Raw genomic sequence first — 53,902 nt, forward strand, 5'->3', positions numbered from 1 at the left:
TCAAGGCTCAGCCGCGGTGTCATCCCGCTCTACCGGGCGACGGCCAAGATGCCGTCGTGGAAGATCGAGCAGTGCGTCGGCCTGTGTCTTGACGCGGTCGGGGCACTCGATGACCCCCTGCCCGACGAGGTGCGGTCGGCGCGCGGGTTCTACGACCTCTCGGGGTCGTTCGAGGCGATCCACCGTCCGCGCAATGCCAAGGACTGGCAGGGTGCCCGCGATCGCTTCCGGTTCGAGGAAGCGTTCGTCGTCCAGACGATCTTCGCCCAGCGCCGCACTGCGCTCGAGCACGAGCGGGCGACTCCGCGACCGCTGACCAAGGGCGGCCTGCGCGAACGGTTCGAGCGACAGCTGCCGTTCGAGCTCACGGCCGGCCAGGAGTCTGTCGGTGCAGAGGTCGCGGCCGACCTGGCGCTGACTCATCCGATGCACCGGCTCCTGCAGGGTGAGGTCGGGTCCGGCAAGACCATCGTCGCCCTGCTCGCGATGCTCCAGGTCGTCGACGCCGGGGCGCAGGCCGCGCTCCTCGCACCCACCGAGGTGCTCGCTGCCCAGCATTTCCGGGCGATCACCGCGATGCTGGGTGACCTGGCACTCGGCGTTCTGGGAGGGGCAGGCATGCTGGGCGGCACCGACGGAGCGACCCGCGTGCGGCTCTTGACCGGGTCCCAGGGCGCCAAGGCGCGCAAGGAGTCGTTGCTCGACGCCGCCTCCGGCGAGGCCGGCATCGTGATCGGCACGCACGCGCTGATCCAGGACCATGTGCAATTCGCCGAGCTCGGGCTGTTGGTCGTCGATGAGCAGCACCGCTTCGGAGTCGAGCAGCGGGCGGCGCTGGTAGACCGGGCCGAGGTCGCGCCGCACGTGCTGGTCATGACCGCGACTCCGATCCCGCGCACTATCGCGATGTCGGTGTTCGGTGATCTCGAGGTGTCCACGTTGCGGGAGCTGCCGGCCGGTCGTCAGCCGATCCAGACGACCGTCGTCCCCTACGCGCAGCGGCCGACGTGGCTCGAGCGCGGTTGGCAGCGCGTGCGCGAAGAGGTCGGCCGTGGCCGGCAGGCGTACGTCGTGGTGTCGCGCATCGGAGACGGTGACGACGGCGAGACCAAGGAGACCACGTCGCTCGTCGAGGTGCGTGAGGAGCTGGAGGGTGGCGCACTGCACGGCCTGCGCCTCGGCAGCCTGCACGGGCGCATGGGCGCCGACGACAAGGACGCGACGATGAATGCGTTCGCCCGCGGCGAGATCGACGTTCTCGTCGCGACGACTGTCGTCGAGGTCGGCGTCGACGTGCCCAATGCCACGGTCATGGTCGTGATGGATGCCGACCGCTTCGGCATGTCCCAGCTCCACCAGTTGCGTGGCCGGGTGGGCCGCGGCTCCGAGGCCGGCCTGTGCCTGCTCGTGACGCTGACCGAGGACGGGTCGCCGGCGCGGGAGCGTCTCGACGCCGTCGCGTCGACCTCCGACGGGTTCGAGCTCTCCCGCCTCGACGTGGAGCTGCGCCGCGAGGGCGACGTGCTTGGCGCGCGGCAGTCGGGCGTACGGTCCAGCCTTCGCCTGTTGTCGGTCGTCAAGGACGGCGACGTCATCGAGGAGGCCCGCCGGGTGGCCGACGCGATCGTCTCGGCCGACCCGACGCTCGCTTCACACCCTGCGCTGGCCTCGGCAGTTCACGAGCTGGAGCACTCCGAGCGGGCCGACTACCTGGAGCGCACGTGACCCGGATCATCGCGGGACGCTACGGCGGGCGCCGCATCCAGGTCCCGAAAGGTGATGGCACGCGACCGACCAGCGACCGGGTGCGCGAGGCGATGTTCTCGTCGATCCAGTCCGCGCTGGGTGGGTTCGACGAGGATCTGCGGGTGCTCGACCTGTTCGCCGGCTCCGGTGCACTCGGGCTCGAGGCCATGTCGCGGGGAGCGGGATTCGCCCAGTTCGTGGAGTCGAACGCCAGGGCGGTGTCGGTCATCAAGCAGAACATCCGCACGTTGGGCGCGGACGCCGCTGTCGCCCGCATGACTGCCGAGAAGTACCCGACGATCGACCCCCCGGGGGCGTTCGGCCTGATCTTCCTCGATCCGCCCTACGCGCTCGGCACGTCCGAAGTCACGGCGCTGGTAGCCAGCCTCAAGATGTGGAACACCCAATCGGAGGCACTGCTCGTCGTCGAGCGCTCGTCGCGTGATCGGTTCACCTGGCCTGACGGCGTCGATGCTCTGCGAGACAAGACATACGGCGAGACGACGCTTTGGTACGGTCGCTGACATGACGAAGGTCGTGTGCCCCGGTTCCTTCGACCCCGTGACCAATGGTCACCTCGACATCATCGAGCGGGCGGCTCGGCTCTTTGACGAGGTGGTCGTGGCTGTCCTGGTCAACGAGAACAAGCAGGGACTCTTCACGATCGAGGAGCGGCTCGCTCTGCTTGACCGCGCCACCTCGCACCTGCCGAATGTCTCGACCGGGTTCTTTCGGGGCCTGCTGGTCGACTTCTGCAACGACAACGGTGTGACCGCGATCGTCAAGGGGCTGCGTGCCGTCACGGATTTCGACTATGAGCTCCAGATGGCGCAGATGAACGGCAGTCTCACCGAGGTCGACACGATCTTCATCCCGACGACGCCGGAGTACTCGTTCTTGGCGTCGAGCCTGGTCAAAGAGGTCGCCAAGCACGGTGGCGACGTCTCCAAGCTCGTCCCCGACTTCGTCCTGACCGAGCTCAAGGCAAAGTACGCCTGAGGCACAAGGCGGCGACATGGATTCGACTGAGGCCTTCGAGGCCGAGCGGCCGCGACTGATCGGCCTCGCGTCCCGTGTGCTGGCCGATCCGTCCGAGGCCGAGGACGTCGTGCAGCAGGCATGGCTGCGCCTCGACTCGACCGGGTCGGACATCGAGAACCTGCCGGCCTGGCTGACCACCGTGACGACCCGGTTGTGCCTGGATCGACTCAAGGCGCGCGTGCCGGTCCCGGCCGACGAGGTTGCCGTGGCTGACCTTTCGCCCGACCCGGTCGAGACGGTCGAGCTGACGGACACCGTGGGCGTCGCCCTCCAGGTGGTGCTCAACCGGCTCTCGCCGACCGAGCGGGTCGCTTTCGTGCTGCACGACAGCTTCGGTTTCGAGTTCGCGACCATCGCGGTCGTCCTCGACACGACGTCGGCCGCGGCACGCAAGCTGGCCTCTCGTGCCCGCACCAAGGTCGGCGAGCCGGCAGCGCAGGAGCGGCCGGCCGCTTGGGAGGTCGTGGATGCCTTCATGGCGGCAGCCCGTCAGGGTGAGTTCGACCGGCTCATCCGGATGCTCGCGCCCGACGCCGTGGTGACGGCCGACGCGGCCGCCGTCATGGCCGGCACCCCGTCGCTGATCGAGGGTCGGCGAGAGGTGGCAGAGTTCTTCAACGGTTCTGCCCGTTCCGCGCTCGCTGTGCTCGTTGGCGACCGGCCGGCGGCGGCTTGGTTCCACCTCGGCAAGGCGAGGGTCGTCTTCGACTTCGAGGTCGACGACGGCGTAATTCGCAGCATCACGTTCCGCGCCGACGCTGACGTGCTCCAACAAGTCGCACGCCGCGACGGTGCCAAGCGGCGAGACTGATAGCGGCCGAGTGGTCACATCTGGATGCCGGTGATCGTCAGATAGATGTCAGAACATCAGAACATCAGAACATCATCGAAAGGACGTGCCGACCATGAAGACCATGACCTGTCGCCAGCTGGGAGGTCCTTGCGACCTCGACCATCGCGGCGAGACCGCCGATGACGTCATCAACGCCCAGGACCAGCACCTCAAGGAGGCGGAGAAGGGCGGGGACGCCACTCATCAAGAGGCGCGCAACGAGATGAAGGCGCGCTGGCGCCACCCCAAGAAGTCGCTCGGCTGGTATCGCGACGCGAAGAAGGCCTTCGCCGACCTGCCCGAGGCCTGATTGCCTCGAATGCCGACCGACAAGGTGGCTCGGGCCGCCACGGCGTCGAGCCTGGTCCGGTTTCGGGCTAGTCCGGCAGGAGCGGGACGGCGAGGTGCTCGCCCTTGCCGATCTGGACCGCACGGCGCAGTGACCGGGAGCCGTACTTGTCGCGGACGGCGTCGATGACGGCGTCAATCTCGGCCCCGGCGGTGACGTCGAGGGGCAGCGCGAGCTGTTCGGGCTCGTCGTCCAACGAGCCAACCGAGACGCCGATCAGCGTGATGCCGCGCTGCTTGATCGCGGCGGTGCGTGACTGCAGCAGTGTGCGAGCGACTTCGAGCACCGTCGTGTTGTGCGCCGTGGGCCGCGCGAGAGTGTGGGAGCTCGTCGACCTGGTGAAGTCGCCGAATCTCAGCCGGATCGTCACCGTGCTTCCCGTACGCCCCGCAGCCCGCATGCGTCCGGCGACCCGGTCGACCAGGGTCAGCAGCGTCAGGTCGAGCTCGGCCGCTGAGTGTGACCCGCGACCAATCGCGTGCTGGGCGCCCATCGACCCGCGCCGTTTGCCGGTGGTGACCGGACGCGGATCGCGGTTGTGAGCCAGCGCGTGGAGGTGATGGCCAGCGCCCGGACCGAGCAGCTGGACGAGCTCGATCTCAAACATCTGCGCGACATCTCCGACCGTGTTGATACGGGCGTCGCGGAGCTTGCCGGACGTGACCTTGCCGACACCCCATAGCCGCTCGACGGGAAGAGCGTGGAGGAACTCAAGCTCCTTCTCGACCGGCACAACGAGCATGCCCTCGGGCTTGGACACGGCGCTGGCAACCTTGGCGAGATATTTCGTCCGCGCCACCCCGACCGAGATCGGCAGTCCCACGCGCTCGCGCACGTCGATGCGCAGCTGCTCGGCGATCGATGACGGCAGCCCGCGGATGCGACGCAACCCGCCGACCTCGAGGAACTCCTCGTCGATGGACAGCCCCTCGACGACCGGCGTCGTGTCGTGAAACACCTCGAACACGTCGCGGCTGGCCTGCGTGTATGCCGTCATCCGGGGTGGCACGACGATTGCGTCGGGGCACACCCTCAGTGCCTGGCGGCCCCCCATGGCAGTACGAACGCCCCGCGCCTTGGCCTCATAGCTCGCCGCCAGCACGACGCCGCCGCCGACGATGACGGGCCGCCCGCGCAGCGAGGGGTCGTCGCGCTGCTCGACCGATGCGTAAAACGCGTCGAGATCGGCGTGCAGCACGGTGCCCTCGGACACGGTGCTTTCGATCATGGGTCAATGGTGTCACCGGGGCCCGACAGACTGGGCATGCGATTGGCCTCGGCGTGGCCCGGCGGGTTACGATTCTCTTCGGCCTGCTCGCAGGTTGAAATTTTGTCGTGCACTTGGACGGATGGCTACGCGTGCTTTCGGGACCATTGGTTTTCGACACCCACGAGATGGGTCGCAAACCGGGCGCTGAACGTACGCACCAGCTGACCACACCGGCGCCGGCAGACATGGGTTACGACGTCTACAGCGTGCCCGAGGGTTCCACGATGGAGATCGAGCTCCGGCTCGAGGCCATCATGGAAGGTGTTCTGGCAACAGGCACCATCTCGGCGCGGGCAGTGGGCGAGTGTGTGCGGTGTCTGGACCCGATCGATGAAGGTGTCGTGGTGGGATTCCAGGAGTTGTACCTCTTCGAGGCCCCTTCTGACAAGGAAGAGGCCGAAGAAGAGGAGTTCTTCCTCGAGGACGACCTGCTCGACCTCGAGACCGTCCTGCGGGACGCGGTGGTGCTTGCGCTGCCGCACAACCCGTTGTGTGGTCCGGAGTGTCCGGGACTGTGCCCAGAATGTGGGGCTCGGATCGCGGACGATCCAGATCACACACACGGTGAAGCGATTGACCCGAGGTGGGCGTCGCTCCGCCAGCTGGCGGACCAACCGGTCCCGTCGGCCGACCAGTCAGAGTCGGACATCATGTCCGACGACAGCAAGGAGTAGATCGTGGCAGTCCCGAAGCGGAAGATGTCGCGCAGCAACACGCGTCACCGTCGTTCGCAGTGGAAGACGACCGCAACTGCGATCGTCGACTGCGCGAACCCGGCGTGTGACTCGAAGGTGCAGCCGCACCATGCGTGCACCAAGTGCGGACAGTACGGAGCTCGCGGCGAGCGTCGCCAGGTCCTTTGAGTCAGGTCCTCTGATCTCTGCAGCAGTCAATGCTGATGCGCTCCGCGAGGTCCTCGGTGTGGAGGACATGGACGCGGGGCTGCTTCAGCATGCCCTGACCCACCGTTCGTTCGCGTACGAGAACGGTGGCATCCCCAACAACGAGCGACTCGAGTTCCTCGGCGACTCGGTCCTCGGCCTCGTCGTCACCGACACCCTCTTCACCGGGCACCCCGAGCTGCCCGAGGGGCAGCTCGCCAAGCTCCGCGCCGCCGTCGTCAGCGCCAAGGCCCTCGCCGAAGTGGCTCGCACGCTCGGCGTCGGTGACCACGTGCTGCTGGGTCGGGGCGAGGAGGCGACCGGTGGTCGCGACAAGGCCTCGATCCTGTCCGACACGATCGAGGCCCTGCTGGGCGCGGTCTACGTCCAGTTCGGCATCGAACGCTCCGCCGAGGTGATCCACCGCATCTTCGATCCGGTGATCGCCGTCGCCGCAGAGCTCGGCGCGGGACTGGACTGGAAGACGTCATTGCAGGAGATCGCGGCCAACCACGACCTCGGCGTGCCGCACTACGCGCTCGAGGGCACCGGACCAGATCACGACAAGTCGTTCACCGCCGAGGTGCATGTCGGAGAGCGGGTCTTCGCCGGAGGTGTCGGCCGATCCAAGAAGGAGGCCGAGCAGATGGTCGCCGAGATCGCGTGGCGGGCCATCAACGCAAGCCTCCAGAGCGCCACCGCCGACCAGGCCTAGGCTGCCTGCCGTGCCCGAGCTGCCCGAGGTCGAAGTCGTCCGGCGCGGCATCGCGGATCACGTCGTCGGCCGCGGCATCGCGTCGGTCGCGGTCCACGACGTACGCTCACTGCGCCGTCACCTCCCGGGCCCGGCCGACTTCATCCACCGGCTCGAGGGTCGTGGCGTCGTCGGCGTTGCTCGCCGCGGCAAGTACCTCTGGATGCAGCTCGCTGATCCTGATGGTGGGGCGAGAGACGCCGTGCTGTGCCACCTGGGCATGAGCGGTCAGTTCCTCGTCTCCGAGGCAGGAGCCCCGGCGCCGCGGCACCTGCGCATCTCCCTGACCCTCGACGACGGCCGCGAGCTGCGCTTTGCCGATCAGCGCATCTTCGGCGGTATGTCGTTCAGCGAGGACGGCGCCGAGCTGCCGCCCGAGATCGCGCACATCGCCCGAGATCCGCTCGACCCGCTCTTCGACCCGTTGGAGTTCGCCGCCCGCCTCCGCAGGCGTGAGACGGGTGTCAAGCGGGCGATCCTCGACCAGACCCTGATCTCCGGCGTCGGCAACATCTATGCCGACGAGTCCCTGTGGCGCACCCCGCTGCACTATGCCCGCAACACCCGGCACCTGCGCCGCCGTGAGGTCGACGGACTGCTCCTGCACATCGGCGAGGTCATGCTCGAGGCGCTGGCCCAGGGTGGCACGTCGTTCGATGCGCTCTATGTCAACGTCAACGGCAACAGTGGCTACTTCGATCGCTCCCTGCAGGCATACGGGCAGGAGGGCAGGCCGTGCCAGCGTTGCGCGACGCCGATCCGCCGGGACGCGTTCATGAACCGGTCGTCGTTTTGGTGCCCGACCTGCCAGCCCCGTCCGCGAACCGGCAGGTTCTGACTACGCTGGCGCCATGACCGTGACGCTGGAGCCCATGACCGCTGAGCGCTTTGTGTCGTGGCGCGAGCATCACGTCGCGGCCTACGCCGAGGAGAAGGTTGCGTCCGGCAACTGGCCGGCCGAGGGTGCCGCCGAGCGTGCAGCAAAGGAGAATGCCGAGCTGTTGCCGCAAGGCGTCGAGACCCCTGCGCACGACCTGTTCATTGGCGTCGTCGACGGCCGGGAGATCGGCTTTCTCTGGCTGTTCACCGATCCTGCACCGGCTGCGCCCGAGATATCCATCTACGACATCGAGGTCGTCGAGGGCCAACGTGGCAAGGGCTACGGTCGCGGGCTGCTCGAGGCGGCCGAGGGCTGGTGCGCCGATCACAGCATCGCGGTGCTGAAGCTCCACGTCTTCGGGTTCAACACGACCGCGATCAGTCTCTACGAGTCCTCAGGCTTCGAGACGACCAACGTCGCCATGGCGAAACGCATTCGATGACCGATGCGCCCTATGGCGAGGAGGCGAGGGCCCGCTTCGTCGACGAGCCACCCAAGCGGGTGGGCCGTACGCCCTTCGAGCGCGACCGCGCCCGCGTCGTGCATGCGGCGGCCCTGCGACGGCTGTCGGCCAAGACGCAGGTCATGGGCGCCGGCTTCGACGACTTCGTCCGCAACCGGCTGACCCATTCACTGGAGGTGGCCCAGGTCGCGCGCGAGCTCGGCAAGTCCCTCGGCTGCGACCCCGACATCGTCGACTCGGCCGCCCTCGCACACGATCTCGGCCACCCGCCATTCGGCCACAACGGGGAGGTGGCGCTCGACGAGGCGGCGCAGTCGTGCGGGGGGTTCGAGGGCAATGCCCAGACCTTGCGGATCCTGTGCCGGTTGGAGTCCAAGGCGTTCGCGGCTGACGGCACGAGTGTCGGCCTCAACCTCACCCGCGCGACGCTCTCGGCGTGCGTGAAGTATCCGTGGTTGCGCGGGCAGGCGCCTGATGCGAGCGGGAAGTTCGGGGCATACGCCGACGACGTCGCGGTCTTTGACTGGTTGCGTGAGGGTGCCCCGGCCCGGCGACGTCCCATCGAGGCCCAGGTCATGGATCTCGCGGACGACATTGCCTATTCGGTCCACGACGTCGAGGACGGTGTGGTGGGGGGCTGGTTCGCCCTGCGAGACGGGGAGCTCGACCGGGCATCGATCCACGAGGTTGCCCGCGACTGGTATGACCCCGGCGCCACCGACGACCGCCTCGACGCTGCGCTCGCCCGGCTGCAGGGGATGCCCGAGTGGCCGGCGACGGCGTTCGATGAGAGTCGCGCCGCCCGGGCGATCCTCAAGAGCCTGACGAGCGCGCTGATCGGCAGGTTCGCGCACGCAGCCGAACTCGCGACGGTCCAGAGATGGGGCAGGGGTCCGCTGATCCGCTTCGCCGCGGACCTCGAGGTTCCCGATGCGACCCGGGACGAGATCACGGTGCTCAAGTCGATCGCCGCGCACTACGTCATGCGGTCCGACGACCGAGCCGGGCCGCTCGGTCGCCAGCGCGAGCTGCTGCTGGCGCTCGTCGAGGTGCTCGACAAGTCTGGCGGTCAGGAGCTCGAGGCGGAGTTCGCCCTCGACTTCGCGACCGCCGCCGATGACGCCGCCCGACGGCGTGTCGTGATCGATCAGGTTGCCAGCCTGACGGACGCCTCGGCCCGCACCTGGGCCCTTCGCCTCCTCAGCTGACCGCGGGACGTCATCACCGTCGGCCCAGTTCCCACACGGTCGTGATGACGTCGCTCGGCTGTGGGCGGGCTGAACTAGCATTCACCCATGGCCGGACGCATCAAGGACGACGACATCCAGCTCGTCCGTGAGCGAGCCCGCATCGATGAGGTCGTCGAGCAGTACGTCACGCTCAAGAACGCCGGCGGTGGCTCGCGCAAGGGCCTGTGCCCGTTCCACGACGAGAAGTCGCCGTCGTTCAATGTCCGTCCCGTCCAGGGGTTCTATCACTGCTTCGGGTGCGGGGCTTCCGGCGATGTCTACAAGTTCTTGATGGAGATCGAGGGCGTGACCTTCGTCGAGGCCGTGGAGCGCCTGGCCGTCAAGGTCGGCATCGCGCTGCACTACGAAGAGGGCGGCCACACCGGACCCCGCCGTGACCCGCAGCAGCGTCAGCGCCTGCTCGAGGCGCACCGCGAGGCTGGCGCGTTCTACGCAGCGACACTGCAGTCCTCGCCCGATGCCGAGACCGGTCGGCAGTTCGTCAAGGATCGGGGCTTCGACCAGGCCGCCGCCGAGAAGTTCGGCATGGGATTTGCGCCGCGTGGGGGAGAAGCGCTTGTGGCGCACCTCAAGGCCAAAGGATTCACCGATGAAGAGCTGACGATCGGCGGACTCGCCGCAAGCGGATCGCGGGGCCTCTATGACAAGTTCCGCGGACGGGTGCTGTGGCCGATCCGTGAGATGACCGGTGACATCGTCGGATTCGGAGCCCGGCGCATGTTTGACGACGACCGGATCGAGGCCAAGTACCTCAACACCGCCGAGACTCCGATCTACAAGAAGAGTCAGGTCCTCTACGGCCTCGATCTCGCCCGTCGCTCGATCTCGTCGTCGAGCCAGGCGGTCATCGTCGAGGGCTACACCGATGTCATGGCCTGCCACGAGGCGGGAGTGACGACGGCGATCGCGACCTCCGGCACGGCGTTCGGCGAGGACCACGCTCGCATCCTGCGCCGGCTGATGCTCGACCACGACGCCTTCCACGGCGAGGTCATCTTCACCTTCGACGGTGACGAAGCCGGCCAGCGTGCCGCGCTCAAGACCTTCGGCGGTGACCAGCAGTTCGTCGCCCAGACCTATGTCGCCGTGGAGCCGCGGGGCATGGACCCGTGCGACCTGCGCCTCGCCGACGGCGATGCGGCGGTACGTGAGCTGGTGGCGTTGCGCATACCGCTCTACCGGTTCGTCCTCGACAACATGCTGGGCAAGTACGACCTCGACCGCGGTGACCAGCGGGTCGATGCCGTACGCGAGGCGGTCTCGCTCGCGTCGGCGATCCGCGACAAGTCCAAGGTCGACGAGCTGCTCCGCGAGATCGCCGGTCGGGTCGGCACCGACATCGACCAGGTGCGCGGCGAGCACCGTCGACGTACGGCCTCGAGCGCCTCGTCCGCCAAGGCCGCGCAGCCGACCGCCTCTGGGGCACCTGCACCGGCTCCGGCTGAGGTCGTGAGCTTCGGTGCCCCACAATTCGCCGACGAGCGCGAGGCGCTCAAAGCGATCGTGCAGCATCCGCACCTCGCTCGTTCCGACGCCGGCGATCTCGACGACAACGACTTCACCCACTTCATCTCCAAATATCTCTGGAAGCACATCCAGGACATGCCCTGGCCGACCGGCCCGGACTCCAACTGGCTGCCGAAGCTGTCGGACTCGGTGGACGACCCCGATGCCAAGCGGGTGCTCGCCGTTGCCGCGGTCGAGCCGATGCTGGCGAGGGAGAGCAACACCGCCGCGGTCGTGGTGTCGGTCATCGTTCGCCTCCAGCTGTTGACGTGCGGTCGCAAGCTCGCCGACCTCAAGTCCAAGCTGCAGCGCACCAACCCGATCGAGCAGGCCGAGTCCTACAACCGGATGTTCGGTGAGCTCATCGCGCTGGAGCAGCAGTTCCGCACCCTGCGTGACCGCTCCCTCGGGAGCGACATCCCCAGCTGATCGATTCCGGTCCGGCATCCACAGCCACCGCTGGCGGCCGAGCGGTCGAAGGCGCGCTCGCCGGAGTCTGGTGGCATGGATCGATTTGTTCGCGAGCTGATCGCGCTGCCACAGATGGAGGCTGCCGAGGAGCTCGCACTGGCTCGGCTCGCCCAGCGGGGTGACCGCGCGGCTCGGGATGCGCTCATCACGTCCGGCATGCGTACGGTGGCCCTGCGCGCCCGGCTCCGCGGTCTGACCGGCGAGGAGCAGCGCGACGCCGTGCAGTCCGGCGCGATCGGCCTGATCCGCGCGATCGACCGGTTCGACCCCGATCGCGGGGTCCGACTGGCGACGTACGCCTGGCAGTGGATCGGCGCCGCGATGACCGCGCAGTGGCGACCCGAGCAGCCGCTCGGAGACCACGACTGCGTCGCCCAGGAGCCCGATCCGGGCGATCCCGAGCTGTTGGACGGCATGCCCGACGAGCTCGCCGAGGTGCTGCGACTCCGCTTCGGCTTGGGTGATCCTGCGGCCTCGCCGATGCCCCGACACCTGGTCTGCGAGCGACTGGATCTGACCCTCGCTCAGGTCCGCACGATCGAGGCCAAGGCGATGCGACAACTCCGCTCACGGCTTGCTAAAGTGGTTGACCGTGCTCCTCCCGTGGGAGGGGCCGATCCCCTGTAGCTCAATTGGCAGAGCATTCGACTGTTAATCGGAGGGTTCTTGGTTCGAGTCCAAGCGGGGGAGCGACAAGAGCCATTCAGGCTCCACGTTGCAGGCAAAAGCCCAAGCGATCACTGTCGATCGTTTGGGCTTTGCTACGCCACGCTCGTAGTTGCTGATCATCGCCCGACTCATCTCCATGCGCTCGGCAAGGTCTCCCTGCTCTAGCTCGGCCCACATACGCGCTTTGCGCAGGCCGTCTTGGATGGTCCATGTCGGGATTCTGTCGCCCTCGGGTTGAACTGTCATATGCGTAGCCTATCCGGCTCAACGTAGAAATATCCTATAAATCCGGCGTGTCGGCGCATCGTGACGATGATCTATCCGTTTTTATATGGCGTATGACTACAAAGAACAGCCATGTAATTCTGACTCGCACGCTCGGTTGGCCGTACTCAGCTGAGCGCGCCCTGATGGGCGAGGCGTATGAGAACTACGCCACCGCCCAGCGGCCGCAAGTGCAGCTGCACAACGAGTGGCGCCGCGTGCGCCGTCTCTTCGATGGCAACGATGACCACGCCGAGGTCAGCCGCGCGTTGTCAAAGGCCACCGAGTCAGCCCTGCACTTATTCAACGCAAAGGCGCAGTACCGGCAGGCCAAGCTCGCCGCCTGGGCGGTCGCGCGATGAGGCCCGACGAGACGGGCGCGGACGAGACGGGCGCGGACGAGACGGGCGCGGACGAGTGGGTGCTGACGCAGGATCAGGAGGATCGCGCCGTGGCGCTTACGGTCGCCCGTGACCTGCTACTGGTCAAGGGCGGCAAGTTCGCAGAGCGCCCGCTCGACCCGACCGCGCTCATCACCGTGGCCCGGTGGATTCTGGACGGCGAAGAGCGCATTACCGCGCTCTCGTTTGAGGGCGGCACGCCCATGGCCGAGCAAGGCAAAGCACTCGCGGAAGCCATCGCGGCGCACGAGCGGCTGACGGGCGGCAAGTGGTGAGGCCCACGGGCGGCGACCTGCTGGACGCGAGCACGTCACGTTTCTGGTGGTGGGACGACGCCGTGCGGGAAGCGCGCCGCCGAGCCCGCTGCAAGAACCGGCGCACTCGCGTCGCGCTGATGCGCTCGCCCTACTCGGGTCGCATGCTCTGGACCGTGCGAGACGTCGCATGACCGCCTGCGGCTCGCCCGTCGAGGCGGTCGCGGTCTACGCAGAGATCGCGCACAGCGGGGCAGTCGAAATAGGTGGGTGCCGAGACTTTTCGCCCGGTGTCGTCGGGCTGCTGCTCGCGGAGCAGGTCGCCCGGTACTGCGCTCTCAACCCCGCGACGCAGGCTGACCGAATCGCGGTCGAGGCCAGCCGCAAGGGCCGCGGGCGCTGATGCCGTGCGCCCCTCGCATGGCTGGCTGCCGCATCGGGTGCCTACACCGCCAGCTCGTCAATGAATACCGCCTCGCTCGCACCGACTTCGAGGCAGGCGTTGAGGCCGAGGTCTGGGAGACAGAGCGCGCAGAGTTCCGAGATCTCAACCCCGGCATCACGTTCAAAGAGTGGCTGATCGGCCACCGCAAACAGCAGGAGGAAGCAGCATGATCTACGTCCTTATAGCCGCCTTGGGGTTCTTCACCGGAGCAGCTGCCACCGCATGGCTGATGCTCATATCGCATCTGATCACGGTGCAGAAGACCAAGGCAACCCCGTGATCGGCTGGTTTATCGCCGCCGAGACGTCCGAGTGCGACGGCTGTGGCCACCGCATCAAACGCAACGGTCGAGTGTTCTACTTCACCGCTGACGACGGCAACGGTGCCGAGATCGAGCAACGGCACTGCGTTGAGTGTGCGCCGTGATTGGCCGTCTACTCTGCCTGCTCGGCATGCACGCCGACTGGCCGCACTCGCCTGACGTCGAGGCCCGCACCCTGCTGACGATGCGCTGCATGCGCTGCAAGCGGGTCAAATGACCACCAAGTTCGGCTGGTGCCTAGATGGCCGGCACCAGCAGTGCAAGGCGCGCCTGGAGTTCTCTGTCCGGTTCGACAAGCGCGTGATGACGTGCGGTTGCTCGTGCCACGACGAAGCCGAGAGCGAGCCCACCTATGGCGACTGACGACCGCATCATCTTGTTTCAGTCCTGCCTCTGGGACGAGTGCGGCAACTGCCCTGAGTGGATACCTGACCCGTGCAGCTACGACCCTGAGGAGCCCTCTCGGCTCGTCTGTGGCTGCGGCTGCCACCCACCACGGAATCTCATGATGAGACACCCGGACTGACCCTTATAGGTGAGGACCGGACGGTGTGAGCTGCTGGAAAAGCTCGTGGGCTGCCATGCCCACGGCATGCGGGTTCGAATCCCGCCACCGTCACGCACACACAACAGCTAGACCCGGTGTACGCCATTAAAACCGCTTGACCGGGGACCACGAAAGGGGTCAATCACTCACTGGCCCGGGAGGGCGTCCAGCAGCACGGCAGCAGGACACTGCCGAGGGACGCTCCAGAGTCTGCCGCGATACGCGCCGGGGTATCGCACGCCACCACAGTCAAGGCCTTGGCTGGGAGGGCGTTGAGCGTAGCGACGTCTCGATATGAGGCGGCGCTACTTGTCGTGCTCTCAGGCATTGGTCATCGAACCAGACGGGGCAGTCCGGGGCAGTCCTATGTGCGAGCGCCCACGGGGCTCCGATGTCACCTACGTACCCATCTCATGAGATATCGCCGCACGACCACCTGCACGAACTTGCAACACCGCCCATCTGCACCCAACCAAGGGAGACCGCATGACAGCACGCCGAGCCATCGCACCTGACTACGTTGATGACCTGCTCATCCACATCCAGCGCGGCCTGACCGTAGGCGACGCTGCCACCGAGTGCGGCATGAGCCGAGCCACCGCCTACCGCCTGCTGAGAGAACACAAAGCCCGCGAGGCCCGAGGCACCGACGATGAGTGACAACCACCGCCACATCAAGAACCTGTCAGCGTGGAAGCGTGCGCGGGTCGACTGCTTCGACCGAGATGACTACACGTGTGTGGACTGCGGTGCGACCGAGGGTCTACAGGCTGACCATGAGACCCCGCTTGACGTGCTGTTCGCGGACGGTGTGACCATCGAGGCCATCGCGCTCGCGGTCGACGTCGACAACCTGCGCACTCGGTGTGCCTCATGCAACGCGAGCAAGGGCGCGCGAATCGATGCCGTTGTGGTGCGACACACGTGGATATGCCCACGCTACGCGACCGTCCTGGGGTGGATCGAGACCGAGGCAAGTGACGACCCTGCCAGCGTGAATCCCGTTTTTAGAGACGAGACCGACAAGACCCCGCCCTCTTCCGTATTTCCCCCGATGGTCCCCGAAAACATCTGAGATTGGAGCAAAATGGACGACACAACACCGGCCGAAACCGAGGCCGACGAAACATCGCAAGGCCTGACCTACGCGGCCATGTTCGACACCTACACCGCGACGCTGGGCGGCGTCCCGGCGTCCCACCAGCCGCTCATCTTCCACGTGCGAAAGCTCTGCCAGCAGCTCGACAAGCAGATCAGCGGGAAGGGTTCGACCGAGGCCGCGAAAGACAGCGCGTACCTGCAAGCAGTCGAGCGGCTGCACAAGCGGCTGACCCCGGTCACGAGCCCCACGCCCGGCCCGCCATCCATGCCGGGGCAGACGGATATCTTCGAGTTCCAAGAGGACTGAAATCGGCGCGTGCCGTCTCATGATGAGACACCGACGCCGACGATGAAGCGTGACCGCTCTGTTCGAACCGATGCAGGCCGATGACGCCTATTCGGCGGTAGGGGACTGGCGACCGACCCGGTACACCGACACTCTGACCGGTGACGAATCATTCACGACGGACGGTAACCGGCTGCTGGAAGCGGTCGCAACATTCTGGACAACGACCGAGGGCACGCTCGACCTAGACGAGTGGCAGGTGTGGGTCGTGCGGCGCGTGCTGGAGACCTATCCGCCGTGGTGGCCCGTGGTCGAGCTGCGCGGGCAGTTGCGCTACAAAAAGGTTCTCATCTCGCTGGCCCGGCAGAACGGCAAGAGCGTGATCGGGGCCGTGCTGGCGTTCTACTTCCTGACGATGCACAAACGCGGCCCCAAGGTCGGCGGATTCGCGTCGATCGACTCGCAGGCGCGCATCGTCTACGACCGCGTGAGGTTTGCCATTGACAAGCATCCGGTGCTCAAGGCCCGATTCAATCCGACCGTCACGCGCGGGATCAGCTACCGCGATGGCCGGGGAATCTACCGGACCCACCCGGCCAAGGTTGAGAGCTTGCAGGGCGAGCCGTTCACGGCTGCGCTGTACGACGAGCTGCACCTCGGTGACCTCGGGCTCTGGAACGCGATCACGATCGGTCAGCGGTCCAAGCGGGGTGCGATGCTCGTCGGCTTGACCACTGCAGGCGACGACGAGTCCAAGCTGCTGCTGACGCTGTACGACGAGGCCGCGACCGCTATCGACGCGAGCGACGTCGTGCGCTCCGCTGCTGCGCAGGTCGTGGCCGAGGCCGAGGGCGTCGTCTCGAGCGCGTACGCGGTGCTGGCCCAAGAGTCCGAACGGTTCGGGGCATTCATTTGGGAAGCGACCGAGCTGGACGACGAGGGCGTGCCGCTGCTGAATGAGGCCAACGTCATCAGCGCGAATCCGGCCGTCGCGTGCGGGCGCATCCCGCTGCGCTCGGTCATGAGTGAATCGCGCACCATGTGGCGAGACTCAACCGGTCGGCTCGACGTCATCCGGTACACGCTCAACGTCTTCCTGCAAGGCACCGCCGATGCGTGGCTGCCAGCGGCGACGTTCAACCGCCTGGGGATCGACCCCGACCAGCTCGACCGTGCCGGGGAAGTTGTCTGGGGACTGGAGCGCACCGACGACTGGGAGCATGCCACGATCACGGCGACGTACCATCCCGACGACCGATTCAGCACCGAGCTGGTGGCCACGATCAACGGTGCGACCGAGGACATGCTCTATCGGGCGTGCTCAGACCTCGCGGCGCTGGGTCCGTGCGCGTTTGCGATGCCAGCGGACACCCTCAAGCCGCTGGGCAAACGGCTGCGCGACGACGGGCATGAGGTCTGGACGCTGGCCATCAACGAAATGCAGCACGCCTACGCCACCGTGCGCGGAACTGCAAAGGCCGGCTCTTTGCAGCACGCCAACGATTCGCTGGTCAGGCTCCAGTCGTCACGGGCAAAACCCCGCAAAACCGAGGACGGTTCCCGGCTCTCCCGCACCCTCTCGGTAGGTCACATCGACGCGCTGCTGGCCACATTCTCAGGCGTGTTCGTGGCCTCAACACGGGGCTCTGAGAAGCGTCAATTTTTCTGACAGTCTCATCATGAGACAGCGTGGCTCATGGTTTTCCTTGTGGGAATTCTACTTAAGTCGCTCGGTCTCGAAACGCTCGCAGACGAGCCCGCGCAGCCGGTTTACCCGACGATCGACACGGAGCTGGCGCTTGCGCAGGCTCGACGCAAGGGGCGCGGCCTGACGCTCGAAACGGCCGTGGGTCTGCCGGGCGTGTATCGGGCTATCCAGCTCATTTACGGCAAGGGTTCGTCCCTGCCGCTCAACTCGTGGCGCGGCACCGTGCTGGCCGAGCGCCAGCCGCAGGTCGTTCGCCAGCCCGACCCGTGGCGCACGCCGCGCTCGTGGAAGCTGCGCACGCTGACGAACATGGCCGGGGACGGTAACGCGTTCCTCAAGAAGTCACTGAGCCCTCTGGACGATGGCACGGTCATCGCCGCCGAGGCGCTCAACCCATTCGCTGTCGCCGTGCGGTGGAAGGACGGCCGCAAGCTGTACGACCACCGCACCCGCACCGGCACCGAGATCCTGTCGGCTGAGCAGGTCGAGCATGTGCGTCTCAACGAGTTCCCCGGTCTCGACCGAGGCATCGGCCCGATTGAAGCGTGTCGCGTGTCGCTGACAGGTGGCATGGATATCCGCGACTACGCGGCGGGGTTCTTCGACCGTGGCGCGATCCCGCCCGGCGTCCTGACCTCGGATCAGGTCGTGGACAAGGCCACCGCGACGGCTGCTAAAGAGTGGTGGCACGAGGGCGACGCCGCCGAAATCAAGGTCATGGGCAAGGGTCTGAAATTCGACCCCATCCTCATCAAGCCCGCTGATGCCCAGTGGATCGAGGCGCAGTCATTCACTGTGTTGGACATCGCGCGCATGTTCGGCATCCCGCCCGTGCTGCTGCTGGCATCCATCGAGGGCTCGTCACTGACCTACCAAAACTTGCAAATGGTCAACGAGCAGCTGCTGACCGACACGCTCGGGCCGCTGTATCTGGAAGCCATCGAGGCCGCGATGACTGCGCTCATCCCGGCCGGTCAGGAAGCCCGTTTCGACGTGTCGAAGCTGACCCGCCGTGACGACAAGACGCGCATGCAGACCCACAAGCTCGCGATCGAGGCAGGCGTCTACGACGCCGACCACGCCCGCGTCCAAGAGGGCATTCCCGGCCCCGCTCCACGAAAGGAATCGGTTCCCGTATGACCCTCACCGCACCCGAGCGACTGGGCGACGAGCAGACCAAGAACGTCGCCCACCTTTCCATGACGATCGACCGCGACGCGCTCGCGGAAGCCGTCAAGGAGGGCAAGCGCGAAATTAGCGGGCTGGCCGTCCCCTATGACGTCGAAATCGCGCGCAGCGATTGGTACTACGGCACGTCGAAGCTCAAGATCGGGCAGGACGCCGCCACCGTTCGTGAAGACGCCAAGCTCTTTTTTGGTCACGATCACATCGCCCTGGGGACGCCCATAGGTCGGATCACGGGATGGGCCAACGAGCCCGGTGGCCTGCGTATCACCGCCGCGCTGTCCAAGACGGCCAAGGCCGATGAGGTCTACGAGCTGCTGCAAGACGGCACGCTCGACAAGTTCTCGATCGGGTTCTACTACGTCGCGTTCTCGATCGAGGACGACGGCGAGCTGCTGGTGCACACCGAGATCGACGTCTTTGAGACGTCGGTCGTGTCCTACCCCGCTTTCGACGGCGCTGCCGTCGATTCCGTTCTATCCGCCACGAACAAAGGAAACCGCATGACCCAGCTCGCTGCTGCCACGTTCAGCAAGGAAGACGGCGACAAGCTCGCCACCAGCATCGACACCCTGTCCACCGACGTCGAGCAGCTCGCGGCCAAGCTCGCCACCATCGGCAACGCTGACCCGGCCGGACCGCCCCCGCTCGCGTTCTCGTCCTACGGCGAGTTCGTCAAGGCCATGTGCGACCGCGACCACGACAAGCACGGCGAGGCCGAGGCGCTGACCAAGTACCTCGCGTACGAGGGTGGCGTGGTCGCGGACACCACCTACGGCGACACGTGGGTCGGTGACATCACGCGCCGCATCGAGCGTGCCCGCAAGGTCTGGAACCTTTTCGAGAGCGGCACGCTCCCGGCCGAGGGCATGAAGCTGGAGTACGGCCGCGTGGTCAACTCCACGATCGACGTGGCCCGCCAGCTGGCCGAGGGCGACAAGATCGTCATGGGCAAGATCGAGGTCGGCAGCGAGTTCGCCGACGTCATCACGTTCGGCGGTGGCGCGGAAATGTCTTTCCAGCAGGTCAAGCGCTCCAGCATCAACGTCGTGGACTTCACGTGGGGCGAGCTGGCCCGCGCGTACGCCAAGGCCACCGAGGCCTACGCCCGTCTCGTGCTCGACTCCGTGGTGCCGCACACCGTCGCCTCGGCCTGCTCGCGCTGCTGGACACCGCAGACGGCTGGGTCGACTTCCTTGTCGACACCGCGCTGCACTTCGATGACCTCGGACTGCCGCCCGACTACCTGCGCCTGACGCCCGACCAGTACAAGGTGCTGGCCAAGCTGCGCATGGGCGCGGACGGCCCCTACGTGCTCGACCGCTCGTCCGGCTCGGTCAACCTCATGGAGCTGACCGGCAACGTCGGCGGCCTCGCAGTCACCATGACGCCCGGCATCGGCCTCGTGGAGGTCGGCAGCTCGCACGCACTCAAGACGTTCGAATCGGCCGGAGCCCCGGCCCGCCTCGGACCTGACGAGGACATCCTGCACCTGACGCAGGCCATCGGCGTGTACGGCTTCGACGCCATCGCGGTGCAGGAGCCTGACGCCATCGTCCGCGCGGGGGTCTGAGACTCCGATGGCTCGCGTTCCCATGCCCGTGACCGCCGCTGACCTTGCCGAGAGAATCGGCGGGCCGTCAGTGACCGGCGCCACGCCCAAGCTCGTCCGTGCGTTCAACCTCGCAGTGGAGCAGGTCGACCTCGCACTGGTCGACGCGTTCCGCCCGATGTCTGACGCCACGTACACCGAGTGCGTGCTGTCGGTCGGTTACGCGGCATGGGACCGCACCAAGTCAAGTGCAGGAACCAAGCAGACCACCGTCATGGAGGGCCAATACCCGGTGCGCGCCCCGGCCGACCTGCTGGCTTCCATCCGGCCGCTGCTGGCCAAGCATGTGCTTGGGTTCGCGTGAGCATCTACTCGGGCATCACCGAGCTGGTGGCTGCGCTGACCCCCACCGGTTACGACGTGTACGACCACGTGCCCAGCCAGCAGATCGAGCCGCCCTGCTTCGTCATCGAGGCAGCAGAGCCGTTCCTGACACCCGGCGACAGCTTCGACATGACGGAGTGGAAAGCCAACCTCGTCGTCTGGGTGCTGGTGCCCCTGACCGACGAGTACGACGCCAATGTCTACGCATTCCAAAAGGCGCTTGAGCAGCTGCTGGCCAAGCTGCGCGGCGGCGCGTGGGGCGTGGACTCAATCGGCCGGCCAACGGACAAGACCGCAGGCGAATGGCTCGCCTGGGGTGCCGGTGTGCAGGTCTCCAGCTTCATCAACATCAATCCGTAAGGAGCATCACCCATGGGTACAACCCCCAAGGCCGTCGATTCGAACAGCGGCATCTTCCTGACCCTCAAGAACGGTGCCACGGCTGCCGTCGAAATGGACGGCAACCTCAAAGACGCCCGCATCACGGGCGAGGACAAGGACGACCTGACGTTCGGCGAGGTCAAGGCCGGGCTGACCAAAGACGCTTTCCTCACCCTCAAGGCCATCCAGTCCACCGCGACCGGCTCGCTGTGGCGGCTGCTCTGGGACAACCCCGGCGCAGAGCTCGCAGTGGTCTACGGCCCGCACGGCAACGCCGTCGCCAGCGAGGACGCGCCGCACTTCATCGGCATCGTCAAGGCCGATGGACGGCCGGAAATCGGCACCGAGGTCGACCGCCAGAAGAAGCGCGGCGAATTCGACTACGTGATGCAGTTCATCGACGGCCCCGAAATCGACACCGGGGTCTAGCAACGATGGCCGGTCAGGAACTAACGATCACCGGCCTGACGGAGAAAATGCGCGCGCTCGAACGTCTGGGAGTAGACACCCAAGACCTGCAACCAGCGTTCGAGCGCATCGCGCAGGGAGCCGTCAGGGACGCGCAAAGCGCGGTGAGAGTCAAGACCGGGGCGCTATACGCAGACATTCGCGTGGCCCACGTCAAGGGCAAGTGGGTCGTGCGCGCTGGCGACTCGCTGGACTACGCGGGCGTGCAGAACTACGACCCCGAGCGAGGCAATGAGTTCCTGACCGGCCCCGCCAACCGCAACGAGTCAGAACAAGCCCGGCAGATCGAGGCCGAGCTGAAAACGATCATCCGAAAGTACGACCTCTGAGAGAGAGCAGGCACCACATGAGCACCGACACGATCAACGCACCCGAGGCCACCGCACCCGTCAAGCACGACTTGACGCCCCACGAGCCGCAGCGCGGCGACACCGTGACGTACATCGAGGACAGCACCCCGGAGCCGGAGCCGGTCGACTACTTCGACACGTACGGCTCGCTCAAGGCCGGTGAGACGTTGCAGCTGCTCAAGGCGCTGGGCGTGGAAGAGAGCGACCTCGCACGAACCGGCACGCCGCAGCTGGTTGCAGTGGTCTGGAAGCACCAGCGCACGACGCTGGGCACGTCCAAGATCAGCGAGCTGCTGGAGCTGACCGAGAAGCAGCTGCTTGCAGCGCTCAACCTGACGCCCGAGGCGTACGTGAAGCAGGTGACCGACTACATCGAGTCGGGCTCGAAAAGCTGACGACACCGCCACGGATTTCGCCTATCAACAGGCGCGATTCTGCCGCCTGACCGGCATGGCCCCGTCTGAGTACGACCAGCTCACCACCACCCAAATTAACGCGTTCATAGACGTGTTCAGCTGAAAGGACAGACGGCCATGGGCAAGCCCATCGTTATCGCTGGCGAGTTCGACGCCACCGGCGTCGCTACTGGCGTCAATCAAGCGAACGGGCACCTTGGGCGTCTGTCCAAGACGGCGGGCACGGTCGGTCGCACGATCGCCAAAGGGCTGGCCGTGGCCGGTGTCGCGGTCGTGGGGCTGGCCGTGGCCACGGTCGGAGCGGCGTCGGAGTCTCAGCAGAGCATCGGCGCAACCAAGTCGGTGTACGGCAAGTACGCCAGCAGCGTCGTCGCAGAGTCCAAGCGGGCAGCTGATGCCGTAGGACTGTCGGCCAACGCCTACCGCGAGCAGAGCACCCAGCTGGGCGCGATGCTCAAGAACGCTGGCACGCCCATGAAGCAGCTGGGCAAGCAGACCAGCGAGCTCGTGGGGCTCGGATCGGACCTCGCGGCCACGTTCGGCGGCGAGACCAAGGACGCCGTAGCGGCCATCGGGTCGCTGATGCGCGGCGAGGCCGACCCGATCGAGCGTTACGGCGTCTCGATCAAGCAGAGCGACGTCAACGCCCGCCTCGCCGCGCAGGGGCTCAGCGGGCTGACCGGTGAAGCCCTCAAGCAGGCCGAGGCGCAGGCCCGGCTCACCCTGCTGTACGGGCAGACGTCTGCCGCTCAGGGCCAGTTCGCCCGTGAGTCTGAGACGTTCGCAGGACAGACGCAGCGACTCAGCGCAGGCACGGCCAACCTTAAGGCGACGATCGGCACGGCTCTGCTGCCGGTGCTGACCACATTCGCGGGCGTCATCAACAGCGAACTGCTGCCGCCCGTGCAGGCGTTCGCCGAGCAGCACGGCCCGGCCATGGCCAAGCAGGTCGAGGCGCTGGGGCTGGCCATCGGGCCGCTGGCAAATGGTCTCATCGACAAGGTGAGCACCGGGATTGCCGGGCTCAACTCGGGCGCATCCGGCGCTGACCTGTCGTCTCTGGCGGACTCCGCGTCACGGCTCGGGCCGGTCGTGCAGGACGCTGCCGCCGCGTTGCCTGGACTCTCCGACGTCCTGAGTGTCACGTCGAGCGTGATGGCATTTGCAGCCGACCACACTGACCTGCTGGCCAAGGCTATGCCGTTCCTTGTGGCCGGGTTCGTCGCTGTCAAGGTCGCGCAGGCCGCCGCCAACGTCGTGGCCGTGCTCAGCCTGCCGACTAAGATCGCTGAGGTAGTCGTCAACCGGCAGCTGGTCGCTTCAAACCGTGCGCTCATCGCCTCACGCGGCGGCGTGGTGGCCGCGACGACCTCGCAAACCGCAGCTGAAAACGTCGGAATCTTGACCCGTGCTCGTGCGCTGGTCGGCATGATCGTGCAGCGGACCGCCATGGTCGCCACCGCAGTCGCCACAGGTGCGTGGGCGGCTGCGCAGTGGTCACTCAACGCCGCCATGACGGCCAACCCCATCGGGCTCGTCATCGTCGGGCTGGTGGCGCTCGGGGCTGGGCTCGTGCTCGCGTACAAGAAATCCGAGACGTTCCGCACCATCGTCAATGGCGCGTTTGGACTGGTTAAGGCGGGCGCGGGCGCGCTGGCCGGGGTCGTGTCCAACAACATGGGCAAAATCAAGACTGTTGTCGGTGTCGCTGGCAGGCTCGTGCGAATTTACACGTTCCCCATGGTTACGGCGTTCCGTGTTGTGATCGCCGCAGGCCGTGCGCTCGCGTCCGCTATCTCCACGTCGGTGGGCAAGGTCACCAGCACCGTGCGATCCATCAAGGGCAAGGTCACGTCTGCGGTGGCCGGGTTCGGTGGGCTGCTCAAGGGTGCTGGTAGCAGGCTGATCGGTGGTCTCATCAGCGGCATAACGTCCCGAATCAAGGACGTGGGCGGGGCCATGAGCAAGGTCGCCGGGAAGGTCAAGGGGTTTCTGCCGGGGTCGCCGGTCAAGGAAGGTCCGCTGACGTCGTGGAACAACGGCGGTGCGGGCAAGCGGCTGATGGATCAGGGACTCATCGCGGGCGTGCGGAGCCGACTGGGCAAGGTCAAGGCCGCGATGACCGCCACGGCCGGGGCCGTCGCAGCGACCATGCTGCCCACGGCGCTCAGCCCGGCGACCGCGAGCGCACCGGTCACCACGAATGCCTACTCATCGGCGTCCAGCTCGTCCGGTCAGCCGCTTGAAATCACGGTGAAGGTCGAGGGCGGGGTGGTCGCTGATGAGGCCAAGCTCGGGCGCGAAATCGCCCGGTACCTGCGGGCGTATGTCGACCTCGGTGGCCGGATTCCCACGGGGGCGACGTCATGACCAAGCGTCTGGAGGTCGAGGAAATCGTCATCAGTGGCCATGAGTTCCGGCTCGGGACGAACCGTATCGGTGAGCGGCTGACCGAGTACGCCACGTACGAATGGGTCGACTGGCTCGACCTGTCGGCAGGCGTCGACACCACGCGCGGCGGCAGCACGTCAGAGCTGAACAATCTTGAAATCGGTCTGTTGACCGCGCAGTTCCCGAACCTTGACCCGTCGTCCATTACGCCCGGTCAGGCCGTGCGCGTGGTCAGCGAGCGGCCACCGGTCGCGGCGTTACTCGAGGCGTCTATCGAGAGCATTGGCGTCGCCCCGTTCGCTGGTGCCTGGACGACGACGGAAGACGTCGCCGCGGGCATCAGGCTCACCGCTGCTGCCAACGTGCAGCTGGCCACCACGGTCCCGGCTGATGCCGTCGCAGGTACGCCCGCCACCATCAAGATCGTTGTGGCGGCCGTCGTGGCTGGCGTGACGTTCACGGCACCGGCCCTGCCCGCAGGATGGGCCGCAAGCCACACGGGCACCGTCCCGGTGGGTGCAGGGTTCACCTACACCGCCACCGGCCCGGCTGGTGCCGTCGTGCCCGCTGGCACGTTCACGCGGGCCACGAATCCGTGCGACGTGACGATCGGCCAGTGGTCGGTCGAATACACCAAGGCCGTGGTGCCTGCCGTGCAGTGGCAGGGCAAAGCTAACGATGTCGTCAGTGTCGACCGCAAGGACGGATCGAGTCAGGTCGCAGTCACGTCCAGCGACGCCATGACGCAGATCACGAGCGCGCTCATCAGCGGCGTGGTCGGTGCCGACGACCAGACGTTTCGCCAGCGAGCCGAAGCGCTGGAATCAGCAGGCCACGGCATCGACTTCACGATCGACGACGCTGGTACGGGTGGCAGCCGCATCGAACCGACGTGGACGACCTGGGGTGCGCTGCCCGCCACCGTGGTGGTCGACCAGCTGGCCCCGGTGACCGAGCAGTTCGCAACCGGCGCGCTGGCGGGGACGCTCTACCAGACGCGCAGCACCGCTGCCGTGACGCAGAACAGCACGACCTCGGGCATTCAGGCCAACCTCACCGGGCTGACCTCTGGCAACGTCTACAAGCTGACCGCACGGCTGCGCTCAACTTTCAAGACGACCTCGGGCGACTGGGCCGACCTGTACCGGTTCGGCATTGCCGGGATCGGCTGGAGTGACCAGTTTCGAATCGGCAAGTACGCCGACGACACGGTGACGGTGACGTACACGTTCACGGCCACCGCCGCCACGCATGCCATGCGGTTGACGTTGGCCGAGCGTCTCAGTACCGCAGGCGCAGGCATCATCGAGTCGGTCGTGATCGGTGACCTATACCTGATCGACCAGTCAGCCGACCCGTACCGGCTGGGCGACAACGTGATGGAAGGTTCCCTAGCCGACCACCTCAACCTCATGTGTGACTCAGTGGGCGGAATCTGGCGACCCACCGTAAACGCCGGGATCGTGGTCAACCGGTTCATCACACCCGGCATCAAGGCCGGATTCAGCGACGAGGCAGACGCCATGCTGTCGTACACGTCGCTGGCCATGTCCTACTCGACACAAGACGTCATCAACGTGCTTCGGCTGCGCAATATCGGTGCCTACGCAGACGCCACGGCAGGCGAGACAACCCACGTCTATGAGGACTCGGGGTCGGTCGCCAAGTGGGGACGGCGCAGCAGGGAAATCAAGACAAACCTGCTGTACGCCAGCATGGTCGACACCCGTGCGGTCGAGCTGCTGAAAGAGCACTCCGAACCGTCCTATCAGCCCACGTCGCTGACCTACCGCACCGAGGACCTGCCGGTGGCCCCCGACATTCACGACGCCGTGATCGTCCGGCGACGCGGCGTCGACTACACCGCCTTGGTGGTCGGCATCGACCAGCGACTCAGCCCCAAAATCCGAGAAACCGACCTCACCACCCTGACGCTAAGGAACCTCAAATAATGCCCAAGACATTCGTAGACAACGAGATCCTGACCGCCGCAGACGTCAACACCCATCTGGTCAACCCCGACCCGCTGAAGCTGCCCAAGGCCGGGCAGGTGGCCATCCCCTCGGGCACGACAGACGTCACGGTAGTGGTCACCTTCGCGGTGCCGTTCCCGGTCGGCACCATCCCGTCCGTGGTCGCTACGCCCAGCCACCCGAACTTAGAGAAGGGCCGCGTGTTCAGCGAGTCGGCCACCGGATTCTCTGTCCGGTACGCCCGCACCTTGGCAGCCACGTATACGGCCAACTGGGTCGCTATCCCAACCACCGGATGACCGGCACACCGCCATAGACCGCCGTTGGCGGCCGGGCCCCCTCTCGCCCCGCCGGGCCCGCGCACGGCCCCGAACATGCCCTGACCGTCACGCCTGAAAGGCAGCAGCCTCCCGTGTCCCCCGTCCTCTTCCCCATCTCAGATATCACCCTGCCAATCGAGCCATTCATCTCGCTGGGCGGCGGAATCATCATCACCATGCTGACGGGCGGGTTCGGTCTGCTGTCCATCTGGCTGAACAAGCGCCTCAACCGGATCGACACCAGCGCCAGCAAGGCCGCAGAGCTCGCAGAGCCGACCGGTAACGGGTTCGCACTGGAAATCAAAGAGACGTTGGCTCGCCAAGATCGCACCTTGGGCCGCATCGAACGGGAGCTGACGACGCACGGCCGCGACATCGGCGGCATTCGGGAGGAACAGCGCACCGAACGCGTCGAGCGCATCGCGCTCGCCCACGCACTAAGCCATCACATCGAAAGGAACGACTCATGACACGACCCATCAGCAGCACCGTGCCGGTCTCATTCGCGTACGGACGTCGATATAGCAGCGGCGGCATCCACAAGGGCATCGACTACTCAGACGGCCGCGAGGGCCACGCCGTACTGTCCATGCTCCCCGGCGTCGTCATCCACGCCGGTTACGGCGGCTGGGGACCGGCCTACGGGCAGCACGTCGTCATCAGGACACCGGCCAGCGTGCTGGGCAAGGTCCGCTACACGTGCCTCGCGCACCTGCGCACTGAGAGCGTCAGGGTGGGGCAGAGCGTCAAGGCCGGCCAACCGGTCGGCACGTCGGGCGGACGGGCCGGGCAGCGCTACTCGGGCAACTCCACCGGCCCGCACCTGCACGCGCAGCTCGGGTATGAAAACCGGTACGACCGGTACATCGACCCTGCCCCGGCCATCGCCTATGCGGCAGCAGCGACCAAGCCGACCCCGGCCGCCGAACGATGGTTCGGCGCGCTCGCGTGGAACCTTGCCGTCTCCGACCCGGTGCGCGGCAAGGCCACGTGGCACGAGCGTCTGCCCGGCATCATGCGGGCCATCAAGCACTATGACCGTGACGTGTTGCTGCTGACCGAGGCATGCGAGGCCGACGACCTGCCCAAGTTCAAGCTGGCCCTGTCCGGCATCGGGTTCAAGGTAGCTGTCTACGCGCAGGGCCGCTGCATCGTGGTGCGAAATGCCATCAAGGTCGGCCGTACCAAGATCGTGGCGCTGGACGACGACGGCCCGGCCAACGATGTCAAGCGCATCGTGCTGGCGGAAATCTTCCCCGATGGCACCAGCGCGCTGGCCGAATGTGGACACTTCGAATTCCGCGACGGAGCCGCCTACGACGCCACGCGCGCCGCGCAGGCTAAGCAGACCCGTTCCGTGGTCGAGGCCACGTGCAAGGAATGGGCCATCCCCGTCGACCGTGCCCTGCTGGGCAACGACGAGAACGCACGTATCGGGACCAATGCCGCTTTCGGCACGTCCTGGCCTGACTTGGCCACCCACGCCCCCGTGTACGGAAACAAGGCGTATTCGACGCTCGTCACGTGGAGCGGCGACACGTCCAAGAGCGGATACCGGCCCGACAAGTTCCGCGTACACAAGAGCCGCCCCGTCATCGGTGGCTCGACCTCGCTCACGTTCGCCGGCGACGAGCTGAGCGACCACCTGCCCGTCATCGCCACACTGGCACGACTCTGAGAGGGACGCACCATGACGAATCTGACCGAGGACACCCGCCGCAGGCTCTATGACACGGCGCTGGCGCTGGCTGCCGTGGCCGTCGTCTACGGCCTCATCAGCGACGCCGAGGCCGTGGCGTGGATTGCGGTCCTGACGCCGTGGATCGGGCTCGCCCGAGCCAACGTCGGCAGGTAGCGGGAGGCATAACGGCCCGGCGCCTCACGCAGGGACCGGGCCGGTGTGTCTGCTCAGCGGCCGTGGCGCATCTGCGCGGCCTGCCGGGTCGTGCCGAGCCCGCGCGCGACGTCGGCCCACGAGCGCCCGTGGCGCTCGCGCTGGCCCTGCACGGCTGCCGTGATGGCGCTCTCCAGCTCGTCGCGCAGGCCGACGAGCTGCGCGAGGTCGACCTCATCGGCGTCGGCCACGCGACGACCGTAGGCGCGGATCATGCGGGCGACCATCTTGCCGTACTCGGGGTGCTCGACCTTGCTCATGGATTCGGCCTCTCGCATAGTTGTGACTGTCATATGACGACTTACTCGCAGTATGACTAATCACGCGATTGAGTGTCAAACCGCGCTTGACACCCTCACGCGGCAGCAGCGGCGAGCGCAGCGCGTAGCGCATCGTTGGCCACCAGCACGTACCGCTGTGTCATCTCAGCCCGTGCGTGCCCGAGCATCTGGCCCACGGCCAGCAGGTCCAGCGTGCCCGCGTACGCCTTGGTAGCGGCCCGGTGGCGCAGCGTGTGCGCGGTCCAGTGCTCGGGCATCGCCTCACTGAGCAGCCGAGTGACGTAGCCCGGCGACAGGTGCCCATCGATGCGGCCGGGGAACGCGTAGCCGTCGACGCGTTCTAGCTGCGCCAGTAGTTCCGCCTGGACGATCGGCACCGAGCGGACCTTGCGCCCCTTGCCGTGGATGCGCAGCAGCCCATCGTTGAAGTCATCGGAGTGCACGACAGCAATCTCAGCGGCCCGCAGACCGGCGTAGCCCGCCAGCATGGCCATGAAAGCGATGCGCTCGTCAGGGTCACGCATCGTGCGCTTGGCGATCATCTCAGGCGTTGGCCGAGGCACGCCCGGCTGCACCGTGACGGCGGGCAACATCAGCGACGGGTCGACGTCGACGTACCCCATCCCGAACGCCCACCGGTAGAAACCCCGGTAGACCGTTCGGGCCGACTTGCGCGCTGCGCCCTGCCACGACGGATTGCTCATCATCGCGGTGAGATCACCGAGCCCCACCGACCACGGGTCTCTGTGAACGTCACGCAACCCGGCCAGATAGTGCCGGTGCAGCTTGATGGTGCCGGGGGAGCGGTTCGCAGCGGTCATGGCCGTGTAGTAAGCACCGAGTGCAGCGGCCCAGACGTCGCCGGTAGGAGTGTGAGGCATGGGCCGGTCAGGCTCTCACAAAGAACAAACCAAATAAGACGAAATCCTCATGTTTGTGAGATATGTGACACATGTGACTCATGGGACACAAGGGGGCTCAACTCCGCCAGCGCCAGCGGCGCGTGGGGCGCAGTGGCATATCCATGCCCAATTCGTGCAAGTGATCGGTGGCCACTTTGGCGAGATACTGCCGCACGTCGTGCTTGATCTCAGGAAGGTCATCGCCGCCGTACTCCAAGTCCCATGCCTCGACGTCCAGATTCACCGTGAAAGACACGTGCACCTTCATGACACCACCCGCAAATGACGCGGCGGCAACGCTGTGACCAGCGCAAACACATAATCGGAGGGTTCTTGGTTCGAGTCCAAGCGGGGGAGCAGGACCCGAGTGCCCGTTATTCGCTGCGAAAGCAGCGGGTGCCGGGCACTCGCTGCGTCCGGGTCGGTCATCGACCGTCGAGGTCGGCCTTCATCCGGGCGAGCGTCTTGGCGATGTTGCGGCGCTGGAAGTCCGAGAAGCGGTGACCGCCGGTCACGGTCTTGTCGAACAGCGAGGCCGCGAAGTCGGGCCAGCCCTTCCGGTTGTCCGTCCACGTCTCGGTCACCAGCGTTCCGCCCTCGACCGGCGCGAGGTCGTACGACCACGAGGCGATCGCGGCCGTGATCAGTGGTCGCCTTCGTCCGATCGCGCGGACGATGAACGCGAAGCGTTCTCCGGGGACAGCCTCGGTGACGGTGCAGCGGGTGACCCAGCGAGCCCGGCCGCGGCGGTTGGATCCGGTGAAGACCGTCCCGACGGTGGCCGGTGTGCCGGGCGCCGGCACCTCCGCGCCAGTGTTCTCCGGGCTCCAACGGCCCATCTGTGACGGATCGGCGACCTGACCATAGATCGTCATCGGATCGGTGGCGATCGTGATGCTGTCCGCGACGCTCATGTCTCTACCCATTCGAAGAGCCTACAGACCAGCCTTGATCAGCCAGGCCGTCACTCACCCCAGGTCATCGAGAAGACCTCGAACGGCGCCGCGTGGGTGACTCCAAGGCGCGAGCCGGTCGGGCGGGACATTCCTTCGAGCATCTCGGCGGGATCGAAGTTCTCCCACCCGAGGCCGTCGATGTATGCGCGATGGGCCTGCAGCGACTCGACCCCACGGTCGAAGGTGCCGGTGGTGTCGACGCCGTGTCGGCTGTCGGGCGAGCCGGCCGCCCAGACCTGCTTCACATCGCCCCACGGCTCGAGGCCGTCGACGAGCTGCTCGGGGAACACCCAGCGGTTGCCCGCGTCACCTGCGCTGTTGAGCGCGGCGCGACCGACTGCCATGTGGTCCGGCTGGTTGGGCATCGATCCGCCCCAGGTCTCGCGGAAGTTGTTGGTGATGATGATCTCCGGCCGATGCTTGCGCACGACTGCGGTGATCGCCTGCCGGAGTGGCACGCCGTATTCGAGGACTCCGTCCGGCAGCCCCAGGAACTCGACCTCCTCGACGCCGACGATCTTGGCCGACGCGACCTGCTCAGCGACACGGATCTCGCGGCATTCATCCGGCGCGAGTCCGTCGATGCCGGCCTCGCCGCTGGTCACCATGCAATAGACGACGGCCTTGCCCTGGTCGGTCCAGCGGGCGATCGCGGCCGCGGCGCCGAACTCGACGTCATCGGGGTGGGCCACGACGACCAGGGCGCGTTGCCAGCTCTCGTCGACGGGTTCGAGGGGTGTGGGCTCCATACGGTTAGGCTAAGCCCGCATTCCCTAGGGGAGGTAGCTCAGCTGGTTAGAGCAGGGGACTCATAATCCCTGGGTCGCGGGTTCGAGCCCCGCCCTCCCTACAATCGGAGCATGCGCGACGCAGTGATCTTCGACATGGACGGCACGCTTTGCGACACCTCCGGCATCGAGCACCTCATCGAGGGTGAGGACAAGGATTTCGCGGCCTTCCACGCGTCGTCCGCGACCTGTCCGGTCAATGAGGCTGTGCTTGCCGCGGCACGGGCGCAGCACGACCAGGGCCACGCAGTCCTGATCGTCACCTCGCGCGAGTTCATCTGGCGCGACGTGACGCTCGACTGGCTGGTTCAGCACGAGGTGCCGTACGACGCGCTCTACATGCGGATCGTTGGCGACTACCGCAAGGACATACTGATCAAGAAGGACATCCTGGCCCAGATCGGCGATGACGGGTTCGCGGTCGTGGCGGCGTGGGACGACAAAGCCGACGTCGTCGAGCTCTGGCGCGAGCACGGCATCGAGGTCAGTGTCGTTGAGTGAAGCTCAGACGAGCTCGTGATGGTCCTGGCCGTCGACGATCTCGGCCGCGACGAGGCGCAGCTTGACGTTGCGGTGCTGGGACAGCCGGGTCAAAAAGGCGAACGAACGCTCTTCGTTCAGACCATAGCGCTCCGTGAGGATGCCGATGGCCTGCCCGATCGTGGTCCGCGATTTCAAAGCCTGGTCGAGATCGGCGATCTCACGTGCATAGCTGAGGGCGACAGCGGCCTGGTGGGCGAACAGATTGGCCAGCGTCTCGAAGTCCTCGAACGCCCCGGCGCGATGCGAATAGAGGTTGAGCGCACCCTGTGAGGACGGCGCGTCGAACAGTCGGAGCCCTGCCTGCGCGCGTATGCCCTTGCTGACGACGTACGGACCGTACTCAGGGAAGCGCCGGTCGGAGGCGAGATCGGGCGAGATGACATGCACGGTCTCGACCGCCGCGTCGTAGCAGGGCCCCTCCTTGAGGCGGTACTGAGCGCCGTCGAGATCGAGCACCAGAGGGTCGGTCGGCGCGGCCGTTGCGATCGTGTCGTCCGAGTGCTTGACGGTGATCGAGGCGAAGTCGACGTCCGGCAGAACCTCGACTGCGGCAGCGGTGATGGCGGCGAGGGTCGAGTCGAAGTCGCCGGGACGGAGCGCCTCGGCGAGACGGCGCATGCTGTCGGACAGTGTCTCGTCAACCATGCCTCGACCGTACCGGACCGGTGGCACGCCATGTGCCGCGATGGCCACCTCGCCCGCCGGGTGCTGTCCACCCGGTGTTCATCCAGGGTTGGGCCGGGCGTTCGTCGCCGCTCATAGCGTCGCGGACAGCAACCGGACCGCGCCAATGGAGGACCCCATGTTCACGATCGAACCCCGCCGGAACGACGATCAACCCGCCGCCCACCGGCCCGGGCGCTCCTCGCTCACCTGTCTCTATCGCTGTGGCAACGCGTGCACGCAGGCGGCGCCCAACTGCTCGGACAATGAGTACTTCGGCGACATGATGAAGTCCGCGGCGCGGTGTCCTGCGGACCGGTGCCGTCGTCGGCCTTGCCGGCGTCGTCGTGCCAGCGCTCAGCGGGCAGTCGGCCGCTGCCGCTGCGGTGACCAGTCGCCGCAAGGACAAGCCGTCGGGGCCGGCGTTCAGCCGCGGCCTGGAGTTCACCTCGGTCCCGCCGAACGTCGCTGACGATGTCATCGTCCCGGCCGGGTATGACAAGGGCGTCGTCATCGCGTGGGGCGACCCGCTGTTCCGTGGCGTGCCGAAGTTCGACGTCCAGGCGCAGACCGCCGAGGCGCAGCGCGGTCAGTTCGGCTTCAACAACGACTTCCTGGGTCTCCTGCCATATGGACGCAACACCAAGCTGCTCGTCATCAACCACGAGTACACGACCGAGACGATGATGTTTCCCGCCTACGATCCCGCCAACCCGACCCGGGAACAGGTCGAGATCGCGTGGGCCGCGCACGGCCTGAGCGTCGTGGCGGTCGGGGAGTCCGACCGGGACGGCTCGCTCCGACCGATCGTCGGGGACAGGATGAATCGGCGCCTGCACACCCAGACGGAGTTCGAGCTCACCGGGCCGGTCGCGGGACACCCCCTCGTCCGTACGTCGGCGGACCCGCGCGGCCGCAAGGTGCTGGGCACTCTCAACAACTGCGCGGGTGGGTTGACGCCGTGGGGCACCTGGCTGACCGCCGAGGAGAACTTCAACCAGTACTTCGCCAACGCGGCCACCGTGACCGATCCGGTGGTGGCTGCCCGACTCAAGCGCTACGGCGTCGCCGGCACAGCCACGGAGCGCAAGTGGGAGCGATTCGACCGCCGGTTCGACATCGCCCAGGAGCCCAATGAGCCCAACCGATTCGGCTGGGTCGTCGAGGTGGATCCCTATGACCCGCAGTCGACCCCCAAGAAGCGGACTGCGCTGGGCCGCTTCAAGCACGAGGCGGCGCAGCCACGGATCACCTCAGACGGTCACGTGGCGGTCTACATGGGCGACGACGAGCGGTTCGACTACTTCTACAAGTTCGTGTCCGACAAGAAGTTCGCTCGCGGGCAGAGCGCTGCTGCCCGCCGTCACAATGCCGGGCTCCTCGACTCCGGCACCCTGTATGTCGCGAAGTTCACCGGCGACTCCGGACCGATGGACGGGTCGGGAGCGCTGCCCGAGGATGGCCTGTTCGACGGGCGGGGAGAGTGGATCCGGCTCGTGTCCGGCACGACGTCCTACGTCGAGGGGATGACCGCAGAAGAGGTCTTGCTGTTCACGCGACAGGCCGGTGACAAAGTCGGCGCCACGAAGATGGACCGCCCCGAGGACGTCGAGCCCAGCCCCGGCAGCGGCAAGGTCTACATCGCGCTGACCAACAACAGCAATCGCGGTGCGACCGGTGCTGCCGGACCCGACGAGGCCAACCCGCGCAACAGCAACAAGCACGGCCACGTCATCGAGCTCACGGAGGCGCGCAACGACTCTGGCGCCACGAGCTTCGGCTGGAGCATCCTGCTGCTGTGCGGCGATCCGCAGGATCCGTCGACATACTTCGCCGGGTTCGACAAGTCCCAGGTCTCACCGATCTCATGCCCGGACAACCTGGCGTTCGACGACTACGGAAACCTGTGGATCTCGACCGACGGCAACGCGCTCGGGTCAAACGACGGCCTGTTCGGCCTCCCACTCGAAGGCTCGCGCCGCGGCCAGGTCAAGCAGTTCCTCACGGTGCCCAAGGGGGCCGAGACCTGTGGCCCCCACATCGACCGCGAGCGGGTCATGGTGTGCGTGCAGCACCCGGGTGAGATCACAGGAGCGACGGTCGAGACACCCAAGTCGCGGTGGCCCGACGGACCCGGATCGGTGCCGCGCCCAGCGGTGGTGGCCGTATGGCCCAAGCGCCGGCGCCGCGGGCGCTGAGGCCCGAGGCTAGAGCCCGAAGGTCTCGCGCTGGTCCAGCGGGACCAGCGCGAGGAAGTCGGGGTTGTCGCGGATGACCTTGGGGACGAACGGGCAGTACGGCAGCACCGTCCCACCGCGCGACGCGATCTCGCCGAGGGCCCCGGTCACGAGCTGGCCGCCGAGGCCGCGGCCCTCGAACTCGGGATAGATCCGGGTGTGCGGGAGGGCGTACTCCGTCCCGTCCTTGCGGTAGTCGACATAGCCGGCCAGCTCACCGTCGACCGTGATCTCGAACCGTGATGAAGTGGGATTGTCCTGCACGGAGGTCGTCATCCGATATTCCCTTCGGGTTGGATGTTGTCCGTGGGCGAGAATATGCGTCACAATGGTCTCAGGTGCTCCCAAGACGCTGGGGAAGGCGACACTAGGGAGGCACCGATGAACATGTCTTCGCCGACGACCCCGACCCGGGGTGTACTTTTCGTGCACTCAGCTCCGTCTGCGCTGTGCGCGCACGTCGAGTGGGCTGCTGCTGGCGTGCTCGGAGGCACCCCCGACATCGCCTGGGTCCCTCAGCTCGCAGAGCCCGGCACCTACCGCGCGGAGCTGTCGTGGCAGGCCGCCGCCGGTACGGCCGCTGCGCTTGCCTCGGCGCTCCGAGGCTGGGAGCAGCTCCGGTTCGAGGTGACCGAGGAGCCCACGGCGTCGACCGAGGGTGCCCGCTACTCCTACACGCCGTCGCTCGGGATATTCCACTCGATGACCGGTCTGCACGGCGACATCCTGATCCCCGAGGACCGCATCAAGGCATTCCGCGTCAAGGTCGCGCTCGGCGAGGTCGAGATGGACACCGCGCTCGACGGGTTGCTGGGGGTTGCGTGGGATGCCGAGCTCGAGCCGTTCCGCCACGCGGGAGATGGCGCGCCGGTCCGTTGGCTGCACCAGGTGATCTAGGGCGTGCACGAGGTCACGAGCAGCCCGGTCAGCCGATCTGCACGGTCACCGAGGGCGTGGACTTGTCGGTCTGCTTGTTGAGCAGGCGGAACTGACGCTCGCCGGTGCGAGAGGTGTAGATCTGGGTCTCGAACCTGCCGCCGTTCGTGGTCGTCGTGCTGATCGGGAAGTCGTCCCAGGGTCCGCCCTCGTCCTTGACCTGCACCTGGAGGTCGGCGCCCTCATCGGCGGACGGCAGGATGCCGGACAGGCCGAATCGCTGACCCGGGGCGACCTGGTCCTCCGACGCCTCGAGGGTCGGCTCCGGCTCATCGGGGTCGCTGGTCGCAGTCTCAGTCGGCTCGGGTGACGGAGTCGTGGGTGTGGCTGTCGTCGGTGCGGTGGTGGGAGAGCTGATCGGCGGCAGGTCGACCGAGCTGATTCCGGTCGCGTTGACGAGCGCCGAGCCGCCGAAGCCGAGCGATGCGCCCACCACCGCACCGAGAACGATGAACCAGAACGCCATCCGGCCTGCGAGGCTCCTGCGCTCGCGGTCCCGCTCCTCCTGCGCGGTCCTGATCGGGGGCGCCGGCATCTCGAGTGCTGTCGCCACGCGGGTCGCGTCTGCGGGGGGTTGGGAGCCGTCGTGGCGTACGACCGCGTCGATCGCGTCCTCAACCGTGACCAAGGCGTCGATCGTGTCGTCGGACAGGTAGACGTCGAAGCGGCGCCCGAGCTCCTCGCCCACCTCGACGATCGTGAGCGAGTCAGTGCCGAGCTCCTTGAGGCTGGCCTCCGGCACGATGGCAGCGGCGGGACACCCGACAACGCGTACGAGTATGTCCGTGAGCTGCTCCCGGACGGCTGATGAAGACGGCACGGAGGGAGTCTATCGAGGGTGCGGAGGATCACGCGCATCCACGCAGGGGTTGGCCGGACACCTGGCCCACCCACACCTAGGATGATCCGATGGAAAGTGTCGCGGACGTCCAGTATGTGGTCGTGCATGGCTATCGGCGGGCGTTCCGGATCTCCGGTTCCGGCCCGGCGATCCTCCTGCTGCACGGCCTGGCCTGCGACTCATCGACGTGGATCGACGCCATCCCCGCCCTGTCCGAGCACTTCACGGTCATCGCGCCTGATCTCCTGGGGCACGGAGAGTCCGACAAGCCCGATGCCGACTATTCACTGGGCGGTTACGCCAACGGGATGCGCGACCTGCTCACGGTGCTCGGCATCGACAAGGTCACGGTCGTCGGTCACAGCTTCGGCGGTGGTGTGGCGATGCAGTTCGCCTATCAGTTCCCCGATCGCACTGAGCGGGTCGTGCTGGTCTCGACCGGCGGGCTCGGCAAGGAGGTCTCTCCGCTCATCAGGTTCCTCACGGTCCCCGGCAGCAGCGCGATGATTGCCGCTGCCACTTTTCGGCCTTGGCGCCCGCTCGTTGCCGGCGGGATGCGAGCACTCGCCAGGGGTCCATGGAGCGCGACCCGTGACCTCGGCGAGGTCGCCCGCATCTATGAGACGCTCGCCGATCCGGCGACCCGTACGGCGGTGCAGCGGGTCACGAGCCACGTGCTCAACTGGAAGGGTCAGTTCGTCACGATGACGGACCGCAGCTATCTGGCCCGACTCATGCCGGTCCTCGTCGTATGGGGGCGTCAGGACCTGGTGATCCCCGCCAAGCATGCCGACGCCGCACCGACACATGGCTCAGGGAACGTGCACGTGCTGGACGATGCCGGCCACTTCCCTCACAAGGATCACCCCGAGGAGTTCAGCCGTCTCGTGCTGGAGTTCGTCGCGACCAACGCGCCGGCCCAATATCATCGCGGCCGGTGGCGAGCGCTGCTGCGCCGCGGCGACCAGTATTCCCTCGAGAGCGTGCCAGCCCCAGCCGACGCCGTTGCAGGTGGGCCGGCTGCCCCGGCGATCGGCTGAACGATCGGCTGAGGCCTAGATCGACGGACCCGTCGTGACCACCCGGGTGGCCGGTTCGACCGCCGGGACGTCGTGCTCGGCGAGTCGCTTGCGCTTTTGTCGCTTGGTGTTGCCGGTCACGAACGCGCCGATCAGGACCGCGAGCCAGCCGATGAGCAGACCGCCGACGTCGTCAGCGACATAGTGCCAACCGAGGTAGAGGGTCGCGAGGATCGTGAATCCGAGATAGGTCCAGGCGACGGAGCGTACGAGCCGGTTGATGCCCGCGTAGTGCAGGAACAGGCACGCGGTGAACACGACCGACACGTGCAGCGAGGCGAATCCGGCTATGCCGAAGATGTTTTCGCCCTGGGGGTTCTCCTTGAAGCCGAATGCGCCCTTGAACAGCGACATCTGTAGCGCAGAGGCACCGTTTTCTGGCAAGTCGTAGAACGACTGGGGCTGGTAGAACGCCGGGCCGAGGGTGGGCAGGGCGTAGTAGCTCACCGTGCCGAGCACCCAGTTGAGGCTGACCGCGGTGGCATACCATGCGCCGACTGTGAAGTCTCGATGCAGCACCAGGACCGCTCCGACCGTGATCGGCACGATCGGCAGGTAGAGCACGTAGAGCACGGCAAGGACCTGCGCCATGATCGAGGTGCCGAACACCCCGTGCAGCACCTCTGCGGGGTTGTTGCCGAAGAACAGGAGGTGATCGAGCTCGAGCAGCTGGCGGTCGTGCAGGGAGTCCTCGCGGAGCAACGGCAGATAGCTCTTGAGATTGCGATAGCTGACGTAGCAGATGTAGAACGACAACATGCCCGACGCGACATAGCCGACGCGCTTGAGCGTCCATTCGTCGCGGACGATCGTCCGCATGCCCGGGACGAAGCGACGCATGCCATAGCGATGGATCGACTGCGGGACGATGCCGGCGGCAAAGATCAGCAGGCCGATCATCGGCAGACGGATGTAGGCCGGGCCGAGGAATCCCTCGGGATCCTTGAGCCCGACATCGAGCGTCTGGGAGTAGTAGATTGCGGCCGCTCCGACGGTCAGGGACAGGCACACGGCGAACGTGTAGGGCCAACGGAGCATGAGCGCCATCTTAAACGGCGACCCTGAGAGTCAGTTGTGAGGGCTTGTCACCCATGCCGCTCAGGCGTCGCCACCCACCTGCTCAATGCCTGCCACCGCGGTCGGGTCGTCGATCTTGAAGCGGTTGAACGCCTCTCGCACGGTCTCGGGCTTGACGGCGCCGCGTTGGGCAAGCGTCTGGAGCACGGACACGACGATCGACTCCGTGTCGACCTGGAACTTGCGCCGGGCGGCGGCGCGCGTGTCCGCGAAGCCGAAGCCGTCGGTGCCGAGCGACTGCCACGGACCCGGCACCCATCGCGCGATCTGGTCGGGCACGGCGCGCATGTAGTCGGTGACCGCGACCGTCACGGCAGAGGTGTCCATGAGCTTGGCCGTGATGTAGGGCATACGGCTGTATTCGCCCGGATGGTTGAGGTTCCACTTCTCGGACGCGACGGCGTCGCGGGCCAGCTCGTTCCACGAGGTCACGGACCACACGTCTGCCTCGACGCCGTAGTCCGCCGCGAGGATCTCCTGCGCATCCAGGGCCCACGGCACCGAGACGCCCGAGGCCATGATGCGTGCAGTCGCCTTGCCGCCAAGTGCCTTGCGGTAGATGTAGGCGCCCTTGAGGATCCCCTCGACGTCGACATCGTCAGGCTCGACGGGCTGTTGAACCGCCTCGTTGTAGACGGTGAGGTAGAAGATGATGTCCTCGCCGTGGGGGAAGGTGTCGGTCGAGCCGTACATCCGCTCGAGGCCGTACTTCATGATGTGGCTGATCTCGAAGCCGAACGCGGGGTCGTAGTGCACGACCGCCGGGTTGGTCTGCGCGATCAGCGGTGAGTGACCGTCAGCGTGCTGCAAACCTTCGCCGGTCAGGGTCGTACGGCCGGCCGTCGCGCCGATCAAGAAGCCGCGCGCGAGCTGGTCGGCCATGGCCCAGATCGAGTCGGCAGTGCGCTGGAACCCGAACATCGAGTAGAAGAGATAGACCGGGATCATCGGCTCGCCGTGCGTCGAGTACGCACTGCCGGCGGCGGTCGCCGACGCCATGGCGCCGGCCTCGCTGATGCCTTCGTGCAGCAGCTGGCCCGTGACCGACTCCTTGTAGGCGAGCAGGAGCTTGCGGTCGACCGAGTCGTACGTCTGACCGGCCGGGTTGTAGATCTTGGCCGACGGGAACATCGAGTCCATGCCGAATGTGCGGTATTCGTCCGGCGCGATCGGGACGATGCGCTGGCCGATCTCGGGATCCTTCATCAGGTCGCGCAAGAGGCGTACGAACGCCATCGTGGTCGCGATCTGCTGCTTGCCCGAGCCCTTCTTGAGCTCGTCATACATCTTGTCCTCGGGCAGCTTGATGCTGACCGGGTTGACGACGCGCTTGGGCAGCGAGCCGCCGAGAGCGTCGCGGCGCGCCTTCATGTACTGGATCTCTTCGCTGTCCGCACCCGGGTGATAGAACGGCGCGATGTCGCTGCCGTCGATCTGGGAGTCCGAGATCGGGATGTTGAGCCGGTCACGGAAGCCCTTGAGGTCATCCTTGGTGAGCTTCTTCATCTGGTGGGTCGCGTTGCGCCCAGCGAACGACTCGAGGAGCCAGCCCTTGATCGTGTGGGCAAGGATCACGGTCGGCTGGCCGGTGTGCTTTTGTGCGGCCTCGAATGCTGCGTAGACCTTGCGGTAGTCGTGACCACCGCGGGGGAGACGTTCGATCTCCTCGTCCGACAGGTGCTCGACCATCTTCTGCAGCCGCGAGTCGGGGCCGAAGAAGTTCTCGCGGTTGTAGGCACCCGACTCGACCGACAGCGTCTGGAACTCACCATCGGGTGTCCGGTTCATCTGGTTGACGAGTGCGCCGTCGGTGTCGCGCGCGAGCAGGTCGTCCCACTCACGGCCCCACACGACCTTGATGACATTCCATCCGGCGCCGCGGAAGGTCGACTCCAGCTCCTGGATGATCTTGCCGTTGCCGCGGACGGGTCCGTCGAGCTGCTGCAGGTTGCAGTTGACGACGAAGGTCAGGTTGTCGAGCTCTTCGCGGGCGGCGATGCCGATCGCGCCGAGCGACTCGGGCTCGCCCATCTCGCCGTCGCCGAGGAATGTCCAGACGTGCTGCTGACTGGTGTCCTTGATGCCGCGGTTGTGCAGGTAGCGGTTGAACCGTGCCTGGTAGATCGAGTTGATCGCACCGAGGCCCATCGAGACCGTGGGGAACTCCCAGTAGTCCGACATGAGGCGGGGGTGCGGGTATGACGACAGCCCGTTGCCGGGGCCGTGCGAGTGCTCCTGGCGGAAGCGGTCCAGCTGCGTCTCGGACAGGCCGCCCTCGAGGAACGACCGGGCATAGATGCCGGGCGCCGCGTGACCCTGGAAATAGATGTGGTCGCCACCGCCGGGGTGGTTCTTGCCGCGGAAGAAGTGGTTGAAGCCGACTTCATAAAGGCTCGCTGCGGACTGGTACGACGCGATGTGTCCGCCGACGCCGAGGCCCGGCCGGTTGGCGCGCGACACCATCACAGCGGCGTTCCAGCGGATGTAGGACCGGATGCGTCGCTCGATCGCCTCGTTGCCGGGGAACCACGGCTCGCGCTCTGGTGGGATCGTGTTGATGAAGTCCGTGCTGCGCAACGCAGGCACCCCGACGTTCTGCTCCCGGGCGCGCTCGAGGAGCTTGAGCATGACGTAGCGCGCACGGCTGCGCCCGCGGCTGTCGATCATCTCGTCCAGCGAATCCACCCACTCGGCGGTCTCGTCTGGGTCGATGTCAGGCAACTGGGTCGGCAGACCCTCGTGGATGACGGTCGGTCGTTCGGGGCCGGATTGCGGCATGCTTGCTCCCTCGTGTCTTGTGGACCTGTCCATCATTCCACCTCGGGTTCGCTACTGTGACACCAGCAACAGTGCTGACGAACCTACTTTTCAGTAGGTTTTCCACAAACGTAGGGAGACATCGCGGTGGACGCGGGCAAGCTGGGCTTCGGTCCTGACACCGTCATCCAGGAGCTTGGCTGGGATGAAGACGTCGACGAGGAGCTCCGTGTCGAGATCGAGCGTCACACGGGCAACAACCTGGTTGATGGTGACCACGGTGATGTCGTTGACGGCGTGATCGTCTGGTGGCGCGACAAGGACGGCGATCTGATCGATGCGCTGGTCGACTCGCTCCAGGATCTCGCCGAGGGTGGATCGGTGTGGTTGTTCACACCCAAGGTCGGCAGACCCGGGTACGTACCCGGCGCCGACGTGGTGGAGGCGGCCCCGATTGCGGGACTGTCGACGACCACCACGTCATCGGCATCCGATGAATGGGCATCCACAAGACTCACCGCCCACAAGCGCTGAGACCGGGACCGAGGCCACTCAGCCCTGCGAGCAGGGGCGGCGTGGTGACCTGGAAGGCTTGCTCAGGCGAGCCCCCATACGCTGACTCCATGACCCTTGACATCGGATCCGTCGCGCCCGACTTCACGCTCAAGAGCCAGCACGGGGAGGACGTCACCCTCTCGTCGTTCCGTGGTGAGAGAAATGTCGTCGTGGTGTTCTTCCCGTTCGCGTTCAGCGGCATCTGCACGGGTGAGCTGTGCGAGATCCGCGACAACCTGGACCAGTTCGAGGCCGACAACGCCGAGATCATCGCGATCTCGTGCGATCACTTCTTCTCCAACCGGGCGTTCGCGGACCGAGATGGATATGCGTTCACCATCCTCAGTGACTTCTGGCCACATGGAGAGGTGTCCAAGACCTACGGCACATTCAACGAGGGCGCCGGGGCGCCCAACCGTGGCACATACGTGATCGATCGCGAGGGCGTCCTGCGGTGGAAGGTCGAGCACGGGATCCCCGATGCGCGTGATCTCTCGCAATATCACGCGGCGTTGGCCGATCTTTCCTGATTTCTTCCTTAAATGCCTGCGGATGAGGCCGTTCATACGGTTTGATGATCGTGCTGCGGCTGCCAGGGACCCGAGACCTTGGCAGCTGCGGTTCTGTTTGTGTGCGGCCTCCGCTGAACGAGGGTCAGGCTGACTGGGGCGGTATCGTTCCGCTGGTCCTGAGGGCGAATAGCTCAGTGATCATGCCACCGAGACCAACGGGTCGACCAAACTCAGTGCTTGAAGGGGTTCATCCTGCGTCCCAGTTGATACTGCAAACGGAACGGGACTGGCCGCATCGCGTGCGACACGATCTTGTTGACCACGCCCGGAACGCAGACCGGCTTGCCGGCGTTGACCGCCGCCCAGCCTTCACGCACCACGGCCTCAGGCTCTTGCCACAGCACGGACGGCAACTTGGTCGCGGCCTCACGCGTTCCCATCACGTCATGAAACTCGCTGTGGGTAAAGCCTGGGCACAATGCAGTCACGTGCACGCCGTGCGGCTTGAGCTCCATGTCGAGCGCTTGCGACATGTTCAGGACATAACTCTTGATTCCGGTGTACAGGAGGCTCTCGCCGGGGGGCGCGAAGGCCGCAAGTGACGAGACGTTGATGATTCGCCCCCACCGGCGTTCTTTCATGCCGGGCACCACGATGTGTGCGAGTTCCGTGACTGCGGAAACCATCACCTGGAGTTCGCCGGCGAGCGCATCCCAATCGGCTTCAGCAAACGCGACGCTGTTAGAGAGTCCCGCATTGTTGATGAGCACGTCTACGGTCAACCGCCGGTCCGCTAGGAAGGCTGCGATCGCTTGGGGAGTCGACCGGTCGCTGAGGTCGGCATCGAAGACTTCGCATCGCACGCCGTGAGCGGTAATGATTTCGGCGGCCAGCTCTTCGAGTCGTTCTCTCCTCCGAGCAACGAGGATCAAGTCCAGACCGTCGCTCGCAAGTGTGCGTGCAAAGGTCGCACCGATTCCGGCTGAAGCGCCAGTGATGAGGGCGGTACGGGTGGGAGCGGTCACGGCAGTTCCTCAGTTCCTCTGGGCGGACGGGGCGGTGGGGGTGTGCTGGTTCAGGAATTCAATTTGATCGGCCACGACGATCTCGAAGAGCTCCCCAACGTAGGGGTCGAAGTGTCCACCGGCGTACGTGCGCACAGTGGAAAGAGGCATCTTGGTGGCAGCAGCCTCGGCGACAAGGCGAGGAGTGATGGCGTCATCCGTAGCGATTTGAATCAGCGCCGGGCAGGCAACGGCTGCCGCTCTGCGGCCGGGCGAGTAGAGCCCAATTTTCAGCACGATCCGCGCAGCCACAGTTTTCGGGTAGTCGCCCTCCTGTAGGGCGGACTCGTCAAGAAGTCGATGCATGCCCGGAAGAGCGTCGGGTGTTGTCATGATTGCGACCTCCCCGGGCGCACCCACACTGTTCACGTAGACGGGTGTTCGTCGCATCCAGGCGGCAATTTGGTCACGTATTGATGGGAACGCCAGTCGAAGGCTGGCTCGCACTCCGGTGGAGCGGACTGCAGCGAGACCGCTGACATGCGGGACCTGTGCAATCAGCGCCGCCAGAGGCTCACCGAGCCCGGCGAGGGTGATGACATGCCCACCGCCGAATGAGGTGCCCCAAGCTACGACCGCGTCTGAGTCCACGCAGGACAAAGCCCTAGTGAACCGAAGTGCAGCTCTCCAGTCGTCGTGCTGCATCCGGATGTCGAGAACTTGGCGGGGGTGACCTTCGCTATCACCGAACCCGCGATAGTCAAAGACGACTACGACATATCCAACGGCGGCGAATCGCTCTGCGTACGCGTACAGCCGCACGGCCCGTGGGGATCCGAACCCGTGGGCCATGACAATGGCGGGTCGGGTGGAATCTTCGGATTCAGGCTTGAACACCGTAGCCGCACAACCGACCCCGTTGGACGAGAAATTCGTCTCGATCCTCTCGAACGGCAGGTCGGTGTCGGGCACGGAAACTCCTCGGAATCTTGTCCTCTTGAATGACATACAAGAGACTAGTTACTTCTTGATCGTCAGTCAAGATAGACTTCTTGCATGCCTCGAAATCGTCGGCCGCAAGACCGGGATGAGAAGCGCGACGAGATCGTGCGCGCCGCTGAGCTTCTGTTCACGCGGGACGGCTTCGCAGAGACCCCACTCTCGAAAGTCGCCTCCGCGGCCGGGGTTACGACGAACACGATCTACTGGTACTTCGCCGACAAGGACGCGCTCCTAGTGGGTGTTCTTGACCGCGTGCTTCACGAGGCTCTCGCCGAAGCCGCCGCGTTGCCCGATCGTCCGTGGGACGAGCAACTGTTGTGGGCCCTCGCCCGACTCCAGCGGTATCACCGCTTGGTCACCGTTGTGCATGCGCGCGCCAACTCCTCAAAGGTCATCGATTCGTGGCACACCGGTTTCCACGACCTGGCCGACGCCATGCTTGTTGAGGGATTTCGCGAAGCGGGTGCGGCCGAAGACGACCTTCTCCTCAGGGCTCAACTGGCTGTCTTCGTCATTGAGGGGCTGCTGATGCACCCGCACGATGAGTCTGCGGCGCGATCGATGTTGCGCTTGCTGGTCCCGACTGCGTCCTAAGCCCGAGTAGACCGTTGAGCAGGCCAATGATCGGCGCCGGGTTGGCTTACGGAGCCACGACCTTGAGCCGCACCTCAATCGACCGGGCCAGCCCGGTGGGCTGACCCGGTCCATGTGGTACGCGTCAGGGCAGTTTGCCTTCGACCACGCTGATGACGATCTGCTTGTCTCCCACGGCCCATTTGTCCGCGTGCTCGCCGGCTTCAATATCCTGGGCCGGAGGGCGATCTACGGTTGACCAGCGCGAATGCGTCTCATCTGCACGATCGACCACACCCAGCGACCAAAGCACGGGGCTTCCCGTTGCGAGTTTGCGAAAGTTAGTCGACCTTGGGAGCTAGGTCGTCCCCCTTCAAGTACATGCGGACGCGAATGATCGCGAAGCCTCCGATGCCGACGATCATGACGAGAGCGAAGAGCGCGATGGTGGCGGACGCTGCCACCGGCAGGGTGCGGGGGTAGGCGTACTGAACGATCTGGATGCCTGCGTATCCCGTAGCGCCCACTGCGGCATACCGGTAGGAACGGGCGGCACCAGCCGTGAACCGCGCGGGCATCTCGGTCCGACCGCGATCGCCAAGTAGTCGTCGCATGCGTGAGCGATTCTTCCGGACAGCAGCGATACCAAGCGCATAGACGACCGCAACACCGAGCCACCCCCAACCGATCGGGCGATCGCGCAGGATGAGGAAAACACCGCCAACAAGGCTCAGCAGCGACCAGATCCCCAGCTGGTAGTCGGTCCATGCGGACTCAGCGAACCTCCGCAGATCACGAAGGGCTTGGTCATCAGCCTCGGCAACCCGGCGCTCTTGCAAGCGTGAAGTTAGCAGAGGAATCAGTAGAAAGAATCCGGCTATGCAGTAGCCCCCGATAAGAGCACCCACGCGATGACCCTCGTTCCCCTGAAGCGTGCGGAAGATGCCGCAGAACGTTGACGCGGCCTTGGTTCATCAGCCTACATGCAGCCAAGCCCGCAAACTCCCAGTAACACCTAGTGGCAGCGGGCACTAGCATTCACCCGTGAGTCCGCGACGGGTGACGAAGCCCGATCCGAGAGATCTTCTCTGGCCCGTCATCATCCTGCTCTACGTCGTGTACCGATGGATCGCGACCTCGTCGTCGAACCATGCTGCGTGGCGCTACGCCCTTGCGGTCGGCCTCATCGTCTTGGGAGTGAGCCTCATTGTGGGGTGGGTGCAGAACTGGCGTCGTTACCGGCAAGGCCAAGACGGAGGCACACACCCGCCCGACCGGCGAGAGGTGTGAAGTAGTCAAGCCCGCTTGGGTGGCCCTACCTGGGCGCACGGCCAACTGCCGACGTAGCCCGCTGAGCAGGGCAGTGCTCGGCTGTACGGCCGGCAGACGCTTCTCTCAGCGCTACGGACGCAATTTGCCGGTCTTCGACAGGCCGGGGAGCTTGGCGGTCTTGATCGCCTCGTTGTACTGCGGACGGGCGAAGGTGAACGGGCCGAGTAACGAGGTGTCCCAGTCAGTGCCGGAAAGGAATTCGGACCAGGTGACCGCGTCCTCATCCACGGTGATCGTTGCGGCGACTGGTGAGCAGGAGTCGACTCCGCATCCGCAGCCCAGAAGCATCGGGTGGTGCGGGCCATACTCGTCATCCGCGTCTACTTGAGCCCACGTGTGATCGGACATGCCGTCGAAGTGAGATCGAAGGTCCGTGTTCGTCAGGTGGGATGAACTGGGTGGGGCTCCACCATCAGCGGAAAGCGAATGGCGACAACAGATCCCCGGATGCGCTGGCAGATGTTTACGGCAGCCGCTGGCTCACGGCCGGACACGGCAGCGTTTTGATGCTGACACGCGCTAAGCCGTCCTTCCGTTGGTGGGTGACCAGTACACAGAACAACTGCCCCCTTCTGGCGCGCCGGCGACGCCGATTGGTCTCGCGGTCAGCGCCCTACGCCAGGTCGAGAAAGTCGCCAACAGAAAGTTTGGGCGCACCCGGCATTTCAGGCCGCTGGTTCTGCAGGCTTGTTTTGTGGCCCGGTAACCGCTGGGCGTCAGCAAGGAAGGCGGTGGACAGGGTGGGTCGACCGAAGCAGTTCGACGTGACTCTGAAAGTCAGGATCACCAAGACCCAGGACGCGATGCTCGACGTACTCAGCACGTGGACGGGTGTTCCCAAGGCGGAGATCGTGCGCGAGATGTTGAACATGGAAGTGGCCCACGGGTTTTTCCGAGAGACGTACGGCTTGCCCGATGCCCGGTAACACGTACGGCTTTGGAAGCGCGACGTTCGCCACGGCGGAGGAGTTTGACGTCTTCCGCCAAGGCCTGCGGGACGAGCACGCGCGGCAGCAGCAGGAGCACCAGGAAGCAACCCAAAGAGAAGCAAGGAGACGCAGACCCATGACCAACACCATCAGCGGGCTGGGAGACCAGATTCAGGCAGCACTGGCGGCCACTCGCAACGCTCAGGACAAGGCTCTTGCCGAGCGCCGCCGCGAGAAGGAACTAACCGCAGCGAAGGACGAGGCACGGCAGGCACGCAACGCAGGGTTTGGAGGCTGACATGTACGCAGACGATCAACTCAACGAGCTCATGAGCATGCCGAACATCCCGGCCAACGTGATCGACGCGGCCAAGCAATTCCCGCAGCACGTCAAGAACCTCGAGAAGACGAGGGCCGTCACGATGGTGGCGCAGTGGCGCACCGCCGACCAGGAGAAGACACAAGCCGCGTCCCAGCAGGTGTCCGATGACCACAAGCGCCTAGAAGAACTCGCCTCGCTGGTCGAGTCCGGCAAGGCGACTGCCGGTGCCGTGCTGGGGGAGGTCTCCAAGATCGAGAGCCGGATCAAGGACGCACAGCGCCGTCACGCTGCGCTCGTGAACTCCGAGGGCCGCTACGCCGCGATCGAAGCCGACCCGTCCGCCTACTTTGACGACTTCTACGGCAAGTACTCCGGTCTGCGTGACCGGCGCATGAACCTGCGTGACTACCTCGCTGAGCGAGGACTGTCCCGCCAACACTGATCGACCCTTCGACGCGGGGGAGTTGGGCTCCGTTGCGCCGAGGGTCACCACCAAGAAAGGCCTGCCAGCCATGAAGCACCCTACGGAGCCCAGCACCCGAAACCGAGCCAGCGCGGTCCCCTATCTGCCGGCCGACATCGTCGGACTGATGGACACCCACGCCGTCCGCATAGACGAGACGAGCAAGCACCACGGCTCCTGGGGCCACTCGGACGTCGCGACTGTGCGCCGAACAGTCAGAGATTGCCTGAGGCACTTTGACCTGCTCACCCATAGCGGTCATGCGGTCCCGCTGTACTGGCTGCACGAGTGGCTGACCAGCGGCCCCTACGTCGGCCCCAGAACGCTCAGCCCCGCCGATGCGTGGCAAGCGCACCTGACGCTGATCTCGGCGCTAAATCAGCCTGACAGCGGACTTCACGTCGTTCCAACGCGACGGACGCAGCACGCCTCATGAACCGCCGACAGGTGCGGGTGAATCGAGCCCATCGCGTGCCTGTCGGCCTCCACACAAGTCCTCGACCCCACGAGATCAACCGCGGGGCCGAGGCGTCACCGACCGGGAAAGTAGGGACAACATGCAGCATATGGAACGCGGAACCAGCCCAGAGGGCAGTACAGACCAAACTTCGACCACTAGTCAGGTTTGGTCGGGCGTGATCAACCGCCGTCAGCGTGTAAAGTCATCGTCGGTCAACGTCGGGTTCCAGAGCGCGATACTCGCTCTCATTACGCCGAGAGTTGCCCTGTCAGGGCGAATAGCTCAGTTGGTTAGAGCATCCGGTTTACACCCGGAAGGTCGGGGGTTCGAGTCCCTCTTCGCCCACCCTTAGCTTTGCCTGATTCCGACTTCGGCTCGTTGGAGCATCCCAGCAAGCGTCTCGGTGATGTCCTCGTGCCCCGGCTGGCGGGCGACGAACTTGTGGAGGTCGCGGACCTGGTTCACGGCATTGCCGCGCCGTAGCTCGAAGGCGCCGAGCCGCTCGAGGTCGAGTGGTTCGTGAAAGGTGGGGAAGCTGTCCAGACGGTCCATCGCGGCGAGGCCCGCCATCGTGCGCAGGCACTTGAGGCAGCGACAGCAGTTCATCGTCGCGAACTTCATGTAGCAGACGCGGAGGTGCCGCTGGGCAACCGGATTGTCCGCGATCACCTGGGTCTTGCGCGCGCGGCCCGCCTCGGCGCCATCGTGCTCGACGATGAGTCTGTCGGTGGACCACAGGTCGTCGAGCAGAGGGTGAGAACCCCACCGTTGGCCGGTCGCGTAGCTGTGGGTCGCAGGCACCAGCATCCGGTCGACGACCGGAGAGAACAGTGCTGCGAGGCTGGCGAGAGCTGCACCGTGAGCCTCGCTGCCCCACCGGGTGTCCTCGGCCAAGAACTTGCGGATCGTCGTCCTGGCGGTGAGGAGTCGTGTGCCGCTCTCCGCCGCGACGTCCTCAAGCAGGCTGTTGGTGCGCTCGATGGCCTCGGTCTCGCGCAGCGGCACGTCGATGCCGAAGCCGTAGACGATCGCTCCGATGCGGTCCTGGTTCTTGGTCAAGGTGTAGAAGGAGTCCACGCCACCGGTGAAGAACGAGCCGGTCACCCGCTCCGGGGATTTGCGCCAGCGGCGGCTGTCTCGCTCGGCGGGAGGCGCGTGCACCTCCACCCGTTTCATCCGGCGTGGGTACCAGACCGTCAAGATGTCCTGGATGCGCTTGATCGCGGCGGCACGCTCGGAGATCGGATCGACGAGCTCCAGGTCCTCGCCGCGGCGCATGGCCACCACCAGCATCGTGGGCAGCCACACATCGCCCACATTGGTCTGCACAAAAGGGATGTCGTTCGGGGTCACGAAGGTGAGGTCCCGATGGGTGTCGTTGGAGAACGTCACCCGCACCCGGGTGCGATGTCTGCCGTCCTTGAGCGCGTCCTGCTGCGTCTGTCCTACTCTCATCACCACGGGACCGAAGATAGACCACTGGCATCAGGTCCGCTGGGAAATTGGTGGTGTGTCCGTCTCCGATCTGTGAGCGCCTGTCTTCGAAGCGTTCCGGCCTCCGACGCCGGGGGGGGGCTACCTAGTCGCAGGCGGTCCCGACCAGGTGCTTGACCTGCTCGAAGCCGGTGACGGAGGCAGAGTCACCCTCGATCTGCGCGACCAGCGCCACGTCGTAGTCGCCGCTGAGCTCCTTGTATGCCGCTGAGGTGTCGCCGTCGATGAGGGCTACGACCCCGAGTCGGGTGCTCTGGGCGAAGCGGACCACGTAGTCCTCTCCGGTGAGCCCGCCCACGCGCTCGACGATGTCCTTGGCCCTGAGCGAGGTACGGTCGCGGTCGCAGGCCAGGTCAGGGTCGGAGACGACTGCGGGGTCAGACGAACAGCCGCCGAGCGCCACGCACGCAGTCAGCAGAACGCACACGAAGAGCCCGAGATCCCGTGGCGACCGGTCCATGCCCTCACCCTTGCGCACCGGCTGCTCACCCGCAATCGCGGCCTATCTGACGCCTTTCACGTCTTTCAACCGGTATGGTCACTGCGACCGTGACCGCCCGACGATCGAGAACGGAGTCCATGTGCCAAGCGTCCACAAGCGAGGCAACGACTGGCTGATGGGGGCGCCGGAGCAGTCATTCGGTCGCATGCGGGTGAGAGTGCAGATCCTCCTCACGACCCTGCTGATCCTCACCAACGTGATCGGTGCTGGAATCGTCTTCGGGCTGACGTTCCTGATCACTCCTGGGAACGGTCCATCCGTGCGGTTCCTCACCACTCTCGCGATCGCGGTGCCGGTCTATGTGGCCGTCGCGGTCCTGATCGGAGCGAGCACCGTCACGGTCAGTGCCCTGCGCGCACTGCGATGGGCGCTGGAGGAGCGCGAGCCGACCGCAGAGGAGCGCCGTACTGCCCTGGGTCTGCCTCTCAGACTCACCCTGATCCAGTCGTCACTGTGGCTCGGGGCGACGATCCTGTTCCCGGTCCTTGCCCTGATCGCCCAGCCCGAAGCCGCCCTGAGCTCTGGTTTCGCGGTCGGGATCGCGGGCCTGGTCGTCAGCGCCATCGCCTATCTGATCACCGAGTTCTCTCTGCGGCCGGTCGCTGCACGTGCCCTCGCCAGTCGGGCGATCGAAGACAAGCTGGGAGCGGGGGTCCAGCGCGGGATGCTCACCTTCTGGGGCCTGGGCACGGCCGCCCCCGTGCTCGGGCTGGTCGTGTCGGCGATCATCTCGTTGACACGTGATGAGTCGAATGCGACTCGGTTGTCGTTCGTGGTCCTGGGGTTGGCGTTGGTGGTCTGGTGTTCGGTCTGCTCGTCACGGTCCTGAATGCCCGCGCGGTCGTCGGTCCGATCGCGGCGGTCCAGTCAGCGCTCTTCAAGGTCGGTGAGGGTGACTTCGACGTCGAGGTGCGAGTCGATGACGGCACCGAGCTGGGGCTGTTGCAGTCCGGATTCAACGAGATGGTCCAGGGCCTTCGTGAGCGGGAGCGGATCCGCGACCTCTTCGGCCGGCACGTCGGGCAGGCCGTTGCGACGGCCGCGACCTCCGGTGACGTCGAGCTCGGCGGCCAGACCCTCGATGTCTCGGTCCTGATGATCGATCTGGTGGGGTCGACGACATACGCGGCAACCCGCGAGCCCGGCGAAGTCGTCGCGATGCTCAACCGGTTCTTCACGGTGATCGTCGAGGAGGTCGATCGGCGCGAGGGGTTGGTCAACAAGTTCATGGGCGACGCAGTCCTGGCCATCTTCGGCGCCCCGCTCGACCTCGACGACCATGCCGGCGGAGCGTTGGAGGCCGCTCGTGCGATAGCCGGACGCCTCGCCACCGAGATGCCTGAGATCGGGGCCGGTATCGGCGTCTCGACCGGCCAGGCCGTGGCCGGCAACGTGGGGCACCAGTCGCGCTTCGAATACACCGTGATCGGCGACGCGGTGAATGCAGCCGCCCGTCTGACCGAGCTGGCCAAGGATGTGGAAGGGCGGGTGCTCGTCTCGACCGCCAGTGTGTCGGCGTCCGGCCCTGCCGAGCAGGAACACTGGGTCAGCGACGGGAGCCCGGTCCTGCGAGGACGGACCGAGCCGACGCAGACCTCCCGCCTCGCCGTGGTCCGGTGACCTTGGTGCACCAGTGGCTTTAGCTCGACACCGCGACGCGTACGACCACGTCGTAGCGGCTCTGCGTTCGGCTGGCTGCGTGTTCGCCGAGGATGAGGCCGATCTGCTGATCGAAGAGGCGAGCGATCCTGGCGCGCTCGAGTCGATGCTCGCCCGGAGGGTGGCCGGCGAGCCGTTGGAGGTCATCGTCGGCTGGGCCGAGTTCGGTGGTCTGCGGGTCATCGTCGAGCCGGGAGTCTTCGTGCCCCGCAGGCGTACGGAAGCGCTCGTGCGAGAGGCCGTCGCGGTCGTGGGGACCAGGGCCATCGTCGTGGACCTGTGCTGCGGGACGGGTGCTGTCGGCATGGCCATCCAGGGCGCAGTCAGCGGGATCGAGCTGTACGCATCGGACATCGACCCGGTCGCGGTGCGTTGCGCGCGACGCAACGTCGAGCCGCTCGGCGGGCGGGTGTTCGAGGGTGACCTCTACGCACCGTTGCCGGCCTCGTTGCGCGGGCGGACCGACGTGCTGGTCGTCAACGCTCCGTACGTGCCGACCGGCGCGATCGGGCTGATGCCGTCGGAGGCCCGCGATCACGAACCACGCATCACGCTTGACGGGGGAGCCGACGGGACCGAGATCCAGCACCGAGTCGCCGCAGCAGCAGCGGACTGGCTGGCTCCAGGCGGGCACCTGCTGATCGAGACGAGCCAGGAGCAGGCCGAGCACACGGCTGCCGCGGTCGTGGGTGGCGGCCTGACTGCCGAGGTCAGGCGCGCCGATGATGTGGACGGAACCGTCCTCGTGGGTCGCCGTCCACACCCACGTGGGCCGAGCGGGCCCCATGTCGGCGGTGGCTGACACAGTGGGGTCATGTCATCGACGAGCACCGAGCTGGATGCCACCGACGCGCTGCGCCAGCTGACCGGGCGTGCCGACGCGGTCTTCCACGAGGGCCAGCTCGAGGCGATCCAGGCCCTGGTCGATGATCGTCGTCGCGCTCTCGTCGTGCAGCGCACAGGTTGGGGCAAGTCGGCGGTCTACTTCATCGCGACATTGCTTCTCCGTCAGCGCGGTGCCGGACCGACGCTGCTGGTGTCTCCGCTCCTGGCGCTGATGCGCGACCAGGTCGCCGCGGCTGCGCGGGCCGGCGTGCGAGCCGTGGCGATCAACTCGGCCAATCCGCACGAGTGGGACGAGACCAGGGCCAAGCTCAGCGCCGACGAGGTCGACATCCTGCTGGTGTCACCCGAACGGCTCAACAACCCTCGCTTCCGGGATGAGCAGCTCCCGGCGCTGATCGATCGCATGGGGATGCTCGTGGTCGACGAGGCGCACTG

69 protein-coding genes and 4 tRNA genes (2 of these 73 only partly in view) are annotated in these 53,902 nt (G+C 66.0%); 55 read left to right on the forward strand and 18 right to left on the reverse strand.

All coding sequences use genetic code 11. The annotated features are described in order from the left end of the window. The 5 genes from WKF39_RS00305 to WKF39_RS00325 all read left to right on the forward strand — a co-directional run. Window positions 1–1,725: the 3' portion of an ATP-dependent DNA helicase RecG gene (locus WKF39_RS00305; protein WP_340384783.1), read on the forward strand. 432 nt of this gene lie to the left of the window's left edge; only the last 1,725 of its 2,157 coding nucleotides appear in the window; its start codon lies beyond the left edge, outside the window; its stop codon occupies window positions 1,723–1,725. Continuing rightward, window positions 1,722–2,270 carry a 16S rRNA (guanine(966)-N(2))-methyltransferase RsmD gene (gene rsmD / locus WKF39_RS00310; protein ID WP_340384785.1) on the forward strand — a complete coding sequence of 183 codons (549 nt, stop codon included), beginning with the start codon at window positions 1,722–1,724 and terminating at the stop codon, window positions 2,268–2,270. Before WKF39_RS00305 ends, rsmD begins: the two co-directional genes overlap by 4 nt. A gap of 1 nt (window position 2,271) precedes the next feature. Then, complete coding sequence (coaD, locus tag WKF39_RS00315; RefSeq protein WP_340384787.1) at window positions 2,272–2,745, forward strand: pantetheine-phosphate adenylyltransferase; 474 nt, start codon at window positions 2,272–2,274, stop codon at window positions 2,743–2,745. 16 nt (window positions 2,746–2,761) lie between these two features. Further along, entirely contained in the window at window positions 2,762–3,598 is an 837-nt protein-coding gene (locus WKF39_RS00320; RefSeq protein ID WP_340384789.1) for a sigma factor, read from the forward strand. A 94-nt stretch (window positions 3,599–3,692) separates the two neighbouring features. Then, window positions 3,693–3,929: a hypothetical protein gene (locus WKF39_RS00325; RefSeq protein WP_340384791.1), complete on the forward strand. Its 237-nt coding sequence runs from the start codon at window positions 3,693–3,695 to the stop codon at window positions 3,927–3,929. Between the two features lie 67 nt (window positions 3,930–3,996). Here WKF39_RS00325 and dinB read toward each other — a convergent pair whose 3' ends face one another. Then, window positions 3,997–5,196, reverse strand: coding sequence for a DNA polymerase IV (gene dinB / locus WKF39_RS00330; RefSeq protein WP_340384793.1), 1,200 nt, complete (start codon window positions 5,194–5,196; stop codon window positions 3,997–3,999). A gap of 167 nt (window positions 5,197–5,363) precedes the next feature. On the opposite strand from dinB, the gene WKF39_RS00335 reads away from it, so the two are divergent. From WKF39_RS00335 to WKF39_RS00500, 34 genes are all read left to right on the forward strand, one after another. Then, window positions 5,364–5,912, forward strand: a complete 549-nt coding sequence (locus WKF39_RS00335) for a DUF177 domain-containing protein (RefSeq protein ID WP_340384795.1) — start codon at window positions 5,364–5,366, stop codon at window positions 5,910–5,912. A gap of 3 nt (window positions 5,913–5,915) precedes the next feature. After that, on the forward strand, window positions 5,916–6,101 hold the full coding sequence (gene rpmF, locus WKF39_RS00340) for a 50S ribosomal protein L32 (protein ID WP_056607529.1): 186 nt from the start codon (window positions 5,916–5,918) through the stop codon (window positions 6,099–6,101). A 67-nt stretch (window positions 6,102–6,168) separates the two neighbouring features. Further along, window positions 6,169–6,834 (forward strand): ribonuclease III, encoded by a 666-nt coding sequence (gene rnc / locus WKF39_RS00345; protein WP_340385588.1) that lies wholly within the window; start codon window positions 6,169–6,171, stop codon window positions 6,832–6,834. A gap of 10 nt (window positions 6,835–6,844) precedes the next feature. Beyond that, a complete protein-coding gene (mutM, locus tag WKF39_RS00350; RefSeq protein ID WP_340384803.1) occupies window positions 6,845–7,711 on the forward strand; it encodes a bifunctional DNA-formamidopyrimidine glycosylase/DNA-(apurinic or apyrimidinic site) lyase in 867 nt (288 codons plus the stop codon). Window positions 7,712–7,724: 13 nt separating this feature from the next. Then, window positions 7,725–8,195 (forward strand): GNAT family N-acetyltransferase, encoded by a 471-nt coding sequence (locus WKF39_RS00355; RefSeq protein ID WP_340384805.1) that lies wholly within the window; start codon window positions 7,725–7,727, stop codon window positions 8,193–8,195. After that, a complete protein-coding gene (locus WKF39_RS00360; RefSeq protein WP_340384807.1) occupies window positions 8,192–9,424 on the forward strand; it encodes a deoxyguanosinetriphosphate triphosphohydrolase in 1,233 nt (410 codons plus the stop codon). The genes WKF39_RS00355 and WKF39_RS00360 overlap by 4 nt, the downstream gene beginning before the upstream one ends. Window positions 9,425–9,511: 87 nt before the next feature. Continuing rightward, window positions 9,512–11,401: a DNA primase gene (gene dnaG, locus WKF39_RS00365; RefSeq protein WP_340384809.1), complete on the forward strand. Its 1,890-nt coding sequence runs from the start codon at window positions 9,512–9,514 to the stop codon at window positions 11,399–11,401. A gap of 75 nt (window positions 11,402–11,476) precedes the next feature. Further along, window positions 11,477–12,070 (forward strand): sigma factor, encoded by a 594-nt coding sequence (locus WKF39_RS00370; protein WP_340384811.1) that lies wholly within the window; start codon window positions 11,477–11,479, stop codon window positions 12,068–12,070. Continuing rightward, window positions 12,061–12,133: transfer RNA gene (locus tag WKF39_RS00375), tRNA-Asn, on the forward strand. The genes WKF39_RS00370 and WKF39_RS00375 overlap by 10 nt, the downstream gene beginning before the upstream one ends. A gap of 317 nt (window positions 12,134–12,450) precedes the next feature. After that, window positions 12,451–12,738: a hypothetical protein gene (locus tag WKF39_RS00380; RefSeq protein WP_340384813.1), complete on the forward strand. Its 288-nt coding sequence runs from the start codon at window positions 12,451–12,453 to the stop codon at window positions 12,736–12,738. Beyond that, complete coding sequence (locus tag WKF39_RS00385; RefSeq protein ID WP_340384815.1) at window positions 12,735–13,052, forward strand: hypothetical protein; 318 nt, start codon at window positions 12,735–12,737, stop codon at window positions 13,050–13,052. The genes WKF39_RS00380 and WKF39_RS00385 overlap by 4 nt, the downstream gene beginning before the upstream one ends. A gap of 169 nt (window positions 13,053–13,221) precedes the next feature. After that, window positions 13,222–13,434 carry a hypothetical protein gene (locus WKF39_RS00390; protein WP_340384816.1) on the forward strand — a complete coding sequence of 71 codons (213 nt, stop codon included), beginning with the start codon at window positions 13,222–13,224 and terminating at the stop codon, window positions 13,432–13,434. Window positions 13,435–13,451: 17 nt separating this feature from the next. Further along, window positions 13,452–13,646: a hypothetical protein gene (locus tag WKF39_RS00395; RefSeq protein WP_340384818.1), complete on the forward strand. Its 195-nt coding sequence runs from the start codon at window positions 13,452–13,454 to the stop codon at window positions 13,644–13,646. A gap of 106 nt (window positions 13,647–13,752) precedes the next feature. Continuing rightward, the gene (locus WKF39_RS00400; protein ID WP_340384820.1) at window positions 13,753–13,902 is read left to right on the forward strand and encodes a hypothetical protein; all 150 of its coding nucleotides are present in this window, start codon (window positions 13,753–13,755) and stop codon (window positions 13,900–13,902) included. 109 nt (window positions 13,903–14,011) lie between these two features. Then, on the forward strand, window positions 14,012–14,161 hold the full coding sequence (locus WKF39_RS00405) for a hypothetical protein (protein ID WP_340384822.1): 150 nt from the start codon (window positions 14,012–14,014) through the stop codon (window positions 14,159–14,161). A gap of 182 nt (window positions 14,162–14,343) precedes the next feature. Then, window positions 14,344–14,417 (forward strand) — tRNA-Gly (locus WKF39_RS00410). 414 nt (window positions 14,418–14,831) lie between these two features. Next, window positions 14,832–15,005 (forward strand): helix-turn-helix transcriptional regulator, encoded by a 174-nt coding sequence (locus WKF39_RS00415; RefSeq protein ID WP_340384824.1) that lies wholly within the window; start codon window positions 14,832–14,834, stop codon window positions 15,003–15,005. After that, window positions 14,998–15,420 carry a hypothetical protein gene (locus WKF39_RS00420; protein WP_340384826.1) on the forward strand — a complete coding sequence of 141 codons (423 nt, stop codon included), beginning with the start codon at window positions 14,998–15,000 and terminating at the stop codon, window positions 15,418–15,420. Before WKF39_RS00415 ends, WKF39_RS00420 begins: the two co-directional genes overlap by 8 nt. Before the next feature lie 12 nt (window positions 15,421–15,432). Then, entirely contained in the window at window positions 15,433–15,753 is a 321-nt protein-coding gene (locus tag WKF39_RS00425; RefSeq protein WP_340384828.1) for a hypothetical protein, read from the forward strand. 49 nt (window positions 15,754–15,802) lie between these two features. After that, the gene (locus WKF39_RS00430; protein WP_340384830.1) at window positions 15,803–17,401 is read left to right on the forward strand and encodes a hypothetical protein; all 1,599 of its coding nucleotides are present in this window, start codon (window positions 15,803–15,805) and stop codon (window positions 17,399–17,401) included. A 27-nt stretch (window positions 17,402–17,428) separates the two neighbouring features. Next, the gene (locus WKF39_RS00435) at window positions 17,429–18,580 is read left to right on the forward strand and encodes a phage portal protein (protein ID WP_340384832.1); all 1,152 of its coding nucleotides are present in this window, start codon (window positions 17,429–17,431) and stop codon (window positions 18,578–18,580) included. Further along, window positions 18,577–19,881: an HK97 family phage prohead protease gene (locus WKF39_RS00440; protein WP_340384834.1), complete on the forward strand. Its 1,305-nt coding sequence runs from the start codon at window positions 18,577–18,579 to the stop codon at window positions 19,879–19,881. The genes WKF39_RS00435 and WKF39_RS00440 overlap by 4 nt, the downstream gene beginning before the upstream one ends. Window positions 19,882–19,898: 17 nt before the next feature. Continuing rightward, the gene (locus WKF39_RS00445; protein ID WP_340384836.1) at window positions 19,899–20,198 is read left to right on the forward strand and encodes a hypothetical protein; all 300 of its coding nucleotides are present in this window, start codon (window positions 19,899–19,901) and stop codon (window positions 20,196–20,198) included. A gap of 28 nt (window positions 20,199–20,226) precedes the next feature. Further along, complete coding sequence (locus tag WKF39_RS00450; protein WP_340384837.1) at window positions 20,227–20,541, forward strand: hypothetical protein; 315 nt, start codon at window positions 20,227–20,229, stop codon at window positions 20,539–20,541. Then, window positions 20,538–20,921, forward strand: a complete 384-nt coding sequence (locus tag WKF39_RS00455; protein ID WP_340384839.1) for a hypothetical protein — start codon at window positions 20,538–20,540, stop codon at window positions 20,919–20,921. Before WKF39_RS00450 ends, WKF39_RS00455 begins: the two co-directional genes overlap by 4 nt. Window positions 20,922–20,933: 12 nt before the next feature. Then, complete coding sequence (locus WKF39_RS00460; RefSeq protein ID WP_340384841.1) at window positions 20,934–21,371, forward strand: hypothetical protein; 438 nt, start codon at window positions 20,934–20,936, stop codon at window positions 21,369–21,371. 5 nt (window positions 21,372–21,376) lie between these two features. Beyond that, complete coding sequence (locus WKF39_RS00465; protein ID WP_340384843.1) at window positions 21,377–21,739, forward strand: hypothetical protein; 363 nt, start codon at window positions 21,377–21,379, stop codon at window positions 21,737–21,739. Between the two features lie 17 nt (window positions 21,740–21,756). Then, window positions 21,757–22,155: a hypothetical protein gene (locus WKF39_RS00470; RefSeq protein WP_340384845.1), complete on the forward strand. Its 399-nt coding sequence runs from the start codon at window positions 21,757–21,759 to the stop codon at window positions 22,153–22,155. Between the two features lie 138 nt (window positions 22,156–22,293). Next, complete coding sequence (locus WKF39_RS00475) at window positions 22,294–24,546, forward strand: hypothetical protein (protein WP_340384847.1); 2,253 nt, start codon at window positions 22,294–22,296, stop codon at window positions 24,544–24,546. Further along, entirely contained in the window at window positions 24,543–26,519 is a 1,977-nt protein-coding gene (locus tag WKF39_RS00480) for a hypothetical protein (RefSeq protein WP_340384849.1), read from the forward strand. The genes WKF39_RS00475 and WKF39_RS00480 overlap by 4 nt, the downstream gene beginning before the upstream one ends. Then, on the forward strand, window positions 26,519–26,839 hold the full coding sequence (locus WKF39_RS00485) for a hypothetical protein (protein ID WP_340384851.1): 321 nt from the start codon (window positions 26,519–26,521) through the stop codon (window positions 26,837–26,839). Before WKF39_RS00480 ends, WKF39_RS00485 begins: the two co-directional genes overlap by 1 nt. Before the next feature lie 113 nt (window positions 26,840–26,952). Further along, a complete protein-coding gene (locus WKF39_RS00490) occupies window positions 26,953–27,330 on the forward strand; it encodes a hypothetical protein (RefSeq protein ID WP_340384853.1) in 378 nt (125 codons plus the stop codon). Beyond that, a complete protein-coding gene (locus tag WKF39_RS00495) occupies window positions 27,327–28,538 on the forward strand; it encodes a M23 family metallopeptidase (RefSeq protein WP_340384855.1) in 1,212 nt (403 codons plus the stop codon). The genes WKF39_RS00490 and WKF39_RS00495 overlap by 4 nt, the downstream gene beginning before the upstream one ends. Before the next feature lie 12 nt (window positions 28,539–28,550). Continuing rightward, a complete protein-coding gene (locus WKF39_RS00500; RefSeq protein WP_340384857.1) occupies window positions 28,551–28,715 on the forward strand; it encodes a hypothetical protein in 165 nt (54 codons plus the stop codon). A 53-nt stretch (window positions 28,716–28,768) separates the two neighbouring features. Here WKF39_RS00500 and WKF39_RS00505 read toward each other — a convergent pair whose 3' ends face one another. The 5 genes from WKF39_RS00505 to WKF39_RS00525 form a co-directional block, all read right to left on the reverse strand. Further along, a complete protein-coding gene (locus tag WKF39_RS00505; RefSeq protein ID WP_340384859.1) occupies window positions 28,769–29,014 on the reverse strand; it encodes a hypothetical protein in 246 nt (81 codons plus the stop codon). Window positions 29,015–29,109: 95 nt separating this feature from the next. Then, window positions 29,110–29,916: a tyrosine-type recombinase/integrase gene (locus WKF39_RS00510; protein WP_340384861.1), complete on the reverse strand. Its 807-nt coding sequence runs from the start codon at window positions 29,914–29,916 to the stop codon at window positions 29,110–29,112. 97 nt (window positions 29,917–30,013) lie between these two features. Then, window positions 30,014–30,205 (reverse strand): hypothetical protein, encoded by a 192-nt coding sequence (locus WKF39_RS00515; protein WP_340384863.1) that lies wholly within the window; start codon window positions 30,203–30,205, stop codon window positions 30,014–30,016. A gap of 157 nt (window positions 30,206–30,362) precedes the next feature. Then, window positions 30,363–30,863, reverse strand: coding sequence for an SRPBCC family protein (locus tag WKF39_RS00520; protein ID WP_340384865.1), 501 nt, complete (start codon window positions 30,861–30,863; stop codon window positions 30,363–30,365). 38 nt (window positions 30,864–30,901) lie between these two features. Continuing rightward, the gene (locus WKF39_RS00525) at window positions 30,902–31,642 is read right to left on the reverse strand and encodes a PIG-L deacetylase family protein (RefSeq protein ID WP_340384866.1); all 741 of its coding nucleotides are present in this window, start codon (window positions 31,640–31,642) and stop codon (window positions 30,902–30,904) included. 27 nt (window positions 31,643–31,669) lie between these two features. Between WKF39_RS00525 and WKF39_RS00530 the strand changes: the two genes are divergently transcribed. Then, window positions 31,670–31,743: transfer RNA gene (locus WKF39_RS00530), tRNA-Met, on the forward strand. A gap of 10 nt (window positions 31,744–31,753) precedes the next feature. Beyond that, window positions 31,754–32,182, forward strand: a complete 429-nt coding sequence (locus tag WKF39_RS00535; protein ID WP_340384868.1) for a hypothetical protein — start codon at window positions 31,754–31,756, stop codon at window positions 32,180–32,182. 3 nt (window positions 32,183–32,185) lie between these two features. Here the strand turns inward: WKF39_RS00535 and WKF39_RS00540 are convergent, their stop codons facing one another. Further along, window positions 32,186–32,869, reverse strand: a complete 684-nt coding sequence (locus WKF39_RS00540) for a GAF and ANTAR domain-containing protein (RefSeq protein ID WP_340384870.1) — start codon at window positions 32,867–32,869, stop codon at window positions 32,186–32,188. 365 nt (window positions 32,870–33,234) lie between these two features. On the opposite strand from WKF39_RS00540, the gene WKF39_RS00545 reads away from it, so the two are divergent. Then, a complete protein-coding gene (locus WKF39_RS00545; RefSeq protein ID WP_340384872.1) occupies window positions 33,235–35,085 on the forward strand; it encodes a PhoX family phosphatase in 1,851 nt (616 codons plus the stop codon). Between the two features lie 9 nt (window positions 35,086–35,094). Here the strand turns inward: WKF39_RS00545 and WKF39_RS00550 are convergent, their stop codons facing one another. Then, complete coding sequence (locus WKF39_RS00550; RefSeq protein WP_340384874.1) at window positions 35,095–35,400, reverse strand: GNAT family N-acetyltransferase; 306 nt, start codon at window positions 35,398–35,400, stop codon at window positions 35,095–35,097. Window positions 35,401–35,511: 111 nt separating this feature from the next. Here WKF39_RS00550 and WKF39_RS00555 point away from each other — a divergent pair, with 111 nt between their 5' ends. After that, window positions 35,512–36,021, forward strand: coding sequence for a DUF3145 domain-containing protein (locus WKF39_RS00555; protein WP_340385590.1), 510 nt, complete (start codon window positions 35,512–35,514; stop codon window positions 36,019–36,021). A gap of 28 nt (window positions 36,022–36,049) precedes the next feature. On the opposite strand, the gene WKF39_RS00560 is transcribed toward WKF39_RS00555, so the two are convergent. Then, window positions 36,050–36,880, reverse strand: coding sequence for a phosphopantetheine-binding protein (locus WKF39_RS00560; RefSeq protein WP_340384875.1), 831 nt, complete (start codon window positions 36,878–36,880; stop codon window positions 36,050–36,052). An 89-nt stretch (window positions 36,881–36,969) separates the two neighbouring features. Here WKF39_RS00560 and WKF39_RS00565 point away from each other — a divergent pair, with 89 nt between their 5' ends. Further along, window positions 36,970–37,941 carry an alpha/beta fold hydrolase gene (locus WKF39_RS00565; protein ID WP_340384877.1) on the forward strand — a complete coding sequence of 324 codons (972 nt, stop codon included), beginning with the start codon at window positions 36,970–36,972 and terminating at the stop codon, window positions 37,939–37,941. 15 nt (window positions 37,942–37,956) lie between these two features. On the opposite strand, the gene WKF39_RS00570 is transcribed toward WKF39_RS00565, so the two are convergent. Continuing rightward, on the reverse strand, window positions 37,957–39,018 hold the full coding sequence (locus tag WKF39_RS00570) for a phosphatase PAP2 family protein (RefSeq protein WP_340384879.1): 1,062 nt from the start codon (window positions 39,016–39,018) through the stop codon (window positions 37,957–37,959). 60 nt (window positions 39,019–39,078) lie between these two features. Beyond that, the gene (gene aceE / locus WKF39_RS00575) at window positions 39,079–41,835 is read right to left on the reverse strand and encodes a pyruvate dehydrogenase (acetyl-transferring), homodimeric type (protein ID WP_340384881.1); all 2,757 of its coding nucleotides are present in this window, start codon (window positions 41,833–41,835) and stop codon (window positions 39,079–39,081) included. 126 nt (window positions 41,836–41,961) lie between these two features. Here aceE and WKF39_RS00580 point away from each other — a divergent pair, with 126 nt between their 5' ends. Further along, window positions 41,962–42,348, forward strand: a complete 387-nt coding sequence (locus WKF39_RS00580; protein ID WP_340384883.1) for a DUF3052 domain-containing protein — start codon at window positions 41,962–41,964, stop codon at window positions 42,346–42,348. An 89-nt stretch (window positions 42,349–42,437) separates the two neighbouring features. Beyond that, window positions 42,438–42,899 (forward strand): peroxiredoxin, encoded by a 462-nt coding sequence (locus WKF39_RS00585; protein WP_340384885.1) that lies wholly within the window; start codon window positions 42,438–42,440, stop codon window positions 42,897–42,899. A 212-nt stretch (window positions 42,900–43,111) separates the two neighbouring features. Here the strand turns inward: WKF39_RS00585 and WKF39_RS00590 are convergent, their stop codons facing one another. Both WKF39_RS00590 and WKF39_RS00595 read right to left on the reverse strand, forming a co-directional pair. Beyond that, window positions 43,112–43,906 carry an SDR family oxidoreductase gene (locus WKF39_RS00590; RefSeq protein ID WP_340384887.1) on the reverse strand — a complete coding sequence of 265 codons (795 nt, stop codon included), beginning with the start codon at window positions 43,904–43,906 and terminating at the stop codon, window positions 43,112–43,114. Between the two features lie 9 nt (window positions 43,907–43,915). After that, window positions 43,916–44,857 carry an alpha/beta hydrolase gene (locus tag WKF39_RS00595; protein WP_340384888.1) on the reverse strand — a complete coding sequence of 314 codons (942 nt, stop codon included), beginning with the start codon at window positions 44,855–44,857 and terminating at the stop codon, window positions 43,916–43,918. An 84-nt stretch (window positions 44,858–44,941) separates the two neighbouring features. Between WKF39_RS00595 and WKF39_RS00600 the strand changes: the two genes are divergently transcribed. Beyond that, window positions 44,942–45,481 (forward strand): TetR/AcrR family transcriptional regulator, encoded by a 540-nt coding sequence (locus WKF39_RS00600; RefSeq protein WP_340384890.1) that lies wholly within the window; start codon window positions 44,942–44,944, stop codon window positions 45,479–45,481. Window positions 45,482–45,605: 124 nt separating this feature from the next. Here the strand turns inward: WKF39_RS00600 and WKF39_RS00605 are convergent, their stop codons facing one another. The 3 genes from WKF39_RS00605 to WKF39_RS00615 form a co-directional block, all read right to left on the reverse strand. Then, complete coding sequence (locus WKF39_RS00605) at window positions 45,606–45,773, reverse strand: hypothetical protein (protein WP_340384892.1); 168 nt, start codon at window positions 45,771–45,773, stop codon at window positions 45,606–45,608. Between the two features lie 28 nt (window positions 45,774–45,801). Continuing rightward, window positions 45,802–46,299, reverse strand: a complete 498-nt coding sequence (locus tag WKF39_RS00610) for a hypothetical protein (RefSeq protein WP_340384894.1) — start codon at window positions 46,297–46,299, stop codon at window positions 45,802–45,804. A gap of 562 nt (window positions 46,300–46,861) precedes the next feature. Then, the gene (locus WKF39_RS00615) at window positions 46,862–47,020 is read right to left on the reverse strand and encodes a hypothetical protein (RefSeq protein ID WP_340384896.1); all 159 of its coding nucleotides are present in this window, start codon (window positions 47,018–47,020) and stop codon (window positions 46,862–46,864) included. A gap of 536 nt (window positions 47,021–47,556) precedes the next feature. Here WKF39_RS00615 and WKF39_RS00620 point away from each other — a divergent pair. The 4 genes from WKF39_RS00620 (at window position 47,557) to WKF39_RS00635 (ending at window position 49,311) form a co-directional block, all read left to right on the forward strand. Then, a complete protein-coding gene (locus tag WKF39_RS00620; protein WP_340384898.1) occupies window positions 47,557–47,718 on the forward strand; it encodes a ribbon-helix-helix domain-containing protein in 162 nt (53 codons plus the stop codon). A 139-nt stretch (window positions 47,719–47,857) separates the two neighbouring features. Then, a complete protein-coding gene (locus WKF39_RS00625) occupies window positions 47,858–48,019 on the forward strand; it encodes a hypothetical protein (RefSeq protein WP_340384900.1) in 162 nt (53 codons plus the stop codon). Window position 48,020: 1 nt separating this feature from the next. Continuing rightward, the gene (locus WKF39_RS00630; RefSeq protein ID WP_340384902.1) at window positions 48,021–48,485 is read left to right on the forward strand and encodes a hypothetical protein; all 465 of its coding nucleotides are present in this window, start codon (window positions 48,021–48,023) and stop codon (window positions 48,483–48,485) included. A gap of 752 nt (window positions 48,486–49,237) precedes the next feature. After that, window positions 49,238–49,311 (forward strand) — tRNA-Val (locus tag WKF39_RS00635). Between the two features lie 3 nt (window positions 49,312–49,314). On the opposite strand, the gene WKF39_RS00640 is transcribed toward WKF39_RS00635, so the two are convergent. Together WKF39_RS00640 and WKF39_RS00645 are read right to left on the reverse strand one after the other, a co-directional pair. Further along, on the reverse strand, window positions 49,315–50,427 hold the full coding sequence (locus WKF39_RS00640; RefSeq protein ID WP_340384904.1) for a hypothetical protein: 1,113 nt from the start codon (window positions 50,425–50,427) through the stop codon (window positions 49,315–49,317). A gap of 118 nt (window positions 50,428–50,545) precedes the next feature. Then, window positions 50,546–50,920 carry a hypothetical protein gene (locus WKF39_RS00645; protein WP_340384905.1) on the reverse strand — a complete coding sequence of 125 codons (375 nt, stop codon included), beginning with the start codon at window positions 50,918–50,920 and terminating at the stop codon, window positions 50,546–50,548. A 121-nt stretch (window positions 50,921–51,041) separates the two neighbouring features. Between WKF39_RS00645 and WKF39_RS00650 the strand changes: the two genes are divergently transcribed. The 4 genes in view from WKF39_RS00650 to WKF39_RS00665 are tightly spaced (at most 13 nt apart) and all read left to right on the forward strand, a layout consistent with a single transcriptional unit that may run on beyond the window. Continuing rightward, window positions 51,042–51,791 (forward strand): hypothetical protein, encoded by a 750-nt coding sequence (locus WKF39_RS00650; protein WP_340384907.1) that lies wholly within the window; start codon window positions 51,042–51,044, stop codon window positions 51,789–51,791. Further along, window positions 51,764–52,582: an adenylate/guanylate cyclase domain-containing protein gene (locus WKF39_RS00655; RefSeq protein WP_340384909.1), complete on the forward strand. Its 819-nt coding sequence runs from the start codon at window positions 51,764–51,766 to the stop codon at window positions 52,580–52,582. The genes WKF39_RS00650 and WKF39_RS00655 overlap by 28 nt, the downstream gene beginning before the upstream one ends. A gap of 13 nt (window positions 52,583–52,595) precedes the next feature. Next, a complete protein-coding gene (locus WKF39_RS00660; RefSeq protein ID WP_340384911.1) occupies window positions 52,596–53,423 on the forward strand; it encodes a putative protein N(5)-glutamine methyltransferase in 828 nt (275 codons plus the stop codon). Between the two features lie 12 nt (window positions 53,424–53,435). After that, a protein-coding gene (locus tag WKF39_RS00665; RefSeq protein ID WP_340384913.1) for a RecQ family ATP-dependent DNA helicase crosses the window boundary here: on the forward strand, window positions 53,436–53,902 show its start. Its footprint extends 1,642 nt past the window's final position; the window shows 467 of its 2,109 coding nt (coding positions 1–467); the start codon lies at window positions 53,436–53,438; its stop codon lies beyond the right edge, outside the window.

This window comes from Aeromicrobium sp. (assembly GCF_037719875.1).
Classification (GTDB): domain Bacteria; phylum Actinomycetota; class Actinomycetes; order Propionibacteriales; family Nocardioidaceae; genus Aeromicrobium.

Excerpts from the sequence above, each read along its gene's own strand:
- coaD (WP_340384787.1), top strand. The coding sequence starts at position 2,272 with ATGACGAAGGTCGTGTGCCCCGGTTCCTTCGACCCCGTGACCAATGGT.
- WKF39_RS00320 (WP_340384789.1), top strand. The coding sequence starts at position 2,762 with ATGGATTCGACTGAGGCCTTCGAGGCCGAGCGGCCGCGACTGATCGGC.
- WKF39_RS00325 (WP_340384791.1), top strand. The coding sequence starts at position 3,693 with ATGAAGACCATGACCTGTCGCCAGCTGGGAGGTCCTTGCGACCTCGAC.
- dinB (WP_340384793.1), bottom strand. The coding sequence starts at position 5,196 with ATGATCGAAAGCACCGTGTCCGAGGGCACCGTGCTGCACGCCGATCTC.
- WKF39_RS00335 (WP_340384795.1), top strand. The coding sequence starts at position 5,364 with ATGGGTCGCAAACCGGGCGCTGAACGTACGCACCAGCTGACCACACCG.
- rnc (WP_340385588.1), top strand. The coding sequence starts at position 6,169 with ATGGACGCGGGGCTGCTTCAGCATGCCCTGACCCACCGTTCGTTCGCG.
- WKF39_RS00355 (WP_340384805.1), top strand. The coding sequence starts at position 7,725 with ATGACCGTGACGCTGGAGCCCATGACCGCTGAGCGCTTTGTGTCGTGG.
- WKF39_RS00360 (WP_340384807.1), top strand. The coding sequence starts at position 8,192 with ATGACCGATGCGCCCTATGGCGAGGAGGCGAGGGCCCGCTTCGTCGAC.
- dnaG (WP_340384809.1), top strand. The coding sequence starts at position 9,512 with ATGGCCGGACGCATCAAGGACGACGACATCCAGCTCGTCCGTGAGCGA.
- WKF39_RS00370 (WP_340384811.1), top strand. The coding sequence starts at position 11,477 with ATGGATCGATTTGTTCGCGAGCTGATCGCGCTGCCACAGATGGAGGCT.
- WKF39_RS00380 (WP_340384813.1), top strand. The coding sequence starts at position 12,451 with ATGACTACAAAGAACAGCCATGTAATTCTGACTCGCACGCTCGGTTGG.
- WKF39_RS00385 (WP_340384815.1), top strand. The coding sequence starts at position 12,735 with ATGAGGCCCGACGAGACGGGCGCGGACGAGACGGGCGCGGACGAGACG.
- WKF39_RS00390 (WP_340384816.1), top strand. The coding sequence starts at position 13,222 with ATGACCGCCTGCGGCTCGCCCGTCGAGGCGGTCGCGGTCTACGCAGAG.
- WKF39_RS00395 (WP_340384818.1), top strand. The coding sequence starts at position 13,452 with ATGGCTGGCTGCCGCATCGGGTGCCTACACCGCCAGCTCGTCAATGAA.
- WKF39_RS00405 (WP_340384822.1), top strand. The coding sequence starts at position 14,012 with ATGACCACCAAGTTCGGCTGGTGCCTAGATGGCCGGCACCAGCAGTGC.
- WKF39_RS00415 (WP_340384824.1), top strand. The coding sequence starts at position 14,832 with ATGACAGCACGCCGAGCCATCGCACCTGACTACGTTGATGACCTGCTC.
- WKF39_RS00420 (WP_340384826.1), top strand. The coding sequence starts at position 14,998 with ATGAGTGACAACCACCGCCACATCAAGAACCTGTCAGCGTGGAAGCGT.
- WKF39_RS00425 (WP_340384828.1), top strand. The coding sequence starts at position 15,433 with ATGGACGACACAACACCGGCCGAAACCGAGGCCGACGAAACATCGCAA.
- WKF39_RS00435 (WP_340384832.1), top strand. The coding sequence starts at position 17,429 with ATGGTTTTCCTTGTGGGAATTCTACTTAAGTCGCTCGGTCTCGAAACG.
- WKF39_RS00440 (WP_340384834.1), top strand. The coding sequence starts at position 18,577 with ATGACCCTCACCGCACCCGAGCGACTGGGCGACGAGCAGACCAAGAAC.
- WKF39_RS00460 (WP_340384841.1), top strand. The coding sequence starts at position 20,934 with ATGGGTACAACCCCCAAGGCCGTCGATTCGAACAGCGGCATCTTCCTG.
- WKF39_RS00465 (WP_340384843.1), top strand. The coding sequence starts at position 21,377 with ATGGCCGGTCAGGAACTAACGATCACCGGCCTGACGGAGAAAATGCGC.
- WKF39_RS00470 (WP_340384845.1), top strand. The coding sequence starts at position 21,757 with ATGAGCACCGACACGATCAACGCACCCGAGGCCACCGCACCCGTCAAG.
- WKF39_RS00475 (WP_340384847.1), top strand. The coding sequence starts at position 22,294 with ATGGGCAAGCCCATCGTTATCGCTGGCGAGTTCGACGCCACCGGCGTC.
- WKF39_RS00480 (WP_340384849.1), top strand. The coding sequence starts at position 24,543 with ATGACCAAGCGTCTGGAGGTCGAGGAAATCGTCATCAGTGGCCATGAG.
- WKF39_RS00485 (WP_340384851.1), top strand. The coding sequence starts at position 26,519 with ATGCCCAAGACATTCGTAGACAACGAGATCCTGACCGCCGCAGACGTC.
- WKF39_RS00495 (WP_340384855.1), top strand. The coding sequence starts at position 27,327 with ATGACACGACCCATCAGCAGCACCGTGCCGGTCTCATTCGCGTACGGA.
- WKF39_RS00500 (WP_340384857.1), top strand. The coding sequence starts at position 28,551 with ATGACGAATCTGACCGAGGACACCCGCCGCAGGCTCTATGACACGGCG.
- WKF39_RS00505 (WP_340384859.1), bottom strand. The coding sequence starts at position 29,014 with ATGAGCAAGGTCGAGCACCCCGAGTACGGCAAGATGGTCGCCCGCATG.
- WKF39_RS00510 (WP_340384861.1), bottom strand. The coding sequence starts at position 29,916 with ATGCCTCACACTCCTACCGGCGACGTCTGGGCCGCTGCACTCGGTGCT.
- WKF39_RS00515 (WP_340384863.1), bottom strand. The coding sequence starts at position 30,205 with ATGAAGGTGCACGTGTCTTTCACGGTGAATCTGGACGTCGAGGCATGG.
- WKF39_RS00520 (WP_340384865.1), bottom strand. The coding sequence starts at position 30,863 with ATGGGTAGAGACATGAGCGTCGCGGACAGCATCACGATCGCCACCGAT.
- WKF39_RS00525 (WP_340384866.1), bottom strand. The coding sequence starts at position 31,642 with ATGGAGCCCACACCCCTCGAACCCGTCGACGAGAGCTGGCAACGCGCC.
- WKF39_RS00535 (WP_340384868.1), top strand. The coding sequence starts at position 31,754 with ATGCGCGACGCAGTGATCTTCGACATGGACGGCACGCTTTGCGACACC.
- WKF39_RS00540 (WP_340384870.1), bottom strand. The coding sequence starts at position 32,869 with ATGGTTGACGAGACACTGTCCGACAGCATGCGCCGTCTCGCCGAGGCG.
- WKF39_RS00550 (WP_340384874.1), bottom strand. The coding sequence starts at position 35,400 with ATGACGACCTCCGTGCAGGACAATCCCACTTCATCACGGTTCGAGATC.
- WKF39_RS00555 (WP_340385590.1), top strand. The coding sequence starts at position 35,512 with ATGTCTTCGCCGACGACCCCGACCCGGGGTGTACTTTTCGTGCACTCA.
- WKF39_RS00565 (WP_340384877.1), top strand. The coding sequence starts at position 36,970 with ATGGAAAGTGTCGCGGACGTCCAGTATGTGGTCGTGCATGGCTATCGG.
- WKF39_RS00570 (WP_340384879.1), bottom strand. The coding sequence starts at position 39,018 with ATGCTCCGTTGGCCCTACACGTTCGCCGTGTGCCTGTCCCTGACCGTC.
- aceE (WP_340384881.1), bottom strand. The coding sequence starts at position 41,835 with ATGCCGCAATCCGGCCCCGAACGACCGACCGTCATCCACGAGGGTCTG.
- WKF39_RS00585 (WP_340384885.1), top strand. The coding sequence starts at position 42,438 with ATGACCCTTGACATCGGATCCGTCGCGCCCGACTTCACGCTCAAGAGC.
- WKF39_RS00600 (WP_340384890.1), top strand. The coding sequence starts at position 44,942 with ATGCCTCGAAATCGTCGGCCGCAAGACCGGGATGAGAAGCGCGACGAG.
- WKF39_RS00625 (WP_340384900.1), top strand. The coding sequence starts at position 47,858 with ATGACCAACACCATCAGCGGGCTGGGAGACCAGATTCAGGCAGCACTG.
- WKF39_RS00630 (WP_340384902.1), top strand. The coding sequence starts at position 48,021 with ATGTACGCAGACGATCAACTCAACGAGCTCATGAGCATGCCGAACATC.
- WKF39_RS00645 (WP_340384905.1), bottom strand. The coding sequence starts at position 50,920 with ATGGACCGGTCGCCACGGGATCTCGGGCTCTTCGTGTGCGTTCTGCTG.